General features: G+C 61.8%; 53 protein-coding genes (2 of these 53 cut by a window edge). 36 read left to right on the forward strand and 17 right to left on the reverse strand.

What is annotated here, in order from left to right:
• The 8 genes in view from AR689_RS07655 to AR689_RS07690 are tightly spaced (at most 23 nt apart) and all read left to right on the forward strand, a layout consistent with a single transcriptional unit that may run on beyond the window.
• On the forward strand, positions 1–65 hold the end of the coding sequence (locus AR689_RS07655; protein ID WP_197412835.1) for a glycosyltransferase family 2 protein. It extends 982 nt beyond the left edge of the window; 65 of the gene's 1,047 nt are visible here — the last part of the coding sequence; its start codon lies off the left edge, out of view; its stop codon occupies positions 63–65.
• Positions 62–1,558: an oligosaccharide flippase family protein gene (locus AR689_RS07660; protein WP_082697840.1), complete on the forward strand. Its 1,497-nt coding sequence runs from the start codon at positions 62–64 to the stop codon at positions 1,556–1,558. Before AR689_RS07655 ends, AR689_RS07660 begins: the two co-directional genes overlap by 4 nt.
• Complete coding sequence (locus AR689_RS07665) at positions 1,555–2,490, forward strand: DUF6492 family protein (protein ID WP_231745466.1); 936 nt, start codon at positions 1,555–1,557, stop codon at positions 2,488–2,490. Before AR689_RS07660 ends, AR689_RS07665 begins: the two co-directional genes overlap by 4 nt.
• Positions 2,487–3,728 carry a glycosyltransferase family protein gene (locus tag AR689_RS07670; protein ID WP_062068787.1) on the forward strand — a complete coding sequence of 414 codons (1,242 nt, stop codon included), beginning with the start codon at positions 2,487–2,489 and terminating at the stop codon, positions 3,726–3,728. Before AR689_RS07665 ends, AR689_RS07670 begins: the two co-directional genes overlap by 4 nt.
• Positions 3,725–5,182, forward strand: coding sequence for an O-antigen ligase family protein (locus AR689_RS07675; RefSeq protein WP_082697841.1), 1,458 nt, complete (start codon positions 3,725–3,727; stop codon positions 5,180–5,182). The genes AR689_RS07670 and AR689_RS07675 overlap by 4 nt, the downstream gene beginning before the upstream one ends.
• Positions 5,164–6,006, forward strand: a complete 843-nt coding sequence (locus tag AR689_RS07680; RefSeq protein ID WP_062068789.1) for a YveK family protein — start codon at positions 5,164–5,166, stop codon at positions 6,004–6,006. Before AR689_RS07675 ends, AR689_RS07680 begins: the two co-directional genes overlap by 19 nt.
• Positions 6,007–6,026: 20 nt before the next feature.
• A complete protein-coding gene (gene epsE / locus AR689_RS07685; RefSeq protein WP_062068791.1) occupies positions 6,027–7,250 on the forward strand; it encodes an exopolysaccharide biosynthesis GT4 family glycosyltransferase EpsE in 1,224 nt (407 codons plus the stop codon).
• 23 nt (positions 7,251–7,273) lie between these two features.
• Positions 7,274–8,614 (forward strand): hypothetical protein, encoded by a 1,341-nt coding sequence (locus AR689_RS07690; RefSeq protein ID WP_062068793.1) that lies wholly within the window; start codon positions 7,274–7,276, stop codon positions 8,612–8,614.
• Here the strand turns inward: AR689_RS07690 and AR689_RS07695 are convergent, their stop codons facing one another.
• From AR689_RS07695 to rfbB, 4 genes are all read right to left on the reverse strand, one after another.
• Positions 8,615–9,451 carry a glycosyltransferase gene (locus tag AR689_RS07695; RefSeq protein WP_062068795.1) on the reverse strand — a complete coding sequence of 279 codons (837 nt, stop codon included), beginning with the start codon at positions 9,449–9,451 and terminating at the stop codon, positions 8,615–8,617. It lies immediately after the preceding gene.
• Entirely contained in the window at positions 9,448–11,364 is a 1,917-nt protein-coding gene (locus tag AR689_RS07700; RefSeq protein WP_062068797.1) for a WecB/TagA/CpsF family glycosyltransferase, read from the reverse strand. The genes AR689_RS07695 and AR689_RS07700 overlap by 4 nt, the downstream gene beginning before the upstream one ends.
• Before the next feature lie 173 nt (positions 11,365–11,537).
• A complete protein-coding gene (locus tag AR689_RS07705) occupies positions 11,538–12,947 on the reverse strand; it encodes a sugar nucleotide-binding protein (protein ID WP_062068799.1) in 1,410 nt (469 codons plus the stop codon).
• Between the two features lie 3 nt (positions 12,948–12,950).
• Entirely contained in the window at positions 12,951–13,949 is a 999-nt protein-coding gene (rfbB, locus tag AR689_RS07710) for a dTDP-glucose 4,6-dehydratase (RefSeq protein WP_062068801.1), read from the reverse strand.
• Between the two features lie 53 nt (positions 13,950–14,002).
• Here rfbB and rfbA point away from each other — a divergent pair, with 53 nt between their 5' ends.
• On the forward strand, positions 14,003–14,869 hold the full coding sequence (gene rfbA / locus AR689_RS07715; RefSeq protein WP_062068803.1) for a glucose-1-phosphate thymidylyltransferase RfbA: 867 nt from the start codon (positions 14,003–14,005) through the stop codon (positions 14,867–14,869).
• A 6-nt stretch (positions 14,870–14,875) separates the two neighbouring features.
• On the opposite strand, the gene AR689_RS07720 is transcribed toward rfbA, so the two are convergent.
• Positions 14,876–15,808: an aldo/keto reductase gene (locus AR689_RS07720; RefSeq protein WP_062068805.1), complete on the reverse strand. Its 933-nt coding sequence runs from the start codon at positions 15,806–15,808 to the stop codon at positions 14,876–14,878.
• 52 nt (positions 15,809–15,860) lie between these two features.
• Here AR689_RS07720 and AR689_RS07725 point away from each other — a divergent pair, with 52 nt between their 5' ends.
• Positions 15,861–16,694 carry an undecaprenyl-diphosphate phosphatase gene (locus tag AR689_RS07725; protein WP_062068807.1) on the forward strand — a complete coding sequence of 278 codons (834 nt, stop codon included), beginning with the start codon at positions 15,861–15,863 and terminating at the stop codon, positions 16,692–16,694.
• Between the two features lie 15 nt (positions 16,695–16,709).
• Positions 16,710–17,987: a cysteine--1-D-myo-inosityl 2-amino-2-deoxy-alpha-D-glucopyranoside ligase gene (mshC, locus tag AR689_RS07730; RefSeq protein ID WP_062068809.1), complete on the forward strand. Its 1,278-nt coding sequence runs from the start codon at positions 16,710–16,712 to the stop codon at positions 17,985–17,987.
• Between the two features lie 71 nt (positions 17,988–18,058).
• Here mshC and AR689_RS07735 read toward each other — a convergent pair whose 3' ends face one another.
• Positions 18,059–18,964: a PAC2 family protein gene (locus AR689_RS07735; RefSeq protein ID WP_062068811.1), complete on the reverse strand. Its 906-nt coding sequence runs from the start codon at positions 18,962–18,964 to the stop codon at positions 18,059–18,061.
• Positions 18,965–18,994: 30 nt separating this feature from the next.
• On the opposite strand from AR689_RS07735, the gene AR689_RS07740 reads away from it, so the two are divergent.
• From AR689_RS07740 to AR689_RS07825, 18 genes are all read left to right on the forward strand, one after another.
• Positions 18,995–19,807 carry an HAD family hydrolase gene (locus tag AR689_RS07740; RefSeq protein ID WP_062068813.1) on the forward strand — a complete coding sequence of 271 codons (813 nt, stop codon included), beginning with the start codon at positions 18,995–18,997 and terminating at the stop codon, positions 19,805–19,807.
• Positions 19,808–20,974 (forward strand): site-2 protease family protein, encoded by a 1,167-nt coding sequence (locus AR689_RS07745; protein ID WP_062068816.1) that lies wholly within the window; start codon positions 19,808–19,810, stop codon positions 20,972–20,974.
• A 117-nt stretch (positions 20,975–21,091) separates the two neighbouring features.
• On the forward strand, positions 21,092–22,156 hold the full coding sequence (locus AR689_RS07750) for a tRNA (adenine-N1)-methyltransferase (RefSeq protein WP_062068818.1): 1,065 nt from the start codon (positions 21,092–21,094) through the stop codon (positions 22,154–22,156).
• Positions 22,157–22,253: 97 nt separating this feature from the next.
• On the forward strand, positions 22,254–24,062 hold the full coding sequence (gene arc, locus AR689_RS07755; protein ID WP_197412836.1) for a proteasome ATPase: 1,809 nt from the start codon (positions 22,254–22,256) through the stop codon (positions 24,060–24,062).
• Positions 24,063–24,112: 50 nt separating this feature from the next.
• Positions 24,113–25,732 carry a depupylase/deamidase Dop gene (gene dop / locus AR689_RS07760; protein ID WP_062068820.1) on the forward strand — a complete coding sequence of 540 codons (1,620 nt, stop codon included), beginning with the start codon at positions 24,113–24,115 and terminating at the stop codon, positions 25,730–25,732.
• 118 nt (positions 25,733–25,850) lie between these two features.
• Positions 25,851–26,054, forward strand: a complete 204-nt coding sequence (locus tag AR689_RS07765) for a ubiquitin-like protein Pup (protein ID WP_024816739.1) — start codon at positions 25,851–25,853, stop codon at positions 26,052–26,054.
• Positions 26,055–26,133: 79 nt separating this feature from the next.
• A complete protein-coding gene (gene prcB / locus AR689_RS07770; protein WP_062068822.1) occupies positions 26,134–26,943 on the forward strand; it encodes a proteasome subunit beta in 810 nt (269 codons plus the stop codon).
• 1 nt (position 26,944) lies between these two features.
• Positions 26,945–27,652 carry a proteasome subunit alpha gene (gene prcA, locus AR689_RS07775; protein ID WP_062068824.1) on the forward strand — a complete coding sequence of 236 codons (708 nt, stop codon included), beginning with the start codon at positions 26,945–26,947 and terminating at the stop codon, positions 27,650–27,652.
• 1 nt (position 27,653) lies between these two features.
• Positions 27,654–29,018, forward strand: coding sequence for a Pup--protein ligase (gene pafA / locus AR689_RS07780; RefSeq protein WP_062068826.1), 1,365 nt, complete (start codon positions 27,654–27,656; stop codon positions 29,016–29,018).
• A gap of 129 nt (positions 29,019–29,147) precedes the next feature.
• Positions 29,148–30,080 (forward strand): FKBP-type peptidyl-prolyl cis-trans isomerase, encoded by a 933-nt coding sequence (locus AR689_RS07785; RefSeq protein WP_231745467.1) that lies wholly within the window; start codon positions 29,148–29,150, stop codon positions 30,078–30,080.
• 69 nt (positions 30,081–30,149) lie between these two features.
• The gene (locus tag AR689_RS07790; protein ID WP_017200957.1) at positions 30,150–30,545 is read left to right on the forward strand and encodes an FKBP-type peptidyl-prolyl cis-trans isomerase; all 396 of its coding nucleotides are present in this window, start codon (positions 30,150–30,152) and stop codon (positions 30,543–30,545) included.
• 95 nt (positions 30,546–30,640) lie between these two features.
• Positions 30,641–32,659 (forward strand): helix-turn-helix transcriptional regulator, encoded by a 2,019-nt coding sequence (locus AR689_RS07795; RefSeq protein WP_197412837.1) that lies wholly within the window; start codon positions 30,641–30,643, stop codon positions 32,657–32,659.
• 9 nt (positions 32,660–32,668) lie between these two features.
• Complete coding sequence (locus AR689_RS07800; protein ID WP_062068832.1) at positions 32,669–33,019, forward strand: hypothetical protein; 351 nt, start codon at positions 32,669–32,671, stop codon at positions 33,017–33,019.
• A 36-nt stretch (positions 33,020–33,055) separates the two neighbouring features.
• Complete coding sequence (tatA, locus tag AR689_RS07805) at positions 33,056–33,325, forward strand: Sec-independent protein translocase subunit TatA (protein WP_062068833.1); 270 nt, start codon at positions 33,056–33,058, stop codon at positions 33,323–33,325.
• A gap of 6 nt (positions 33,326–33,331) precedes the next feature.
• Positions 33,332–34,168: a twin-arginine translocase subunit TatC gene (gene tatC / locus AR689_RS07810; protein ID WP_082697842.1), complete on the forward strand. Its 837-nt coding sequence runs from the start codon at positions 33,332–33,334 to the stop codon at positions 34,166–34,168.
• A gap of 24 nt (positions 34,169–34,192) precedes the next feature.
• Positions 34,193–37,165: a DEAD/DEAH box helicase gene (locus AR689_RS07815; protein ID WP_062068834.1), complete on the forward strand. Its 2,973-nt coding sequence runs from the start codon at positions 34,193–34,195 to the stop codon at positions 37,163–37,165.
• 48 nt (positions 37,166–37,213) lie between these two features.
• A complete protein-coding gene (locus AR689_RS07820) occupies positions 37,214–38,872 on the forward strand; it encodes an amidohydrolase (protein WP_062068835.1) in 1,659 nt (552 codons plus the stop codon).
• A 164-nt stretch (positions 38,873–39,036) separates the two neighbouring features.
• Positions 39,037–39,780, forward strand: coding sequence for a polyprenol monophosphomannose synthase (locus AR689_RS07825; protein ID WP_062068836.1), 744 nt, complete (start codon positions 39,037–39,039; stop codon positions 39,778–39,780).
• A 118-nt stretch (positions 39,781–39,898) separates the two neighbouring features.
• On the opposite strand, the gene AR689_RS07830 is transcribed toward AR689_RS07825, so the two are convergent.
• The 4 genes from AR689_RS07830 to AR689_RS07845 form a co-directional block, all read right to left on the reverse strand.
• Positions 39,899–40,246: an RNA polymerase-binding protein RbpA gene (locus AR689_RS07830; RefSeq protein ID WP_011774875.1), complete on the reverse strand. Its 348-nt coding sequence runs from the start codon at positions 40,244–40,246 to the stop codon at positions 39,899–39,901.
• A gap of 256 nt (positions 40,247–40,502) precedes the next feature.
• Entirely contained in the window at positions 40,503–41,480 is a 978-nt protein-coding gene (locus AR689_RS07835; protein ID WP_062068838.1) for an SPFH domain-containing protein, read from the reverse strand.
• Positions 41,481–41,572: 92 nt separating this feature from the next.
• On the reverse strand, positions 41,573–42,034 hold the full coding sequence (locus AR689_RS07840) for an NfeD family protein (RefSeq protein ID WP_062069635.1): 462 nt from the start codon (positions 42,032–42,034) through the stop codon (positions 41,573–41,575).
• Between the two features lie 80 nt (positions 42,035–42,114).
• A complete protein-coding gene (locus AR689_RS07845) occupies positions 42,115–42,957 on the reverse strand; it encodes a putative RNA methyltransferase (protein WP_062068840.1) in 843 nt (280 codons plus the stop codon).
• 68 nt (positions 42,958–43,025) lie between these two features.
• Here AR689_RS07845 and AR689_RS07850 point away from each other — a divergent pair, with 68 nt between their 5' ends.
• Positions 43,026–45,041 (forward strand): S9 family peptidase, encoded by a 2,016-nt coding sequence (locus tag AR689_RS07850; RefSeq protein ID WP_062068842.1) that lies wholly within the window; start codon positions 43,026–43,028, stop codon positions 45,039–45,041.
• A gap of 33 nt (positions 45,042–45,074) precedes the next feature.
• On the opposite strand, the gene AR689_RS07855 is transcribed toward AR689_RS07850, so the two are convergent.
• Complete coding sequence (locus AR689_RS07855; RefSeq protein WP_062068844.1) at positions 45,075–45,749, reverse strand: peptide deformylase; 675 nt, start codon at positions 45,747–45,749, stop codon at positions 45,075–45,077.
• Between the two features lie 54 nt (positions 45,750–45,803).
• Here AR689_RS07855 and AR689_RS07860 point away from each other — a divergent pair, with 54 nt between their 5' ends.
• Entirely contained in the window at positions 45,804–46,211 is a 408-nt protein-coding gene (locus AR689_RS07860; protein ID WP_062068846.1) for a nuclear transport factor 2 family protein, read from the forward strand.
• 10 nt (positions 46,212–46,221) lie between these two features.
• Here the strand turns inward: AR689_RS07860 and AR689_RS07865 are convergent, their stop codons facing one another.
• Genes AR689_RS07865 through AR689_RS07875 form a run of 3 tightly spaced genes read right to left on the reverse strand, consistent with a single transcriptional unit; the run spans position 46,222 to position 49,191 of the window.
• On the reverse strand, positions 46,222–47,352 hold the full coding sequence (locus AR689_RS07865) for an FAD-dependent oxidoreductase (protein ID WP_062069637.1): 1,131 nt from the start codon (positions 47,350–47,352) through the stop codon (positions 46,222–46,224).
• Complete coding sequence (locus AR689_RS07870; protein ID WP_062068848.1) at positions 47,345–48,058, reverse strand: class I SAM-dependent methyltransferase; 714 nt, start codon at positions 48,056–48,058, stop codon at positions 47,345–47,347. Before AR689_RS07870 ends, AR689_RS07865 begins: the two co-directional genes overlap by 8 nt.
• Complete coding sequence (locus AR689_RS07875) at positions 48,055–49,191, reverse strand: type III polyketide synthase (protein WP_062068850.1); 1,137 nt, start codon at positions 49,189–49,191, stop codon at positions 48,055–48,057. The genes AR689_RS07870 and AR689_RS07875 overlap by 4 nt, the downstream gene beginning before the upstream one ends.
• A 130-nt stretch (positions 49,192–49,321) precedes the next feature.
• Between AR689_RS07875 and AR689_RS07880 the strand changes: the two genes are divergently transcribed.
• From AR689_RS07880 to AR689_RS07895, 4 genes are all read left to right on the forward strand, one after another.
• Positions 49,322–51,715 (forward strand): ATP-binding cassette domain-containing protein, encoded by a 2,394-nt coding sequence (locus tag AR689_RS07880; RefSeq protein WP_197412838.1) that lies wholly within the window; start codon positions 49,322–49,324, stop codon positions 51,713–51,715.
• A gap of 162 nt (positions 51,716–51,877) precedes the next feature.
• Positions 51,878–52,279: a hypothetical protein gene (locus AR689_RS07885; protein ID WP_062068854.1), complete on the forward strand. Its 402-nt coding sequence runs from the start codon at positions 51,878–51,880 to the stop codon at positions 52,277–52,279.
• Positions 52,272–53,144, forward strand: a complete 873-nt coding sequence (gene nadC, locus AR689_RS07890) for a carboxylating nicotinate-nucleotide diphosphorylase (protein WP_062068856.1) — start codon at positions 52,272–52,274, stop codon at positions 53,142–53,144. Before AR689_RS07885 ends, nadC begins: the two co-directional genes overlap by 8 nt.
• A 7-nt stretch (positions 53,145–53,151) precedes the next feature.
• The gene (locus AR689_RS07895) at positions 53,152–54,321 is read left to right on the forward strand and encodes a cysteine desulfurase family protein (protein WP_062068858.1); all 1,170 of its coding nucleotides are present in this window, start codon (positions 53,152–53,154) and stop codon (positions 54,319–54,321) included.
• 7 nt (positions 54,322–54,328) lie between these two features.
• On the opposite strand, the gene AR689_RS07900 is transcribed toward AR689_RS07895, so the two are convergent.
• From AR689_RS07900 to AR689_RS07910, 3 genes are all read right to left on the reverse strand, one after another.
• Entirely contained in the window at positions 54,329–54,814 is a 486-nt protein-coding gene (locus AR689_RS07900; protein ID WP_062068860.1) for a GtrA family protein, read from the reverse strand.
• A gap of 18 nt (positions 54,815–54,832) precedes the next feature.
• On the reverse strand, positions 54,833–55,711 hold the full coding sequence (locus AR689_RS07905) for a fumarylacetoacetate hydrolase family protein (RefSeq protein WP_062068862.1): 879 nt from the start codon (positions 55,709–55,711) through the stop codon (positions 54,833–54,835).
• Between the two features lie 100 nt (positions 55,712–55,811).
• Positions 55,812–56,432: a DM13 domain-containing protein gene (locus tag AR689_RS07910; RefSeq protein WP_156424549.1), complete on the reverse strand. Its 621-nt coding sequence runs from the start codon at positions 56,430–56,432 to the stop codon at positions 55,812–55,814.
• A gap of 131 nt (positions 56,433–56,563) precedes the next feature.
• Between AR689_RS07910 and AR689_RS07915 the strand changes: the two genes are divergently transcribed.
• Positions 56,564–57,478, forward strand: partial view of an SLC13 family permease gene (locus AR689_RS07915; protein ID WP_062068864.1) — the 5' portion only. The gene runs 282 nt beyond the window's last position; only the first 915 of its 1,197 coding nucleotides appear in the window; its start codon is at positions 56,564–56,566; its stop codon lies beyond the right edge, outside the window.

The raw sequence follows: 57,478 nt of genomic DNA on the forward strand, positions 1-57,478 counted from the left end.
AGTATGTGCGAAGCCAGCTTGATCGGGTCCGCTGGCGTGTGTGGGCCATGACAGGAATTTCATGATGACGGCCAGCGGCGCAAACCGCACTCTTGGCGCACGCTCAGCGAGCGCCACGCTCTGGGGTGGGGTCAACGTGGCCTTGGGCAGGATCGTCCAGTTTGCCACCACCATCATTGTGGCCAGGATGATTGCTCCGGAGCACTTCGGCGCGCTTGCCGTAGCTATTGTGGTTCAAACCATCGCCACGAACATGGCTGAGTTGGGTGCTACGGCAGCGTTGGCCAGGGGCAACGGGGATCCGGACCGGATCGCCCCCACAGTTTTCTCCATATCTTTGGTGACCAGCGCAGTGATGACTGCCGGAGCCTTGGCCTTCGCTCCTGCATTGGCTGCGGCCTTTGACGACCCCGCCGCGACTCCTGTGATCCAGGTGCTCTCTTTCACCATTCTGCTCCAAGGGATCGGTGCTGTTCCGTCCACCATGGTGTGGCGTGAGTTCCTGCAGAAACCGCGCGTTGTTGTTGACGTCGGCAGTGTAGTGGTGGTGTTGGCATTGGTTGTTCCCATGGCGCTGGATGGTTGGGGGGCAATGGCTTTGGCGTGGTCCCGGGTGGGTGGCCAGCTTTTCGCCATGGTGGGGTATTGGATCATTGCGCCCAAGAGGTACGCGCCCGGCTTTGACCGTGCGGTGGCCGTGGAGGTCCTGCGCCTGGGGATGCCGTTGGCCATGGCAAACCTTGTGGTGTTTGTCACCCTCAATTTGGATTATCTTCTGATTGGCCGGTTGCTGGACCCGGCCGCTCTGGGTCTTTACCTGTTGGCCTTCAATTTAGCGGGCCTTCCCAGCTCGGTGATCACGGCTGTCATTCGCGCAACCGCGGTACCTACTTTCGGCAGGCTGTTCGCTGAGGGCACCCTGGGGCCGTTGGCCGGGCGGTTTATAGCAGGGGTTTCGTATTGCGCTTTCCCCATTTCGGCGATGATCATCGCGCTGTCCCAGCCACTGATCGTCACCGCTTACGGGCAGGCATGGGCGCCGGCCGGCATCGCGCTGGCCACCCTGGGTGTTTTTGGGGCCGCACGGATCCTTGTGGAACTCTTTGCCGACTTAAGTGTGGGGGCGGGGAGAACCGTGTGGCTCTTTTGGGTCCAGGTTGCTTGGCTTGTTGCGCTCATACCCGCGTTGTCTTTCGGCATCCAGTGGTGGGGGATTGCCGGTGCCGGCGTAGCCCACGCCGCTGTGGCCTTCTTGGTGGTCATACCTTTGTACTTGGCGGTTCTGTCGTCAGTGCTGGGCGTCCGGGCCGGGGAATTGATGCGAGGAAGCATTGCCCCTCTTCTGGCAGCCGCCGTGGCGGGATCGTTGGCCCGGCTTGCCACGATGAACATCACGGAGCCTTGGATGGGTCTCTTGCTGGGGAGCTGTTTGGGTGGGGCCATCTATGTGCTGTTGACGTTCCGGCAGGGGAAGTTGTTGTTTCAGACAATGCGGAGCCTGGTTCGTGAGGGTCGATCTCTTCCGGCAGCCACGCCCGCGATGGAGGGTCAGCCATGATTCCGGACCCGCTGATCATGGGCGATGGGGCTTCGCCGGGTAGCGATCTGGCTGTGGTCACGCCGAGCTACTTGCCCGACCGTGAATTGTGCTCGGACCTGAACCGCTCGGTCCTGGAGATGACAGGGCCAGGCGTCATACACCACATCATCGTGCCCGATCAAGACTTCCACGCCTTCGCAGGCCTCCGGGGGAGCAGGACGGAAGTGCACGGTGCCCGGGAGTTTCTTCCGCGTTCTTTCGTCAGAGCACCGGGGTTCAACGTGTGGATCAATGCTGCGCGGCCTTGGCCGCCGGTCCGGGGCTGGATCGCCCAACAGATCATTAAACTGGCTGTTGTCGCACGGCTCAATGCTGACGGGGCGCTGCTCCTGGATTCGGACAGCGTTCTCATCCGTGAGACCAGCCTCAGTACGTTCCGTGAGAACGGCCGCATTGCCCTTTATCGGGCACCCGGTGCGGTTGATGACACCCTTCCACGGCACAGGCTGTGGCACGTTTCTGCACGCAGGCTCCTTGGCCTCAAGCCCCCTCCGGCGGGCGATTTGGCGGATTACGTTTGCTGGCCGTGCCTGTGGGAGCCGGCTGTGGTGAGAACCATGCTCGAGCACATCCAAAACGTGACAGGGCGGGACTGGCCCACAGCGATCGGAGGGCAGCTGCACTTTTCCGAAATGATGCTGTATGGCCTTTACGTTGACGAAGTTGTTGGTGGTTTGGTCCCCAGCGTCAGCGAAATGCGCGGAATTGTCCATACTGCCGAGACGCCACTAAGCCAGGGAGAGATCGAACATCTCCTCAGCGAGGCTCCCGGAAATAAGAATGTGGTGATGCTTTCGGCCAAGGCCGGGATACCCCTGGAAGTGCGGAGGCGGGCACTTCGGTCCTTCCTGGACCCGTCCCTGGGCACCGAACGGGGTGAGGTCCAGTGAGAAGCATCGCGGGGCGCGTGCTGACCCAGGCCAGGCAGCATGGCTGGCGTTCGGTCGCCAACAAGGTAATGCAGAGGGCAGCCGTCCACGCGCTGGAAAACGTCGCATTTGCTGAGCCTACGCTGCCCCTTCGGGCCGAAGACATCGCGGACGTGGAGGTGCGACGCGCTGTGGACAACCCCCGCCCCAGAACGGGCCGCCTTGAGGTCGGTTGGGTCTGCACGCCTCCGGGACCCGGCTCAGGCGGACACACTACTTTCTTCCGCATGGTCCAAGGCATGGCTGAGCGTGGGCACCGATGCACACTGTTTCTCTACGATCAAAACAGCGACGACGTTACCCGGCACGTACCCGTTATCCGCAAGTATTGGCCGGACGTCGATGCGCACATCAGAAGTGTTACCGAGGGTTTCGATGGTATGGACGCGGTGGTTGCCAGCTCGTGGCCTACCGCCTATGCGACAGCGAACCGGCGGGGCCATGACATCCACAGCTTTTACTTCATCCAGGACTACGAGCCATACTTCTACCCCCGGGGCACGCTGTATTGGCTCGCAGAGAACAGCTACCGGCTGGGGTTCACCAACATCGCCCTCGGCGAGATGATCACCGCCGTGTTGAAGGCTGAAACAGGCCAGGAGCCCGCCGCGACCGTGCCCTTCGCCTGTGACACCGCCACCTATCGGCTGCTGGATGAGCCAGGCAGCAGGCCGCCTCGTCAGGGGGTTGTCTATTACGCGAAACGTGCCGTGGATCGACGCGGGTATCTGCTGGCCAAACTGGCGTTGGAGCAGTTCCACTCCGTGCATCCGGAGCAGGAAATACACGTCTACGGTGACCGGATCACGGGTTGGTCCATCCCCGTGAACAACCACGGCAATCTAAGCCCTGTTGAGTTGAATGAGCTCTACAACCGCACCATCGCCGGACTTGCCATCTCCTTCACCAATATTTCCCTCGTCCCGGAAGAATTGCTGGCTGCGGGGAACGTTCCTGTGCTCAATGAATCTGCCTTTGCCGCACAGGTGATGAAGGATCCCGACGTCGTGTGGGCACCGGCGACCCCCCGCAGGCTGGCCGAAGCGCTTGCACAAGCTGTTGAGGCCCCCGATATTTCCGCCCGCGCATTGGCCATCGCGCAGCGGCGGCGGCTGGACTGGTCAGTTTCGCGGGAGAACTTCGCCACGGTGCTGGAAACAGTCTGCGCCAACGAATCAGGAAGCCCGGGGCTGTCATGAGGACGTCGAAAAATCACCCAATCGTCCAGTTCCCGGCGCCTCCTGTGGAGCTGGATGACCTCCATGCCAGGGGACCAGCGGCCCGTGCACACGTACCCTTGCTGTTGAAGTTCGCCGCGTTCGGAATCTTCTTTTTTCCTTCCAACATGGTCCTGAAACCGCTGGGAGCCGTAGGGACACTCCCGCTCATGATCGCGCTGCTGCTGTTGGCGGTTTGGCTGTGCTCGATCCTCTTTGGCCTGACCAACCCTCTGGATACAAGGCATCCCGGCCGCATGGGCCTGGTACTCCTCTGGGTGGGAACGTGCGCTTCCTATGCGGCCATGTACTCCGGCTACACCGGGGGAAGCGAAAGCCCCGCACGCGCCGCAGCCGACAGATGGCTGATTCTCCTGCTGGCCAGTGCAGGAATCATACTGGTGACCGCAGAGGCGGTGAAGTCGCTGAACGCAGCCATGGCCTTGGCCCGGGCGGTCTTGGCCGGCGCCGCGTTCTGTTGTCTTGTGGCCGCCGTTCAATTTTTCTTCCGCGTTGATCCCATGCAGCTGCTGCAAATGGCGATGCCCGGATTCACCAACAACGGCGGAAACACCACTTTCCAAATACGCGGGTCATTAATGCGCGTATCAGGGAGCACGTTTCATTCAATCGAGATGGCCGTTGTCTGCGCGATGCTCCTTCCGCTGTCCATATGGAGGAGCCTGTACGACCCCAAGGGCAGAAAATGGGTGCACTGGACCATCACAGCGCTATTGGTCTTCGCTATCGCCTCGACAGTTTCGCGCTCAGGGGTCCTGGGCCTGCTTGCGGGAATGGCTGTCTTCCTGCCTTTCCTTCCCCGGATAGCCCGACGGTGGGCTTTTGTTGCGGCACCCGTGATCGTAGCCATCTTGTTCCTTGGCGTGCCCGGCCTGGTGGGCACTCTGGCCACATCGTTGTCCGCCGGCGAAAACGATCCCTCGATTTCGACCCGGACCAACAATTATCCACGGGTGGCGGCGATGGTGGACGAGCATCCATTCTTCGGCGTCGGCCCAGGCAACTACATGCCAACCAACGCCATACACATCCTTGACAACCAATATTTGAACGCAGCAGTCACCATCGGGCTGGTCGGACTGGTGGGTATGGTCGCCTACCTGACATTACCGGGCCTGTCCGCCCTCCTCGCCGCCCGTGCGTCCCGCCTCCCCGCCCTGCGCTGCCTGGCGGGGGCCGTCGCCGCCGCCGGGATCGTTGCCGCCATCTGCTCCCTGACCTTTGATTCCATGTCATTTCCGGTGTTCGCCCTCGCCTACCCCTTCATCGTCGGGTTGTCCGGAGGAACCTGGAACATGGTCAGGCGGGAACTGGATCTCCACGACGATCATGCCGCAGCGGCGGAACAAACCTATCCGCCGAATACCACGAAGAAACAACTCCCCAAGGAGAGATCATGGACCCCGTTGCCGTAATCAAAACCCTGTGGCGATACAAGGTCTTCGTACTGCCCGTCCTGTTGCTGACGGCGGTTGCGGCGGTCTACATGTTTTCCTACGCCCCGCGAACGTACGAAGCACGGACCACGTACGCCATAGTCACCCCCCAAGTACCAACCGCAGAGCAAATCGAAAAGGACCCTGCCTTGGGCATGCTCAACACAGACAATCCCTATCTGCGCTCTGCTGACACCTCCCTTGTAGCCCAAGTGGCCGTGACCCGCTTGAACGACGTCGCCACAGGTGACTTCCTTGCCGCACAGGGCCTCAGCACGGACTACAAAGTGGAGCGCCCCTCCGACGCTTTCCTCATCGACATATCCGGAATATCAGATGACAAGGCGCAAGCGATCAGCACCGCCAAAGCGCTGGGCGAGCGCCTGGAGGAAGACCTCCGGACCATTCAAACGATCAACGGCGCCTCGGACAGATACCTGTTCACAGCCTTGGCCGTAGCCCCGCCCGAGAAGGCCACAGAACAGTTCTCCAGCAGGTTGCGGTCCGTCATCGTCGTGGTGGTGGCAGGCCTTGTCCTCACCCTGGGAGCGGTCTCACTGGCGCGCGCCGTGGAGGCTGCCAGAAATCGGGAGAGGCAATCGAAGAAAGTCTCCAGCAAACGCGCCCCGCGCAAAAACCCCGACGGCAACCCCACCCTGGTATTACCGGGCCAAGGCCTGACCGTCACCAACGACGCCCTGCCCCCTTCGGAGGCTCTCGCGGCACTCCGTCCCCACCTGCACCCCCAGGAAGACAGGGAACCCACCACCGCACCAACCGCCCAGCCAAGCAACAGCCGCTAAGGGGCCGGGACGATGCAGCCATGACCAGATTTGGTTACCTGGTACCCGAATTCCCAGGCCAAACGCACAGCTTCTTCTGGCGTGAACTAAAAGCACTGACCGAATTAGGGCACCAACCAGAGCCAGTCTCCACCCGCCGGCCACAACAGCTTGGGGCCATACCACCATGGGCCCGGGACCGCCTGCCGGAGATCCACTACCTCGTCCCACCACGCCCCTCGGAAATCCTGGGCACAGTCGCTACGGCGCTGCCCGGACTCCGGCACCTTGACGCCCTTGCAGCAGCGTCCGGCCTGCTGCCACGCGCCACCACTCCAACGGCGCAGCCCCGCGATCTGTTGCGAACGGCCGGTCTACTCTGGGCCGGAACCGCTCTGGCCCGGCACGCACGCACCCGAGGATGGCAGCACATACATGTCCATTCGTGCGCCCACGCCGCCCAAGCAGCCCTCTTCGCCCACATGCTCTCCGGCATCGCCTACAGCCTGACGCTCCATGGCCCCCTCAGCGACTACGGCCCAAATCAGCAACAAAAATGGCTCAACGCCAAATTCTCCGTCGTCATCACCAAACGACTACTGGCAGAGACCCTGCCAGTCCTGGATGGCTTCATTCCTGCGGACATCAGTGTCGCCCCCATGGGGGTGGAACTAACCAACTTCACACGCGCCACACCCTACGTCCCCTGGGACGGCGACGGACCCGCACGACTGTTCTGCTGCGCACGGCTCAACCCAAGCAAAGGCCACAAGGAACTCCTCACAGCGGTCCGTCTCATCTCAGACAGCGGAATGGATGTCGCCCTGACCATCGCAGGCGAGGACGACGACGGAGGAAACGGCTACAGGGCAACACTGGAAAACCACATCAAGGAACTCGACCTCACCCGGCAGGTAACGCTCCTTGGTGCCGTACCCGAGGAACGGATCAAAGAGGAACTCGAAGGAACACATATCTTTGCCCTCGCCAGTCACCAAGAGCCACTGGGGGTGGCCATCATGGAAGCAATGGCCATGGAGGTTCCCGTCGTGGCCACATCAGCCGGGGGCGTCCCGGACCTGATAACCACCGGACATTCAGGCACCCTGGTAGATCCCGGCAACCCTTCATCCCTCGCAGCTGCAATACTTCACCACCTCCACCATCCATGGGACTCCAAGGCCATGGGACAGCGGGCACGGGCAACCCTCGAAGAATCGTACGACGTCTCACAAAGCGCCCGCATCGTCGCAGCACGGATCTAGACCACGGACCCGGAAGGGAAACAATGAAGGGCACAACAGTTGGCCTCTGGGCAGGTTCCGCGCTCGCAGTCGCGGCCATCAGCCTGATAGCGGTCGTGGGATCCGGCCGCGCGCCCACCCCCACAGCCCCGACGGCTCCTGATGGCTCCCTCAGCAGGGAAACCCCGGCCGGAAACTCACCGGTCCTGCGTGACGTCGACGGAGGCCCGGACTACTACGCACGATTTACCAACAGCCTGCCAACGGACCCATCATTCTTTCCCATAGGGGTATGGCTGGAAAGCGTCCTGGACAAGGGCAACACAGCCATGGACGCAGCGGCCGGGATCAACACCTACGTTGAACTGACAGGGAACTCCGACGTGCAGCTGATCAAGGACTCCGGCATGTACGCGCTGCCAACCTTTCGACACCAAGCTGCCGCCGGCTACGTCCTGAGCGACGAGGTGGACATGTGGGCGGGCCCAGGAGACGCCCGATGGACGGGCAGATACCCCGGGGAGGGCGTACCGTGCTTCCCCGCAGGCACACCCTGCGGGTACACGATACAGAAGGAACGGCGGGCCACCGCGCCACCCAACGTGTTGCTCTACTCCAACTACGGCAAAGGCGTCACCTTCTGGGAATCCGACCAGGAAGCCTACGGATTCATCAGGGGAGTCCAGGACGTAGTCTCCGCAGATAACTACTGGTTCACCGATCCCAATATCTGTGGCAAAGGTGAAGGAGGCGCCATAGTTGGATACGCCAGGGACCTGACGCGGGAGGAATGCAGACTGGCCGCCAACTACGGTTGGACCATCGATCGGCTGCGTAGGCTCCAAGATCCAGCTGCAATGATTCCCGTGTGGGCTTTCGTGGAGAACGGCCATCCTTCAGGCGATGTCCCCAACACCGCAACCATCACCGGCCCTGAACTCAGAGCCGCGGTCTGGAGCAGCCTCATCCACGGAGCAAGGGGAATCATCTACTTCAACCACAACTTCGGCGGCCCCTGCGTAACCCAACACGTCATCAGGGACTGCGGCAAAGACATAGTGCCCACACTTGCCACGGTGAACAAGCACATCAAAGACCTCGCCCCAGTCCTCAACGCCCCCTTCCTCGACGGCGCCACCACAGTCACCGGAGCCGCGGACGTCGCCACCAAACTCCACAACGGCAAGGTCTACCTCCTCGCGGGAGCGAACAAGAACACCGGCGGAACGGTCACCTTCACCGTAAAATGCGGCGGCAGCACCGCCGTCGTGATCAACGAAAACCGGACCATTCCCATAGTCGATGGAACCTTCACCGATACCTTCGCCGACGGCAACGCAGTCCACCTGTACAGCATCGAAGGCGGGACCAGCTGCGGCCTCTGACTACCGGCTGCTGTTATCCCGCTCCCAAACAGGCAGCACCTGACGGCCCAACAGCGGACGACGGCGGCCCGCACCGGCGAAGGCGACGTAGACAACAGCATCAAAAACGCTCACAGGCCCTCTGACCGAGGCAAACAACTGCCCTAAGGTCCGCGCCCTGGAAGCACCGCCGGAAACACGATCCTGCTCCGCATTTCCCCGATACGTCCGCCTAAGAACAGACAACAACGCCGCACACGAGCGGGGCGTCCGCACCACCACAGGCTCGGTGGGAAGCACTGCCTTCTCCTGGGGTGAAAACAACCGATCCACGTAGTAGTCATCACCGGTAAGTGAAGGAAATGTCCCCAACCGCTGATGCCCGGAAAAGCTCAGCGCATAGGCACCGGCCCCCCACAGGCCCTCGGCGTTACCCGGAATACGGGAACGGGCGCGGTAATAAGCCCTCACCAAAGCCGAAGCACCCCGGGTGTCATATCGAAAGGCAGGACGGGCAGCCAGCAAGGTGCCCCCTTCAAGAGCAACAAAAACCTCACGCAGCGCAGGGGCACTGACTTCAATATCAGCATCCAGATAAAGGCGCGGCCAACGGTGCGTCGCCTGGTCGGCAGCATTCAACGCGGCAATCTTGGACGCCTCAGACACGCGAACCACGTGAACCCCTTCACAGCTGGACGCAATAGCCTCAGTGTCATCCACGCACCCGTTACAGGCCACCACAACATCAACGGTGCCCCACTCAATAACCTCCCTCAAAGCCTCAAGCGTCCTGCCGATAACAGCGGCCTCATTATGCGCCGGAATGATCACCGCACCGGAAGGATGGGCTTCTGTCATGACACAACCTCCGAGGCTGTCCGTGTCGCGTGGGGGAGCGCCTCCCATCGACGCCGGCTAAGAACCGCCCAGGCTGCATCCCGATGCCCGGCTTTGTTCCAACGCGCAACCTCGGCAGCCAGCACGGCACCACGAAAGGCCAACGCCCGCCCACGCCCAAGATACTTCTCCGCATACCGCACCCTGTTCACCGACATCAAAGCAACCAACTGGGGAGAGGACCCCGAACCCCCACGCTCATGCCACATCCGGGCAGACGGTTCAAACCAGATGGAAAAGCCTGCAGCCCTCACCCGATGGCAATAGTCGGTCTCCTCCGAGTACAAAAAGAACCGCTCATCCCAAGCACCCACCGCTTTCGCAGCCGCAGCACTGATCAGCAAAGCCGCACCCGTAGCCCAATCAACCCGGTGCCCGTGCACATAACTTTCCGGGTCAAAATCCATTTCCGACAACCACCCCGGCCTTGCTTTGACGTGACTGCCCAAAGCCGCATCGCCCAGCGCTCGCAGTACGGCCGGCTCGCGGCGCAGTGACGGGTAGATGCTGCCGTCATCGTCCAACAGAACCGGTACCACCACACCGGCGCCCTGGTCCTTCATACGATTGAGCATGGCGGCCACTGCACCACGTTCCACCCGGAGGTCCGGGTTCAGGACGAGGTAGCTGCCGGCTTCCCCGGCCACAGCCAACGCGGCGTTGATTCCACCGGCGTAGCCGAGGTTTCCTCCGGTTCGTACGGAGGTGATGTCGGGGTGGTGCGCGAGTTCCAGCAAGGTGCTTTCGTCCGGGGAGTTGTCCGCTACCACCACTTTGAGCGAAACATCGGCCGCTTCCTTGCGCAGGCTTGCCACCAGCGGCCCGATGTCCTCAGCGTTGTTGTAGGTAACGACCACGACGGCGACGTCCGCCCTTTCGGTGACCGGAACAAACGATCCCGGAGCCCGGCTGGGCTCGGGTTCCGGGACGGCGTAGGCAGCGGTGGACGTCGGACTGCCTGGCTCGATGTCGCAGCTGCTCGAGGTCCGCAACTTCATGTACGCCTCAGGCCCTTCCACCAGATAGCGCCGCGCCAACCGTCGGGGCTCCAGCATGAGGCGCCATGCCCATTCGAGGCTGTGCGAACTGGCCCATTGGGGAGCGCGCCGGACATTCCCCGCCAGGAAATCCACCACAGCACCGAACGCCAGCAGGACCCTGGCCCCGGTCAGGTGACCGTACTCGGCTATCCACAATTCCTGACGGGGTTTTCCCAAACCCACCACCAGGACGTCAGGGGCTGCCTCCCGTATCTCCTCGGCGAGCTTGCGGGAGGCTGCGGCGTCGCCCAGCGTGGACCTGGCAGGAGCCCACCATCCCACTACTGTCAGTTCGGGCCGCTCTGTCCCCAACTTCCCGGCGATCTGTTTCTGAGTCTCCTCAGAACCTCCCAGGAAACCGAGGCGCAATCCGCGGGTTGCTGCGCCGGTCAGGAACGGGTCCATGAGGTCGCTGCCTGCAAGCCGGGGCCACGTTTTCGATGTGAGGCGCCGGGCTTGGGTGGCCAAGGGTGAGCCATCGATCAGGGTCAACCATTCAACACGCGCCGGTTGGTCCAAGGTTCCTATCCAGCGGCTTCCGGCGCCGAAATGCCGGACGTGGTCCAGATTTGCGGAGCAAACGCCCAAAGCCGGCCCACCGGGCGAGCTGGCACGGTCAAAAATCTCCCGGAGTGCGCCGTCGGCCTCCATGAGTCTCACCGGGACGCCGCCCAGATTCACCCACGGCGCCTCCGACTCTGGCTCACCGGATCCGGCCACCCTTTGGTCCCGCTGGCGACGAAGGCTCTCTGCCGGCACACCGCGTCGGGGGAAAAGGTGGGGGACTACCCTGTGGAGGAGATCTCCCGTGGGCATGATTTTCGGTAGCAGCATTCTCGGCTCCAACTCAAGGCGTCACCATGTGGCCGACGATCCGAGGCCGCTGCACTGCCTGGATCGTCGGTGGCGGACCTGTGCCGCCGTGTCAACATGTTCAGTTGAGTTGTCTCCCGGCCTCCTGCAAGAGGCTGCCGTACGGCTACTTTAGGACGATTCGACGGACTCCGCTAGGGCTCCAGGCCCTTGAGGTATTCAGCGAGGCGCTGGTTTGCCTCGGGTGGATCAAATCCGGTAGCTCGGATTCCGGACAAATCCAGAACACTGCTGCGCGGCCTCGGAGCAGTGCCGGGCTTGGCATAGTCCGAGGTGTTGACGGCTCGCACCAGATGTGGGTCTGCGCCCAGAAGCCGGTACACCTCGCGGGCGATCCGATGCCAGGATTGTGGCTTCCCGCTGTTGCTGAGGTTGTATGTCCCGTAGGGGGCTTTACTGAGGAGCAGGTGACGAATGCCCGAGGCGATGTCGGACGCGAAGCTCAGCCGGCCCCATTGGTCATCCACCACCGACGGCGAAACGCCCTTTCCTGCCAAGGAGGCCATGGTGCGAACAAAATTCGGTCCCTCACCCACCACCCAACTGGTCCTGATGATGTAGTGCTTTGGCACGGTGGCCGCCGCAAGGTCCCCGGCGGCCTTGCTCTGACCATAAACGCCCAGGGGAGCGGGAACCTCATCTTCGAGGTGAACCTCAGCGGTGCCGTCGAACACGTAGTCGCTGGAGATGTGGACCAGAGTCAGGGAATGCTCCACCGCGGCACGCGCCACCCGGGACACGGCAACGGCGTTGATGCTCCAGGCGGCCGCCCGGCCCTCCTGGGTTTCGGCGGCATCCACGGCTGTGAACGCGGCCGCGTTGATGATCGTGGAGTATGCGTGCCAGTTCACTGCCTTGTACGAGTCTCCAGCGGTGATGTCGAAGTCCGCGCGGCCGGCGAACTCTACCGTCGGGTCGCCCTCGAAGGCTTTCCGAAGGGCGGTTCCCAACTGACCGTCCGCGCCGAGGACCAGCGTACGCCGCCCGATCATGGGAACAACGTCCCCCAGCCGCGGATGTTTCTTATCCTGTGCCGAGACAATGGCCTGCTCCAAGGGAATCGGCCACGGCACGGCAACGTCTTCATCGGCAAGGTTGAGGAACGTGTAGTCCTTTTGTGATTCCGCGGTCCAATGGTCGTTGACCAAATAGGTGTAGGCGGTGTCATCCTCCAGTGTTTGGAAGGCATTGCCCACACCACGCGGGACGAAGACGGCCTCGCCGGGGGTTAGTTCCGCGGTGAATGACGTGCCGAATGTCGGACCCCTGCGCAGGTCCACCCATGCCCCGAAGATCCGTCCCGAGGCCAGCGAAACGAATTTGTCCCATGGCTCTGCATGGATTCCGCGAACCGTTCCGCGTATTGCGTTGAAGGAAATGTTGTTCTGCACGGGGCCGAAGTCCGGCAGCCCGGCAGCCGCCATTTTGGCACGGTGCCAGTTCTCTTTGAACCAGCCTCTGTCATCCCCGTGAACAGGAAGCTCAAACAGCAACAGGCCAGGGATGGGCGTGGTTCTCGAACGTAGTTGGCGTTCCTGTTCCACCCTCTAGTGCCCCTGACCGGCGTATTTGGACTCCGTGGCCGCCTTCTGCGGTCGCCACCAGTGTTCGTTGTCCCTGTACCACTGCAGGGTGTCTGCCAGTCCGGCGTCGAAATCCGAATACCGGGGAACCCACCCGAGCTCGCGTCGGAGTTTGCCCGAATCGATGGCGTACCGGAGGTCGTGACCTGGCCTGTCCGTCACCAAGTCATAGGCGTCGCGGGGTTGGCCGGTGAGGGAAAGCAGCATCTCAACCACCTCCCGGTTGTTCCGTTCGCCGTCAGCGCCGATCAAATACGTTTCGCCCACGCTCCCGCCCTCCAAAATGGCCAAGACTGCGGAGGAATGGTCTTCCACATGGATCCAGTCACGAACATTGTTCCCCTTGCCGTAGAGGTGGGGCCGGTTCCCGTCCAGGAGGTTGGTAATCTGCCGCGGAATGAATTTCTCCACGTGCTGGTACGGGCCGTAATTATTGGAACAATTACTGATGGTCGCTTTAAGGCCGAATGATCTCACCCATGCGCGGACCAACATATCGGAGCCGGCTTTCGTTGCCGAATAGGGACTCGTTGGCCGGTAAACGGAGTTCTCCGTAAACCGGTGGGGGTCATCCAGAGCCAAGTCGCCATAGACCTCATCAGTGGAAATGTGATGGAAGCGCGTGCCGTGACGTCGCGCCGCTTCGATCAAGGTGAACGTTCCCAAAAGATTTGTGTCAATAAACGGGCGGGGATCCTGCAGTGAATTGTCGTTGTGTGACTCAGCAGCGAAATGCACCACCGCATGAACGGATTCCGTCAGCCCGTCAACCAACCCGGCATCACAAATGTCGCCCTTGACGAAGGTGAAGCGCTCCGGCGGCAGCCCGGAGAGGGATTCGATGTTTCCGGCATAAGTCAGTTTGTCCAACACCGTGACATGGAGGCCAGTGTGCTCCATGATGTAGTGGACAAAGTTGCATCCGATGAATCCGGCCCCGCCGGTGACAAGGATTCTCTGCATGGCCCTAGAGTAACCGCCCGCGGCGCTGCTGGGCACAGGTGAGGACGGCAGGTTTGCGAGGAATTATTCTTGCAGGTGGAACGGGTTCAAGGCTTCACCCCATCACGCTCGGAATCAGCAAACAGTTGGTTCCGGTGTTCGATAAGCCGATGATTTACTACCCCCTGTGCACCCTGATGCTGGCAGGAATCCGCGACATCCTGATCATCACTACGCCCGGAGATGCCGCCCAGTTCCAGCGGCTCCTCGGAGATGGTTCACAGTTCGGCATCAACCTCAGTTACGCAGAACAACCGACGCCGGATGGACTCGCCCAGGCTTTCATCCTGGGGGAGGACCACATCGGAACGGGCAACGTGGCGCTGATCCTGGGTGACAACATTTTCAACGGACCCGGCATGGGCAACCAACTCCGGCACTATAACGACGTCGACGGCGGTGCCATCTTCGGCTATTGGGTCAAGGATCCGTCCGCCTATGGTGTGGTGGAATTCGACGATCACGGAATGGCCGTTTCCATCGAGGAAAAGCCCTCAGTCCCCAAAAGCAACTATGCCGTTCCAGGGCTCTATTTTTATGACAACAACGTGGTGGCCATGGCAAAGGACCTGCAACCCTCGCCCCGCGGGGAATTGGAGATCACAGACATCAATCGGAAATACATGGAGCTTGGCCGCCTGCATGTACAGAAGTTTCCGCGGGGCACAGCGTGGCTGGACACCGGTACGTTCAGCGACCTCAACGATGCTTCAAACTACGTCCGCACCACGGAGAACCGGCAGGGCTTGAAGATTGGTGCGCCCGAGGAAGTGGCGTGGCGCATGGGTTACCTGAATGACGACGAGCTCCGCCAGCAGGCTGCCAAGCTCGCCAAAAGCGGCTACGGAAGCTACCTGTTGGACATTCTGGACCGCCAATAGGCGAAGCTAGGCGGATGAGACGTCTTCGAGGGCGCGAGCAATCTCAGCCGGCAGAACCGTCAACTGCGCGTCCATCAGTTCCTTGAGTTGGACGGCGTTTCTTGGTCCTACGATGGCGGAGGCGACACCCGGCCGGGAGAGCAGCCAGCTGAGGGATACATCCATCGGGGTCCGGCCCAGTCCGCGCGCTGCCATCGCCACGGCTTCCACCACGCGGGATGCCCGCGATTCCAGATACGGCTCAATATAACCAGCCAGCCGGCTTTGCGCGGCACGGGAATCAGCAGGAATCTGTCCACGGTATTTGCCACTGAGTACCCCACGGCCCAGCGGCGCCCACGCCATCAGCCCCAGTCCGGCGTCCTCCACTGCCGGGATGAGTTCTTCCTCTGCTGTGCGTTGGACGAGGGAATACTCGGATTGGTTTGCCACAAGGGTGAAACCGGCCATGGCCGCTGCCTTGGCCGTCTGCCAGCCGTTGTAATTGGAAATCCCCACATAGCGGGCACGTCCGCTCCGCTGGGCGAGTTCCAAGGCAGAGAGAGTCTCCTCCAGGGGCACGTTCGGATCCCACTCATGGGCAAACCAGATATCGACGTAGTCGGTGCCAAGCCTGGCGAGGCTGGCGTCAAGGGCGGACATCATCGCGCCCCGGGATGCGTTGACGCTTCGCCTGGAGTCCGACGACGACACACCGGCTTTGGTGGAAATCACAATTTCCGAACGGGCCACCACATCACCCAACATGGAACCCAACATTGCCTCTGCCCTGCCTTGGGCATATGACGCTGCGGTGTCCACCACGGTGCCTCCAGCAGCAACGAAAGCGTGTAGCACTTCTGCAGCATCCTGTTCGTCGGTCTCCTGGGCCCAGGACATGGTTCCGAGGGACAATGAGGACACACGGAACCCGCTGTTTCCGACATAACGCTGCTGCATAGCAGCTAGCTTACGGGCAGATACCAGTCTTCATGACGTAGGGTCTATTCACGTGAACTGGATAGAAGCAGCCTTGCTGGGCCTGGTGCAGGGCCTCACCGAATTCCTCCCGATTTCCTCGAGCGCACACCTGCGGATCGTCGGCTCCTTCCTTCCGGGGGCGGCAGACCCCGGCGCCGCGTTTACGGCGATCACGCAGTTGGGGACCGAGACCGCAGTCATTGTGTACTTCTGGCGCGACATTGTTCGCATCGTTCGCGCGTGGTTCGGGTCCTTGACCGGAAAAGTGGAACGCAACAATCCGGACGCGCGCATGGGGTGGCTGGTCATCCTGGGCAGCCTGCCGATCATCGTCCTCGGTCTGTTGTTCCAAGACCAGATCGAGTCTGTACTGCGAAGTATGTGGATCGTTGCCACCATGCTGATCGTATTCGGTATGATCCTTGCTGTCGCCGATGCCATTGGCCGGCAGGAGAGGGATCTCACCCAGCTGACCTACAAGCACGGCATCCTCTACGGCTTCGCCCAAGCCATGGCATTGATTCCGGGCGTATCGCGTTCCGGCGGCACTATTACTGCCGGCCTCCTCATGGGTTACACCCGTGAAGCCGCTGCCCGCTACTCGTTCCTCCTGGCCATTCCTGCCGTGTTTGGGAGCGGGCTCTACCAGCTCTACAAAACGGTGTCGAATGAAGGCCTGTCCGGTCCCTACGGCCTTCCGGAGACCGCGTTGGCCACAGTCATCGCGTTTGTGGTGGGCTACGTCATTATTGGCTGGTTCCTGAAGTTTGTCTCCACAAGGAGCTACCGGCTCTTCGTGTGGTACCGGATCCTGCTTGGCTTGGCCTTGTATGTCCTGCTCGGTTTCAATGTGATCAGCGCCTAGCACTAAGGTTGAGTCGTGAAATCGTGGATCTCCCGCCCTGTTCCTGAGCTGCCCGGCAGCATGCCGCAACTACGGTTGTTCGATACCGCCCTTGGCCGGGTGGTGGAGGTCGAACGGCAACCAGAGCAGTCAATGTACGTCTGCGGCATTACGCCCTACGACGCGACACACATGGGCCACGCGGCCAGTTACGTTGCCTTCGATCTCCTCAACCGGGTCTGGCGCGACGCAGGTATCCGGGTGTCCTACGTCCAGAACGTGACGGACGTCGATGATCCGCTCCTGGAGCGGGCCACGGCCACTGGCGTGGACTGGCGCGAACTGGCGCAGAGCCAGATCGACCTCTTTCAGACAGACATGGACGCGCTCAACGTCTTGGCGCCAAATCACTACATCGGCGCCGTTGAGGCAATTCCGGACATTGTCCCGGCCATTGAACGACTCGTTGCCGACGGCGTTGCTTACCGCGTTCAAGGGAGTGATGGTGAGCCGGACGGCGATGTGTACTACGACGTCGAAATGGCCGGCAAACGCTCTGATGCCACCGATGCCTGGACCCTTGGCGACGTATCCGGGCTTGGCGAAACGGAAATGCTTGCACTCTTCGCCGAACGTGGGGGTGATCCCGCCAGGCCGGGCAAGCGTAATGCCCTTGACCCCCTGCTCTGGCGTGTCGCCCGTGACGGCGAACCCAACTGGCCCGGAGCGACCCTCGGCGACGGACGGCCAGGCTGGCACATCGAGTGTACGGTCATCGCCCAGAAGTACCTGCCGGCGCCCTTCACGGTCCAGGGCGGAGGATCGGACCTCGTTTTCCCGCACCACGAAATGGGAGCCGGCCACGCCTACTCTCTCTCCGGCGTCCCCCTGGCACGCCACTATGCACACGCGGGCATGGTGGGCCTGGACGGGGAAAAGATGAGCAAGTCCAAGGGCAACCTGGTTCTGGTCTCCAAGCTCCGTGCTGCCGGTGAGGATCCTGCTGCCATCCGCCTTGCCATCCTCGCCAACCATTACCGTTCAGACTGGTCGTGGACCGATGAGGAGTTCTCCGTAGCCAAGGGCCGGCTTGCTCGGTGGCGTGAAGCCATCGATCGCGCACCGGCCGGTTCGGCGGGGCCATTGGTGGCCGCCATGCGTCATGAGCTGTCCAACGACCTCAACGCTCCCGGAGCCATCGCCGTCGTCGACCACTGGGCGGAAGAAGCGATGCGCTCCGCCGCGAGCAACTCACCGCAGGATACTGCACTTGTTAACGATGCAATCGATGCTTTGCTCGGGGTTGAGCTCTAAGCGACTCCTCGGAAAACGGCAACGGCCCTGACTTCACGTCAGGGCCGTTGCTCGTTTACGGGCTCCACCTCTTAGGGCCGTTCCTTGCCGCGCCGCTTCAAATACCGTTCGAACTCCCGGGCAATGGACTCACCGGACGCCTCCGGAAGATCTGCAGTGTCTTTTGCTTCCTCCAATTGCCGCACGTAGGCAGCGATTTCGGGGTCCTCGGTAGCGAGTTCGTCAACGCCGCGTTCCCAAGCCTCAGACTCTTCAGCCAATGCCTGACTGTCCATGGGAACCTGCAAGAGGTCCTCGATCCTGTGCAGGATGGCCAGCTGTGCCTTGGGGGAGGGCGGTTGGGCAACGTAATGCGGAACCGCTGCCCACAATGAGACGGTCGGCAGACCCGCCAGCAGTGCGAACTCGGCGAGAACACCCACAATGCCTACCGGTCCTTCATACTGGGAGGCCTCCAAATTGAGGCGCTCCCGCAAGGAATTGTCCTCGGTGGTGGTGCTCACCGGAATGGGCCGGCTGTGCGGAACGTCGGCAAGCAGTGCGCCCAGCAAGATCACGGAGTCCACTTTGAGCGCTTCAGCATGCACCAGCAGCTCGGTGGTGTAGGCGCGCCAGCGGTAGGAGGGTTCGGTTCCGAGGACCAGCAACACATCCACGTTGCTGTCAGGAACCTCGGCCTTGTAAATCCGCGTTGATGGCCATTTCACTTTTCGGGCACCCGAGGAAGTACGCCTCACGGTGGGCCGCGTGAACTGGAAGTCGTAATATTCCTCGGCGTCCACCGTGGCAACCTTCTTGCCGTCCCAGAGCTTGTTCAAGTAGTGCAGCGCATCGCTGGCGGCCTCACCGGCGTCGTTCCAGCCCTCAAACGCGGCGAGCATTACGGTGACACGCTGGCCGTCCGCGGGTTCCTTGAGGAAACGCTCGGGCTCCGCTGTGATGTCCTGCCCTTCGGGGGTCCCGTCCACACTGTTCATCCACTCACCCTACGTCCAAGACCCTGATGGATGCATGGCATTTCACGCCGAAGCGTGTCCGCGATTCGCCCACAGCGCAACCCGCGGACGGCCGCCCGCCAGGTTCCACGTAGACTGGAAACCATGCATTCCTCACCCAGCCAGCCCCTCCTCAAAGCCGTGCTCTGGGATATGGACGGCACACTCGTGGACACCGAACCCTATTGGATCGCGGCCGAGCGCGCGCTGGTGGAGTCCCACGGCGGGACCTGGTCCCACCAGCAGGCCATGCAATTGGTGGGACAGTCCTTGCTGCATTCGGCAGCAGTCCTCCAGCACGCAGGCGTCAAGCTTGAAGCACGCGAAATCGTTGACACCTTGAGCGCACAAGTCATCGCGCAGGTCCGCAAAGAGGTCCCGTGGCGGCCCGGCGCCCGCGAACTGCTGGATCAGCTCCACGAGGCAGGAATCCGCTGCGCCCTGGTGACCATGTCCGAGGGCCCGCTGGCCGGAGTCGTCGTGGAGAGCCTTCCGAAGCCTTACTTCGAGTTCCTGGTCACGGGCGATACCGTCACCCACGGAAAACCGCACCCGGAGGCCTACCTCACCGCGGTGGAACGGCTCAAATTGGAAGACCCCTCGGTGAGCCTCCACCACTGCGTCGCCCTCGAGGATTCCATCCCTGGTGCCACGGCGGCCATTGCATCGGGCGTGATCACTGTGGGAATTCCCCATCAGGTGCCCCTTCCCGAAGACCCCCGAATGATCGTGTGGCCTACTCTGGTTGGCCGCACAGCACAGGATCTGCAACAGCTGGTGGCTGACCGCTTCGCCACGGCCAACCTGTTTGAAGGGGCCAACTAGGTGACCAGCCCCTCCACACCGCATCACTCGCAAAGCAAGAAGCGCGAAGGCATTCCGCTCGGTAGGATTGCCGGTATTCCGGTCTACCTGGCGTATTCGTGGTTCATCATTGCTGGCTTCACGGTCATCGTTTATGGGCCGGCGCTCTTGGTTCGGACACCCGATCTGGGCATCGGAGCGTACTTCGTGGCCTTGGGCTACGCCCTCCTGCTTGCCGTCTCCGTGCTGGTCCATGAGCTCGCCCACGCACTGAGTGCAAAGGCCTTCAACTGGCCTACGGAAAAAATCGTGCTCAACCTTTGGGGCGGTCACACTCAATTTGAGAGTTTCACCGCTTCACCGGGTCGCTCAGTAGTGGTGGCATTGGCCGGGCCTGCGTCTAACTTCGTCCTGGCCGCCGGGATGTGGGCCGTGCTTTCCACCGGCGCCCTGAGCGGTGTCCCGGACACCCTCGCGAACATCCTCATGTGGGCCAACCTCCTGATCGGCCTGTTCAACGTCCTTCCCGGCTTGCCCCTGGATGGGGGCCGCTTGGTGGAGTCCGCAGTGTGGAAAGCAACAGGCAGCCAGGACAAAGGCACCATCGCCGCAGGCTGGTCCGGCCGCATCATCGTCGCAGCATTGGTGATCTGGGTCATCGGCCTGCCGGTCCTCAACGGCACGCCCTTGGACATCAGCCTCATCCTCATTACCGTCCTCGTCTGCGGTTTCCTCTGGATGGGTGCCTCAAGTTCCATCCACCACGCGAAGCTGCGCAGCCGTCTCTACCTGGTGAGCGCCGCTGGCTTGGCTGAACACGCAGTGGGCGTGCCAAACTCAGCCACCGTGGCCGACGTCCTGGACATTTCCCCGGCCGGTAGTCCCGCCGTCGTCATCTGCGGTCCTGACGGCAAACCTCAGGGAGTGGTGGACTTCGAGGCAACTCATGGCGTGCCCGCCGCGCATGCGACCACCACTCCAGTCACGGCCGTGGCGCATGCCCTGGCGGCCGGGGCTTACGTCCCGGAATGGTCCAAGGGGCAGGAGTTGATCCAGTACTTGGCCCGGCTGGACGGCGGCGAATACGCTGTGGTTGACCACAATGGAATCGTCACCGGGCTGCTTCGTCAGCAAGCAGTAGTGACTGCCATAACAGGTAAGGAAGCACGCAGGAGCGGACGCTCCTGACTGCGTTGCCGGTAGAGTTATAGGCCGGCGGTTACACAAAAGAAACCCATCGATTTTTTGGCGCCCACCAGCCGGTCACACACCGCGGCCCAGCCGTACAGGAGCGAGGAACACCACATGAGCAGCGAAACCGCCGCCCCCGCAGCAAGCACAGGCACTGACGGGCCAGGCACCGGCTCGGCTGTACAGCCGACGGGCGCTGCACGACGCCGCGGGCCTTTCCGTGTGGGTGAGCGGGTCCAGCTCACGGATGAGCGCGGGCGGATGAACACCATCATGCTGGAAGTGGGCGGCGCGTTCCACACCCACCGCGGTTTCCTGAACCATGATGAAATCATCGGCAAGGTGGACGGCTCGGTGGTCAGCAACAACGTTGGCCAGCAGTACCAGACCTTGCGTCCTTTGCTCTCTGACTTCGTCCTGTCCATGCCCCGTGGTGCGGCTGTGGTTTACCCCAAGGACGCCGCCCAGATTGTCACCATGGCGGATATCTTCCCCGGCGCGCGGGTTGTCGAAGCGGGCGTGGGTTCAGGAGCGCTCTCCATTTCCCTGCTGCGCGCAGTCGGCGACGGCGGTTACCTCCACTCGTTTGAGCGCCGCGAGGAATTCGCGGACATCGCCCGTGGAAACGTGGAGACCATCTTCGGCGGCCCCCATCCCGCATGGCAGATCTCCTTGGGTGACTTCCAGGACGAGGTGGTCAAGGCTGAAGCCCCTGGTTCGGTTGACCGCGTTGTCTTGGACATGCTCGCTCCGTGGGAGTGCTTGGATGCCGTAGCCACTGTTCTGGCTCCGGGCGGTGTGTGGATCAACTACGTGGCCACCGTAACGCAGCTGTCCCGCACCGCGGAGGCCATCCGCGCTGACGGCCGCTTCACCGAACCGGACGGCTGGGAATCGATGGTTCGTGGCTGGCACCTTGAAGGTTTGGCCGTCCGTCCGGACCACCGCATGGTTGCGCACACGGGCTTCCTCTTGGTGACCCGCCGTCTCGCTGACGGCGTCACCGGAATTTCAGTGAAGCGCCGCCCGTCCAAGACTGAATTCAGCGAAGAGGACCTCAACGCCTGGACCCCCGCAGCAGTGGGGGAGCGCTCCGTCTCTGACAAGAAACTGCGGCGTGCAGCGCGTGACGCCATCGCCGGGACCAACGTTCAGGATGATCCCCCGGTCACAAACTGACAAAGGTCACAATAGGGTTCGCATTCCGAATGTCACCCGGCGCCCTGAGCTTTTCGGGACTAAGGTCTTGTTAAGCGCAGGAAGGGGCTGATGAATCGTGGATACGTCAAACAACGACCTTGGACGGCCAACGCCGGAAGATGCAAACGACGCAGCGGAGAATACGGCTGGCAGGAGGCTTGGCGCAGTTCAGCCGCCGGAGACCTCAAGTGAACTGACTGTTGCCGAACGGCAGATCAACATCCTTCGGGACAAGCTCCGCCACATCGACCGCCAGCTGGCAGCCGCCACCCAGAACAACAGCAAACTCGTCAGCATGCTGGAAACGGCGAAAGCTGAGATCCTTCGTTTGAAGGGCGCCTTGGAGCAGGAGGGCCAACCTCCTTACAGCTTCGGCACCGTGGTGCAGATCAACCCGCGGAAGCAGCCCGCCGCCGGCAGTTCGGGGCAGGCAGCCACCGAGGAATCTGTGGACATCTTCAACGCGGGCCGCAAAATGCGGGTGGGCGTCAGCCCGCTCGTGAACCTCAACCAGCTCGCCGTCGGGCAGGAAGTCCTGCTGAACGAGGCCCTGCTGGTAGTTGCCGGACTCGGCTACGAACGCGCCGGTGAACTGGTCACGCTCAAGGAAATGTTGGGCAAGGACCGTGCGCTGGTGGTTGGACGCGCCGATGAAGAGCGTGTGGTCCGGTTGTCCGGTGCGCTCCAAAGCGTCCATCTGAAGGTGGGCGACGCGTTGTCGCTTGATTCACGGACGGGCTACGCGTTGGAGAAGGTCCCGCGCGCCGAGGTGGAGAACCTCGTCCTGGAAGAAGTTCCGGACATCACCTACCAGGACATTGGTGGCCTTGGCCCGCAGATCGAACAGATCCGTGACGCCGTCGAGTTGCCGTTCCTCCACCCTGACCTTTACCGGGAGCATGGGCTGAAGGCCCCTAAGGGCATTTTGCTGTACGGCCCTCCAGGCTGCGGCAAAACCCTCATTGCCAAAGCAGTGGCGAATTCACTCGCTGCCCGGGCAGCAGAGCGGGCCGGCAATACCGATCTCAAGAGTTACTTCCTGAACATCAAGGGTCCCGAACTCTTGGACAAGTATGTGGGCGAGACTGAGCGCCACATTCGGTTGATCTTTGCCCGCGCCCGCGAGAAGGCGTCAGATGGCAGCCCCGTGGTGGTCTTCTTCGACGAAATGGACTCGTTGTTCCGCACCCGTGGCACCGGTGTTTCGTCGGATGTCGAAACCACCATCGTGCCTCAGCTGCTCAGTGAGATCGATGGCGTGGAGCGTTTGGACAACGTGATCGTCATTGGCGCCTCCAACCGTGAGGACATGATCGATCCCGCCATCCTTCGTCCCGGTCGCCTCGATGTGAAGGTGAAGATCCAACGGCCCGACGCCGAAGCCGCAGCGGATATCTTCGCCAAGTACATCACCACTGACTTGCCCTTCCACCCCCAGGATTTGGCTGAGTACGGCGGCGATGTGCAGGCCACTGTGGATGCCATGGTCCAGCGCACGGTGGAGGCCATGTACTCCACCGAGAAGTCCAATGAGTACCTTGAGGTCACCTACGCCAACGGCGATACGGAGATGCTGTACTTCAAGGACTTCAACTCCGGTGCCGTGGTCCAGAACGTGGTGGATCGTGCCAAGAAGTACGCCATCAAGGATTTGCTGACCACGCAACAGAAGGGTCTGAGGATCGATCACCTGCTCCGGGCCGTGGTGGATGAGTTCCGTGAGCACGAGGACATGCCCAACACCACCAACCCGGATGATTGGGCAAGAATTTCGGGCAAGAAGGGTGAAAGGATCACGTACATCCGGACCATCGTTCAGGGTAAAGCGGGTCAGGAGCCGGGCAAGTCCATCGAAACCACTGCGAACACGGGTCAGTACCTGTGACAGCAAGGCCCGAGGGTGTACCCGCAGAGAAGCTTCCCGCAGGCGGTGCCATGCGCGTCATGGGCTCGGAAACTGAATATGGGATCCATGCGCCGTCAGCTCCGGGGGCCAATGCCACCATGATGTCCGCCCGGATCATTCAGGCGTACGCCACGGTTACCCGGCAACGGGCGGCTGGCGGCGCGGAGACCCGGTGGGACTACACGGACGAGGAACCGCTGCACGATGCCCGCGGTTGGACCGTGGACAGGGCTGCGGCGGATCCGAGCCAGCTCACGGACCAACCGCCGGTGCTCGACGCCGAAGCGGTGGCCTTGGCCTATGGCCGCCAGGAGTTGGAACTGGACGGTGCAGACGAGTCCGGTTCCCTGTTGATGAACATGGTCCTCGGAAATGGCGCACGCCTCTACGTGGACCATGCGCACCCTGAGTACTCCAGCCCGGAGGTCACCAACCCCCGCGATGCCGTGGCCTGGGATGCGGCCGGCGATCTGGTGGCCTTGGCCACGGTCCGGAAGGTCGCAGCGGACACTTCCCTGCCACCCATCAACCTGTACAAGAACAACACGGACAACAAGTCCGTGTCCTATGGCTCTCATGAGAACTACCTCATGCCCCGCTCCGTGCCTTTTGGGGACATCATCCGTGGACTCACGCCGTTCTTCGTCACCCGCCAGGTGATGTGTGGAGCGGGCCGCGTGGGGCTGGGACAGGACAGCTCGACGCCCGGTTACCAGATCAGCCAGCGGGCGGATTTCTTCGAAGCAGAAGTGGGGCTGGAAACCACCATCCGCCGCCCCATCATCAATACGAGGGACGAGCCACACGCTACAGCGGACAAGTACCGCCGCCTGCACGTGATCATTGGGGACGCCAACCTCAGCCAGGCCTCCAACTTCCTGAAGTTCGGAACCACGGCCATGGTCCTCAGCCTCATCGAGGCGGGGCAGGCTCCCAAAATTGAGGTTCATGAACCTGTCCAGGCGCTTCAATCAGTCAGCCACGACACGACGCTCACCACCACCATCAGGCTCCTTGACGGACGGCGGGTCACAGCCCTCGATCTGCAGTGGATGTATTTCGAGGCAGCCGCCAAACTGGCCCAGGAGACAGGGGTGGCTGATTCAGTCACCGGTGATGGCCACACTCACCAGGTCCTTGCTTCCTGGGAGTCCACACTGTCAACTCTGGGGGCCGATCCTGATGCGGCCGCTTCGTCAGTTGAGTGGGTGGCCAAAAAGTCTCTTCTTGAGGGCTACCGACACCGCGACGGACTGGCCTGGGACGACGCCCGCCTGGGCTTGGTGGATCTTCAATGGTCCGATATCCGGCCAGAGAAGGGCCTCTATTACAGGCTCCTCTCGAGGGATCGGATGATGCGCATAGTGGACGACGCCGACATCACCAGGGCGGTCACCGAACCGCCGTCGGACACTCGTGCGTACTTCCGCGGGCGGTGCGTTTCCAGGTTCGGCAGGGACGTCGTGGGCGCCAGTTGGGACTCAGTGATTTTTGATGTTCCGGGCCTGGGGAAACTGCAGCGGGTGCCCACGCGGGAGCCTTTGAGGGGAACCCGGGCTTTGACCGGCGCCCTCTTTGACCGTCACACGGATGCTGCTTCTTTCCTGGCCGAATTGTTGGGTCAGAAGCCACCGCCTGCCAGGAGTTGAAGGAGGCCCGCCACAGTAATATTCATCGCCGGCCAAAGCAGTCCGCAGCACCGGTCAGCGTGGCAATATGGCAGTAGGAAGTCTCCGTCAACAGGGGACTGACAGTAGGGAGAAAGAAATGGCAGCACAGGAGCAGCAACAACCGCAGTCACGGGAAACCGAGACTGAAGTGGACGTACCGGAGGCACCACCGGCAGCACCGGAGGCACAAGCTTCCGACGCTACCCAAGGCGTGGATGACCTCCTCGACGAAATCGACGGCGTTCTTGAATCCAACGCTGAAGAGTTTGTCAGGGCGTTTGTCCAAAAGGGTGGCCAGTAGGCGGACCCGCCAGAGGATGTACTGCCCGGCAAGCGTGAGGCCGCCGGGCATCGGAATGCAGAGTCGAAGGAGTGCAGCAATGCAGGACCCATCAACCGGCCCCCTGGCCACCCAGGCAACGTCTTCTTTCACGGAGCATCTTCAACGCTCGCGTCCCGAACTTCTTCCCTATAACCAATCGTTACCCGCCGGCATGGTGCCGGCGTCCCCGCATGCCACCACGATCGTTGCTATGACGTACGCCGGTGGCGTACTGATGGCTGGAGATCGCCGTGCCACCATGGGCAACATCATCGCCAGCCGGCACATCGAGAAAGTGTTTCCGGCTGACGAGTATTCGGTCCTCGGCATTGCCGGTACCGCGGGCCTGGCAATTGATATCACACGGCTTTTCCAGGTGGAGTTGGAGCATTACGAAAAAATTGAGGGCACCCTGCTCAGCCTGGTAGGCAAGGCCAACCGTTTGGGCGCCATGATCCGTGGAAACCTGCCGATGGCAATGCAGGGGATGGCAGTCGTTCCCTTGTTCGCAGGATTCGATCTCGGTTCCGGGGTAGGCCGCTTGTTCTCCTACGACGTCACAGGCGGCCGCTATGAGGAACAGGAGCATCACTCTGTTGGTTCCGGTTCAGTGTTCGCCCGTGGCGCCCTGAAGAAGCTGTGGAAGCCTAATTTGCCGGAAGAGAACGCCGTGGCAGTTGCTGTCGAGGCACTGTACGACGCCGCTGATGACGACTCCGCTACTGGTGGCCCTGACCCTGTCCGCCAATTGTGGCCGGTGGTATATACCGTCGATCGCGCCGGCAACCGCCGTGTGCCTGAACGGGAGTTGGCTGCGATAGCCGGCGCAATCGTTGAATCGCGGGCTGCCGCCGGACGGGAGGCCTGATATGACACAGCAGTTCTATGTCTCACCTGAGCAGTTGATGAAGGACCGCGCGGACTTCGCGCGGAAAGGCATTGCGCGTGGACGCTCCGTTGTGGTGATCAGCTGCGCCGATGGCATCGCGTTAATCGCCGAAAACCCTTCACCTTCGTTGCACAAGATCGGTGAGATCTACGACAAAATTGCGTTTGCGGCAGTGGGCAAATACAACGAGTTTGAAAGCCTCCGGCAAGCAGGAGTCCGTTACGCAGACGTTCGCGGCTACTCCTACGATCGCGAGGACGTGACGGCCCGCGGCCTGGCAAGTGTCTATGCTCAGAGCCTCGGGGCGGTGTTCACGGCAGAACAGAAGCCGTTCGAGGTGGAATTGGCAGTGGCCGAGGTGGGTTTCACCCAGGCGCAGGACCACCTGTACCGCCTGACCTTCGACGGATCAATCGCCGATGAGAACGGCTTTGTCGTCATGGGCGGACTCGCTGACCAGATTTCCGACGTCGTCAGCGGGGCTTGGGAATCGGAGCTGACCTTGGCTGGGGCCATGCAATTGGCCCTGCGGGCCCTGGCCACTAATAAGGACATTGACGAACTGCCCGCCACCGCCGTCGAAGCTGCCGTGCTGTACCGCGCTTCGGAAAGCAACCGCGGGTCCCGCAGGGCGTTTCGCCGGCTGCTGCCGGACGACATGACCCGGTTGCTCACAGAGGAGAGCTGAGATGGATAAGCGGATATTTGGCATCGAAACCGAGTTCGGAATTTCCTATTCCAGCCCTGATTCCCGCCCTCTGGCGCCCGAGGAGGTGGCACGGTACCTCTTTCGCAAGGTGGTCAGTTGGGGCAGGTCCTCCAATGTTTTCCTCACCAACGGTTCACGGCTTTACCTCGATGTGGGCTCGCACCCGGAGTACGCCACCGCGGAGTGCGACGACCTCGCCCAGCTGATCGCCCATGACCGGGCCGGTGAACTTATCCTGGACGACCTCGTGGATGAGGCCCAGGCAAGGCTGGCCGCCGAGGGCTTCAATGGCACGGTGTACCTCTTCAAGAACAACACCGACTCGGCGGGCAATTCTTACGGCAGCCATGAGAACTACCTCATTCCGCGCCGTGGGGAATTTTCCCGCCTTGCTGAGATCCTCATTCCCTTCCTGGTCACCCGGCAGTTGATCGCTGGTGCCGGCAAAGTACTGAAGACGCCCCACGGCGCCACGTTCGCTTTCTCCCAGCGGGCCGACCACATCTGGGAAGGCGTGTCCTCGGCCACCACCAGGTCCAGGCCGATCATCAACACACGCGATGAGCCTCATGCGGATGCTGAGTTCTATCGCCGCCTTCATGTGATTGTGGGCGACTCCAATATGTCTGAGACCACGGCGCTGCTCAAAGTCGGCACGGTGGATCTTATCCTCCGCATGATCGAGGCCGGCGTCATTATGCGTGATATGCGCATGGAGAATCCCATCCGCAGTATCCGCGAGATCTCCCACGATCTCACCGGCCGTGCACTGGTCCGTTTGGCCAACGGACGGCAGCTGACTGCCCTGGACATCCAGAGGGAGTACCTCAACAAGGTCACCGAGTTCGTGGCCGCGAATGGCGCCCATAACGCCCACGTTCCACTCATCCTTGATTTGTGGGAGCGGACGTTGAACGCTATCGAGAGTGGCGACACCAGCTCCATCGACACCGAAGTGGACTGGGCTATCAAGAAGAAGCTCATGGATGGCTACATGCGCCGGCACGATCTCAGCCTTGATTCACCCCGGATTGCGCAACTGGACCTCACGTACCATGACATCTCGAGGCAACGCGGTATCTTTTTCCTGCTCCAAGCCCGGGGGGCAGCACGGCGGCTGGTTACCGAAACGGACGTCAAGGACGCCGTGGATGCCCCGCCCCAGACAACGCGCGCCAAGTTGCGCGGAGATTTTGTGCGAAGGGCGCAGGAGCTGGGCCGTGACTACACGGTGGACTGGGTACACCTGAAACTCAACGACCGCGCGCATCAGACCATCCTTTGCAAGGATCCGTTCCGCAACGTGGACGAGCGGGTTGATGCGCTCCTCGATTCCATGGGCTAGAGGGCTCTATAAGCTGGCTCCCAGCTTCGCAAGCTATTCTGGATAGTGGTCTCTTCCCGAGACACGCCTCGCTTGGATGCGCTACGCGCCTTTCCGAGTGCCCCCTTGCCCCGACGAAAGTGTCTTTTTGTGCGCCGACTCCTAGCAATCCTCCTTCCCGCCCTGCTGCTGATGACCGCATGCGGTGGCGGAGACACTCCGGCCGCCGAGCCCACCAGCAAATCAGTAGGTGACGTCTCCAAGCTCGACTCCCTGAAGGTGACGGACAACGGCAATGACAAAGCGCCCGGAATTGAATTCTCCAAGCCCCTCGCCGTGACAGGACCCACCGTCAAGGTTGTCAGCGAAGGTGACGGGGAGACGGTCAAAATGGGACAAATCGCCGAACTCGTGTATGTAGCGGTTGATGGTACTGACGGCAAAACGCTTGAGGACGGCTACACCAAGGGACCCCAGCCGATCGAACTCTCCGAGCAGATGAAATCCGGCAACGAGCTGATCTTCGACGCCATCATCGGCGCCAAAGTAGGCAGCCATGTGGCCATTGCTGCTCCGGGCAGCGCCTCTGCTTCGGCGCCGGCCTCCTCCCAGCTGGTGATCTTCAAGATTGCCTCCGCCAAGGACGCACCCGGTCTTTTGAGCAAGGAAGAGACCGATCAGCTGGACAAAGACGGCAAGCTTCCCAAGGTGACCTTTGACGACAAGGGTGCTCCGTCCGTGGAGATTCCCAAGACTGATGCACCTGCAGGCCTTTCCGTGAAGGTCCTTTCCGAGGGCACCGGCGAGGAACTGAAGGACTCTGACACGATCGACGCCAACTACACCGGCTGGCGCTGGGAGGACAGCACCAAATTCGACTCCAGCTATGACCGCGGTGAAGCCGCTACCTTCGGGCTGAACCAGGTCATCAAGGGCTGGACGCTCGGACTTACGGGCCAGAAGGTCGGCTCCAAGGTCCTCCTGACGATTCCCACAGATCTCGCCTATGGTGCAAGCGCCGCCGCCCAGGGCAAGCCCGCAGGTCCGTTGGTCTTCGTTGTTGAGATCACCGGCAAAAAGTAAAAGCTTGCGCGGGTTCTGGCTAAGCTGGTTCCTGAAAACTTCTCCGTTCCCAAAACCCAAGGAGTAACCATGTCATTTGGTCAGCGTGACTTCGACCGCACCAAGCCCGAAATCGACTTCCCGGAAGGCGACGTCCCCACGGACCTCGTCATCACGGACCTGATTGAGGGCACAGGCCCCGAGGCCAAAGCCGGGGATACCGTGTCCACCCACTACGTGGGCGTTGCCTGGTCCACTGGCGAAGAATTTGACGCTTCCTGGGGTCGCGGAGCACCTCTGGACTTCCGCGTAGGTGTCGGTCAGGTCATCCAAGGCTGGGACCAGGGACTGCTGGGCATGAAGGTGGGCGGCCGACGTCGCCTGGAGATCCCCTCCGAGCTTGCCTACGGCTCGCGCGGAGCCGGTGGAGCCATCAAGCCCAACGAGGCCCTGATCTTCGTGGTGGACCTCGTAGCTGTTCGCTAGGACATCAGCTTTTCGCAAGGCGCGTTGCCTTCCGGTTTTACCGGGCGGTGACGCGCCTTGCTGTTTTCGGGCTGGTCTTTAGTAACGTAGCAACCGTGTCCGCATCCCGCACTGAACGTCTCCTGAACCTTCTCCTGGCTTTGCTCAATACCAAAGTGGGCCTCCCACGCGCTGTGCTGCGCGAAAAGGTGTACCACGATTCGGCGGAGAACGATGTCGCCTTTGGGCGGATGTTCGAGCGCGACAAAGTGGATCTGAAGCATTTCGGCTTTGACATCGAAACCGTGATGGACCCCCGAAACTTCGGTGCGGACGATCCCGCCTCGGCGCGCTACCGGATCGGCAAGGACTCCAACCGGCTTCCTGATGTGAGCCTGACACCTGCCGAGGGCACCGTCCTGCTGCTCGCTGCACAGCTCTGGGAACGCGCAGCTCTCGGCACGGCAGCCGCCAACGCTGTACGAAAGTTGCAGGCGGCCGGCGGCTTTACGGACGTGGACCTCCCTGCTGGCGTCCAGCCGCGAATCAAGCCTGCAGGACAGGCCTTCGACGACGTCGTTGCAGCGATGCACGGTAAGCACCCGGTCCGGTTCGGCTACCTTGCGGTGAGTACAGGGCGGGAAGAAGTCCGCGAGGTTGAACCTTGGGGGCTGGGTAGCCGCTTCGGTCAGTGGTATCTCGTTGGCTTGGACCGGGGGAGAGCGGCCAAGAGGCTGTTCAGGCTCTCCAGGATGACCACTGCAGTAGAAGTGGTCACCACGGGCAGCTTCCACCCGCCGGAAGGCTTCAACGCCCGGGCTGAGCTGGACGAACTCAACGAGCTCCCCGTCCGGCAAGCCACCTTGGACGTGGACAGGGACAGATTGCTTGCCTTGCGCAAGAAGGCCACCTCCCTCGAAGAGTCCCCGGACGAAAGTGGCCGCGACCGCCTGACGGTGGATTTCCGCGATCCGGAGCAGCTGGGCGAAGAGCTGGCATCCTATGGACCCCACCTGAAAGTCTCTGGCCCTGCGGAACTGCGCACCGCCGTCGTGCGCCGCCTCAAAGCCGCCGCAGACTGTGATGACGCCCCACCGGTTCCTGTTGAGTTTCCAGAGGCGGCCCGGGCGCCCCGGGCACGCAAGCGCACCTCGGAAGATCAGTTGGCCAGGATGCTGCAACTGGTCCCGTTCCTGGTCCACCACCAAGGCCTGCACATCCAGGAGGTGGCTGATCACTTCAGCATCAGCCGCAAAGCCCTGATCGATGACCTGAAGATCCTCATCTGTTCGGGCCTGCCCGAGGGCTATCCGGACGACCTTCTGGACATCCAGTGGGAAAACGATCACGTGTACATCTCCGAGCACTTGGACCTGAACCGGCCGGTACGGTTCAGTGAGGATGAAGCGGCGGCGCTGCTGACTGGCCTGGCCATGCTGGGGGACCTGCCTGCCTTGGCCGGCGTCCCGGAGGACGAGTCAGGCAGCGCCTTGGAGTCTGTCACCATCAAGCTGACGGGCGCGGCGGGACAGGCAGCACGATTGGCCGGCTCCGTGTCGGGCCAATCGGTGGCGCCCGAACAGTCGCGGGCCTTTGCCGCCGTAACCCAGGCCATCAGGGAAGGTCAGCAGTTGCGGCTCAGGTACTTTTCCTTGCAACGCGACGAAGTGACCGAGCGCGACGTCGACCCCCTGCGGCTCTACTCCCTGGACAGTACGTGGTATTTCGAAGCGTATTGCCACAGCAAGGCCGGCATCAGAAACTTCCGGCTGGACCGGGTGGAAAGCCTGGAAGCCAACGGCCGGGTTGTCTCCGGAGCCGCCACAGCAGGGCCGGATTTTCCGGCGCGGTTGTTCACGCCCGGAGACGACGACGTACTGGTGACGCTCCAACTGACCCGCCAAGGCGCCGGGCTTGCCGATGATTACTACGCCGAACGCACCGCCCAACTCCCCGACGGCGGCCTGCTCGCCGAGGTGCGGTTTGGCGACGCCGGATGGCTGCCAATGTTTGTTTCCCAGCATGGGGGTGCCGTCCGGATTCTCGAACCGCGCTCCGTGCGGGAGGAAACCCGCAGGTGGATTGACGCAGCATTGGCTCAGTACGACTCTCCTTCGGGCACCAAGGCTGGCTAGACTACTCAAATGCCTTGGTGGTTCTGGATCCTGTTGTGGATCGCGCTTATAGCCCTTTCATTGCTCCTTCACCTGACGCTGGGTTATCGCTTGTACAGGAAATTCATGTCAACTGTTCATGAGCTGGCTGCCGCTGGTAAACGTTTCAGCAACCTTTCACCTGCCCCGGAAACCTCCGACGTTGAAGCAGCGGAACCGCGCGCTGAACCAGGGTCCGCAGTTTTTGCCTCCCCGGATCAGATGCGTCATGATTACCTGACGGCCAAAGCCTCCCGCCAGGAAGTTCGTCGGCAGCGGCGCGTCAAGCGCAAAGCCGAGCGGGGTCAGCCGCAAGCCCTGCACGACATTGAATTCAGATAGACGTAGGATGTATCCAAAAGGAAAGGACCTCCCCCTATGAGGCTCGAAGGCTGGCATCTCATCATCATCATCGTTCTGGCTCTGGTGCTCTTTGCAGCGCCGAAGCTGCCGTCCATGGCGCGCAGCATTGGGCAGTCGATGCGTATTTTCAAGTCTGAAGTCCGGGAGATGAAGAAGGACGGTTCTTCCGAGGCAAAGGACTCCCAGGACGCGTCCGATGCCGTTGAAGGCAAGGTCGTCGGCCACCCGGACGTCAACACCAAGAACAACGGCGAGACTGACGTACCGCCCGCTAACCGCGTCTAAAGAGAAGTGGTAGAAACGAAGGGGCGCAAGGCCAACCCCGAAGCCCGGATGGCGCTCCTGGATCACCTCAGGGAGCTGCGAAACCGGCTCTTCAAGGCTGCTATCGGCGTCATCGTGGGAACAGTGGTGGGCTTCATTGTCTACCAGCCACTCCTTGAAGCGTTGATTAAGCCGATCAAGGACCTCAACGAAAAAGAGGGACGCGCCGCCACACTGAACTTTGATGGCGTCGCAAGTTCTTTCGACCTGATGGTCCAGGTTTCGGTCTTTCTCGGAGTCATCGTGTCAAGCCCTGTCTGGATCTACCAGCTGTGGGCCTTCATTGTTCCGGGGCTTCACAAGAAGGAGCGGCGCTTGGCGCTGTCCTTCGTGGCGGCCGCGGTGCCATTGTTCATCGGCGGTGTTCTCCTCGCGTGGCTGGTGTTGCCCAATGCAGTTCGTGTACTGACCGATTTCACTCCGGTGGGCGGCTCCAACTTCATCAGCGCTGAAATTTACCTGGCCTTCGTCCTGCGGCTCCTGCTGGCCTTTGGTATTGCTTTCTTGGTACCCGTGGTTCTGGTGGGCTTGAACCTTGCGGGAATTGTCAAGGGCAAACAGCTCATCAAGAGCTGGAGAATCACCATCTTCCTGGTGTGCCTTTTTGCTGCGATGGCCGCTCCCGGCGCTGATGCCATGAGCATGTTCTACCTTGCAGCACCCATGCTGATCCTGTTCTTCGCGGCCATTGGAGTTTGCCTCCTGAATGATCGGCGTCGTGAGCGCCGGGCCATCAAGCGGGCAGCTGAGACGGAAGCCACTGCAGACATCGCCACCCCGGCCACGGATCTGGAGAATCTCTAGACCTTGGCCCACTAGGCTTGGTGCATGTCCTCCATTTCCGGGTCTTCATCTCCATCAGACCGTTACCAGGCGGCAGCCCAGCGGGCGGCTGAGTCCAAAACATACCTTGGCGCATTCGCCCGTTCCTTGGACTTCGAACTGGACGACTTCCAACGGGAGGCGTGCAGGTCACTGCAGGAGGGCCGCGGCGTATTGGTGGCAGCTCCCACTGGCGCCGGAAAGACGATCGTTGGCGAGTTCGCGATCTATCTGGCTCTGGAACGGGGACTTAAAGCGTTTTACACGACGCCCATCAAGGCGTTGAGCAACCAGAAGTACTCAGAGCTGACGGCAAAGTACGGCTCGGCCAACGTCGGCCTGCTGACGGGCGACACCACCATCAACGGCGAAGCTCCTGTGGTGGTGATGACCACCGAAGTCCTTCGGAACATGTTGTACGCCGATTCTGAGACCCTCGGAGACCTCGGCTTTGTGGTGATGGACGAGGTCCACTACCTCGCAGATCGATTCCGCGGTGCCGTGTGGGAAGAAGTGATCATCCATTTGCCCAGCGAAGTGCAGGTTGCCTCGCTCAGTGCAACGGTGTCCAACGCCGAAGAGTTCGGCGCCTGGTTGGACACCGTGCGGGGCGATACTGACGTGATCGTCTCCGAGCACCGTCCTGTGCCGCTATGGCAGCACGTCATGGTGGGCCGGGAAATAGTGGATCTTTTTGCCGGCGACACCACCTTCGACGAAATTGCACCCCAGGCCCCGGGAGCACAGGAAACGGAGGTGCCTGACCTCTCCGAATCAGACGAAATCCTGGTGGAGCCTTCCACCCCTGATCGACGCGTCCCGGCCAAACGTTCATCGGCCAATACGGCCCGTCAGGCAGTTACCGGCCCCGAGTTCGAGGTCAACCCGGACCTGCTGGCCATGGCCCGCTCGGAGAGCCGGATGAACATGAGCGGCCGGTTCGGACACGGTGGCCGGAGCCGACGCAGACAAGACCGCTACCGTGATGAGCGGCAACAGTCCGAGCAGCGTAGCCCTGTCCGGAAGGCAAGCCGCCCCCAGGTTATAGAGAGCCTCAGGCGCCAGGATCTCCTGCCGGCCATCACCTTCATTTTCTCCAGGGCTGGTTGTGACGCGGCCGTAGCGCAGTGCGCAGCATCGGGTCTTTGGCTGACCACCGAGCAAGAACAGCAGGTGATTGCCCGGCGCGTGGACGAGGCCAGCCACGAAATTCCTGCGGATGACCTCGACGTCCTCGGATTCTGGGGTTGGCGGGACGGACTCATCAGGGGCTTCGCCGCCCACCACGCGGGCATGCTCCCCACTTTCAAGGAAGTGGTGGAAAAACTTTTTGCCGATGGCTTGGTCAAAGCCGTCTTCGCCACGGAGACGTTGGCTCTGGGGGTCAACATGCCCGCGCGCTGCGTGGTCCTGGAAAAGCTGGAAAAGTTCAATGGTGAAGCGCACGTCAACATCACAGCGGGGGAATACACCCAGCTCACCGGCCGCGCCGGCCGCCGTGGAATCGACGTCGAAGGCCACGCCGTGGTGCTGTGGCAACCAGGGACGGATCCCGCCGCCGTAGCCGGGCTTGCCTCCCGACGCACCTACCCTTTGAACTCCAGTTTCCGGCCAACGTACAACATGAGCATCAACCTGATTGCCCAGTTCGGCCGGGTCCGCGCCCGTGAAATCCTTGAATCCTCTTTCGCCCAGTTCCAGGCTGACCGTTCCGTAGTGGGCCTTGCCCGGCAGGTCCGTGGGCGTGAAGAGTCGCTGGCAGGCTACGCCAAATCCATGCAGTGCCACTTGGGTGACTTCACAGAGTACGGAAAGCTCAGGCGCGAACTGAGCGACGCCGAGAATTTCGCCGCCCGCGACCACCAACGCGCCCGGAAGTCCCATGTTGCGGATTCCCTCACACGGTTGATCCCCGGGGATGTGATCAGCATTTACAGCGGCCGGCTGGCAGGACATGCCGTGGTGCTGGAGGTGGACCGCAACGCCCGCGAACCGCGGCCCTCGGTTCTCACCTCTGACAACCAGCTGCGACGCATCGGCGTCCACGACCTCGATGGTCCGGTGTCGCCGGTGACGCGCATCCGTATTCCGAAGTCCTTCAACGCCAAGGTTCCCAAAGCACGCCGGGACCTTGCTTCGTCCATGCGGCACGCTATCAGCGAGGACGCCCCGCACAGCCGGCGCAACAGCAGGCACGAGGACTTCGGTCTCGGAGCCCGTCTTCCAGATCAGGAAAAGAAGATCGCGGACCTCCGGCGGGCGCTGCGGGCCCATCCTTGCCATGGCTGCAGCGAACGCGAGGACCATGCGCGGTGGTCCGAGCGTTGGTGGAAGCTGCGCAGGGAGACAGACGGCCTGGTCCGGCAAATCCAAAGCAGGACCAACACCATTGCCAAGACGTTCGACCGCGTGTGCGATGTTCTTTCGGTTTACGGCTACCTGGAAACCAACGACGCCGGGCACGTCACCATCAGCGCCGACGGACAAAGGCTTCGCCGGATCTATGGCGAGAAGGACCTGCTCATCTCCCAGACGGTGCGTCGCGGCGCCATCAACGACCTCGACGCCGCTGAACTGGCCTCACTGGCGAGCACCTTGGTGTATCAGGCCAAACGGGAAGACCGGGGGCTACGGCCCAAGATGCCTTCCGTTTCCTTGGAATCGGCCGTAGACATCGTGATCCGCGAATGGTCACAGCTCGAAGATACCGAGGAACGCAACAGGTTGCCTTTGACCGGCGAACCGGAACTGGGGCTCGTGTGGCCCATGTACAAGTGGGCCAGGGGGCGCCACCTTCAGGACGTGCTCAGCGGAACCGACCTCGCGGCCGGAGACTTTGTTCGGTGGGCCAAACAAGTGGTGGACCTCCTTGACCAGCTGGCCAAAATCCCGCAACTGGACCCACGTTTGGTTCGTGTGTGCCGGGAATCCATTGACTTGGTCCGCCGCGGCGTGGTGGCTTACTCCACCGTGGCTTAGGCCATCCCTTTCCAGATAGATAGTTTTCTACGCTCAGGAGCACAACGCATGAATCAGCCAGGCGTGCAAGCCGGCCCGGACTGCAACACCACAGACCGCAAGGTCACGATGTACCGCAATGGTTCGATCTATACCGCGGCAGATCCCTTTGCCACAGCCATGGTGGTGGACGGCGATACCGTAGCCTGGGTTGGCTCCGAGCAGGCCGCTTCCTCCATTGCCGATTCCTCCATGGAAATCATCGATCTCAAGGGTGCGCTCCTCGCCCCGGGCTTTGTCGACTCTCATGCGCATCTGACTGAGACGGGCCTTGCCCTGTCCGGGCTGCAGCTCTCCGGGGTGCGATCAGCAACGGAATTGCTCGACGCCGTTGCTGCTGCTGGCGGCACGGGCGCAGTTTTGGGACACGGTTGGGATGAAACGATGTGGAACGATCCCACACTCCCTACCTTGGAAGAGATCGAAAGGGCAGCTGCCGGGCGGCACGTCTACCTCTCACGCATTGACGTTCATTCAGCTCTTGTTTCATCATCGCTCGCCACGGCAGCAGGGCTGAACAACCTCGACGGATTCTCCGGGACGGCCCACGTGGTCCGGGCGGCACATACGGCTGCCCGGCTGACTGCCCGGAATTTCACCGAGCCCGAACGGCGAAGCTACCAGGCCTCGGCCCTGTGGGAGGCCGCTTCCCATGGTTATGTTGCCGTCGCCGAAATGTCCGCACCACACCTTTGCGGTCCTGAGGACTTGAGGATGGCTGCGTCATGGAACGAGGACCTGTACACGCCTGAGGTTCTTCCGTACTGGGGCGAGCTGGCCACCTCACAAGAGCACTCGCAAGCCATTCTGGACGGCCTGGGTACCAAGGTCCTGGGCCTTGCTGGTGACCTCAATATGGACGGTTCCATCGGATCCCGTACGGCGGCCCTCATGGACGACTATTCCGACGCAAAGGGCCACCGCGGCAGTTTGTACCTTTCGGTGGACGACGCCGCCAAACATCTTGTTGCTACGTCCCTGCTGGGAGTCCAAGCAGGATTCCACGTCATCGGCGACGCAGGCCTCGGCGCTGTGCTGGACGCCTTTGACGCAGCAGCCGCCGAGGTGGGGGAGCAGCGTATCCGGGCAGCCGGCCATCGCCTTGAACACGTGGAAATGGCCCACCAGTCCGCCATCGACCGTCTGGCCAAGTACTCCATCTCGGTCAGTGTTCAGCCTGGCTTCGACGCCGCGTGGGGTGCCGCAGGTGGTCTCTACGAACAGCGCTTGGGTGGCCGCAGCCAGACGATGAACCCCTTCGCTTCGTTCTACTCGAGCGGGGTACCCATAGCCTTCGGAAGTGACAGCCCGGTAACCCCTCTCCGCCCGTGGTCCAGCGTGCGGGCCTGCTTGGAGCACAGCAACCCGGACCAGAGAATATCCGCCCGGGCGGCGTTCCTGGGGCACACCCGTGCGGGGTGGCGGGCTACCAAGCACCGGAACCCCCTGATGGGACAACTGGTCCCGGGCGCTCCGGCAAGTTTCGCTGTATGGGAGGTGGACGAGCTAATGGTGCAGGTAGCTGATAGCAGAGTGCAGTCCTGGAGTACGGATCCCCGGGCGCGGACGCCACTTTTGCCGGCCCTTGACACCGGCAGCGACCCTCGCTGCCTGCAGACGGTGCGCGAGGGCCACGAGTTGTTCGCTCACGAGTCCCTGAGGGTCTAAAGTCACCGCGATCCACGCCAAGCGGCCGCAAACCGCGCCTTGTGACCGCCACCACAGGCGCCACATGCTTCCCTGTCGTCGTCCTATAATGGAGAGTTGCGCCAGAATGCCAGCCGCCAGGCTGCTCCGGCACACTGACCGCTCCATCAAGGAAAGGCCTCTTCTTGCGTGTCCTGACGATCATTCCCACTTACAACGAGCTGGAATCGCTCCCCGTGACCTTGGGACGGCTGCGCGCAGCAGTGCCGCACTCCGATGTCCTGGTGGTGGACGACAACAGTCCAGACGGCACGGGAAAGCTGGCCGACGACTTCGCCGCTGAGGACAGCCAAGTACATGTCCTTCACCGCAAGGGGAAGGAAGGCCTCGGAGCTGCCTACATCGCAGGTTTCAAGTGGGGACTTGCCGCTGGCTATGACGTCCTGGTGGAAATGGACGCCGACGGTTCGCATAAGCCGGAGCAGTTGCCGCTTCTCCTTGACGCCGTAGAGGCCGGGGCAGATCTCGCCATGGGCTCCCGGTGGGTTCCCGGTGGCAGCGTAGTCAACTGGCCGTTGTACCGTCAGGCGATTTCCCGCGTCGGCAGCACCTACGCCCGCATCATGCTGGGCGTAAAGATCAAGGATGTCACCGGCGGTTACCGCGCCTTCCGCCGCAGCACGCTGGAGGCTCTGAACCTGGACGAGGTGGAGTCGGTTGGTTATGGCTTCCAGGTTGACCTGGCATGGCGCGTGGCCAAGCTTGGGCTGCGCATCGAAGAGCGACCCATCACGTTCGTCGAGCGCGAGCTCGGGGCATCCAAGATGAGCGGAAACATTGTGGTTGAGGCCATGATTAACGTCACCAAGTGGGGACTCGCGGCGCGGTGGGCCAAGCTCACCCGCAAGTCACCGGCAGTTGCCAAATAACGCCTAAGCTTTCTCAAAGGCAAAGACAACAACAAAGGCCGGGTCCGGCTCCCCGTGAGGGGAACCGGGCCCGGCCTTTTCGCTACGTCGGGGCCCGACTGTACGTCGGGACGACCACCTATGCGGAGCGGCGCTCTCCGCGGCGCTCACGCAGGATGTTCAGACGATCCTCAAGGATCTGCTCCAGCTCGGGAAGGCTGCGGCGTTCCAAGAGCATGTCCCAGTGGGTGCGGACGGCTTTTTCGTTGGCGTCCACGGGACGCTCGCCATCTACCAGCAGCGCTTCCTTGCCAGTCTTGGATACCCAAACGGGGGGAATTTCGGCTTCTGAGGAGAAGGTCACGAAGACCTGCTCGCCATCCTCGCAACGGTACTCGACCCGCTGGCGCGGTGCCGGTTCAACGCCGGATTCTGTTTCCATGCTTTGGGCGCCAAGACGCATACCCCGCAGGCTGCGATCGCTCATGATTACTCCCTCTGTCTGTTCGCGGAGCAGGAACCCCGCGCTGGCCGTAAGCCGTTTTCACGATCCTTACGGACTACTTCTGCACACCTTGCATCACTCATTGCAACGCTTGGCCAAGCTTTAATGTTCCGTCCACGCTGAACCAGCCGGACAAATATCCCATTATACGCGGATCCTCGCCCACTACTCAAAAGGAGGGACAAACACCGAGCGGCCAGCCTGGATGGCTGACCGCTCGAAGTCACTGCACTTTGCTTTATTCAGCGGGCCGTGGCTGGGCGGGTGTTCCCGCTGGCTCGGACGACGTGGTCTCATCCGAGCCGCCGAAGAGGCCAACGGGGGAGTCCCCGTTGTTACCTCCAAGCGCACCCCCGATACCTTTGAGCGCCTCGCCGACTTCGCTGGGAATGATCCAGAGCTTGTTTGAGCTCCCCTCTGCGATCTTGGGGAGGGTTTGCAAGTACTGGTATGCCAGGAGCTTTTGGTCCGGGTTGCCCTTGTGAATGGCATCGAAGACCTTCTGGATGGCTTGTGCTTCACCGTCTGCCCGCAGAATGGCTGCCTTGGCGTCACCCTCAGCTGCAAGGATGGCGGCTTGACGCTGGCCTTCGGCGGTGAGGATCTGCGACTGCTTGGTACCCTCCGCGGTCAGGATGGCTGCGCGGCGATCCCGCTCTGCGCGCATCTGCTTCTCCATGGAGTCCTGAATGGAGTGGGGCGGATCAATCGCCTTGAGCTCCACGCGGGACACCCGGATTCCCCAACGACCCGTTGCTTCGTCAAGGACGCCGCGCAGCTGACCGTTGATCTGGTCACGGGATGTCAGGGCTTCTTCAAGGTTGAGCCCACCCACCACGTTGCGAAGCGTGGTGGTGGTCAACTGCTCCACGGCCTGAATGTAGTTGGCGATCTCGTAAGTCGCGGCCCTGGGATCGGTCACTTGGAAGTAAACGACGGTGTCAATCGAGACCACCAGGTTGTCCTCGGTAATGACCGGCTGCGGCGGGAACGACACCACTTGTTCGCGCAAGTCGAGCAACGGCAGGAGCCTGTCGACGAACGGAATCAGGATGGTTAGTCCCGGGTTGAGTGTCCGCTGGTACTTGCCCAGGCGTTCAACGACGCCGGCACGTGCCTGCGGGATGATCCTCACCGAACGGACCAACACGATGATGACAAAAATGACGAGAACAATCAGCACAATTGCTGCTGCTGTTCCTCCTAAGCCGTCCATACATCTCCTTCATTCCCCAATTGCGTGGTGTGATGCGGCTGAACGCGGGCAGGCTGCCCGCACCGGCAACCGCTGAAATTCAAGGGCGCGCTTTAGCGCGGGCTGTTCTCGGCAGGCGAGGCTACAACCGCCGTCGCGCCGTCGATTCTGGTGACCTGGACTGTTGCACCGGCGTCGAGGACACCGGCTGCGCTGCGGGCGCTCCAGACGTCGCCGCCAATTTTGACCAGCCCGCTGGTTCCGCTCACGGCCTCGATGACGAGGGCGGACTGACCGATAAGCCGGTCTATGTTGCTGCGCTGTTCTGCCGGCCCCTTATGCAGGTGCTTCATGGCGACAGGACGGACGAAGACGATCATCAGGAGGGAGACCACGGAGAAAATCACGATTTGGAGCCAGAAATCGGCCCCTGCAAAGTCAGCGATCAGTCCGGCCAGGGCACCGCCGCCCAGCATGATGAAGAAGAGGTCGAGAGTAAGCATCTCCACCACCGCGAACGCGAGGAAGACGGTGAGCCAGAGTGCCCACCAATTTTCGCCGAGCCATTCGAACATCTTTTCCCCCTTGGTCCCGGATCCCGCAAGCAGGATCACAGTCGCTGTCCTTCCATCCTAGCCCGAGGTTCCGCCCCACGTCAGGACACGACGAATTCGCTGATCCTGAACTTCGCGGTTGCGGCCACTGGACCCTCCAACGCGGCCATTTCTGCCAACTCTTCGCGCTTCAGGTGGTGTCCGGCCGGACCCATGTAGGCGAGGTCGGCAACCTCCGAGCCAGACAACATCAAGGGAAGGTCAAGGCTCTTGCTTGTGCCGGGGTGGAAGAATTCCCGCATGGAGTCCACCAGACGGTCTTCTTTCCCCTCCTCAATGCCGAGCATGCCTGTCCGGGCTGCGATCTCGGCAAGATGGCCCGGACGTGGCGTCACAACAATCAAGGAACCGCCAGGCCGGAGCACCCGGGCAAACTCGGCGGGATTCCGCGGGGCGAAGACTACAGTGACCACGTCCGCGGCGTTATCTGCGATGGGCAGCGGGCGCCAAATGTCCCAAACGAGGTTGGCTGCCTGCCGGTTGAGCCGGGCGGCTCGCCTGAGCGCGAACTTGGAGATGTCCATGCCGATTCCCGTAGCCCCGGACCTCTCAAGCACCGTTTGCAGGTAGTGGCCCGTGCCGGTACCGGCATCGAGAACCAGGGCATCAGGGCGCCAAAGTGATCCGGCGGCTGCGTCTGCCACAGTCCGGGCGAGGGCGGAGTAGTGTCCGGCATCCAGGAACCGGTACCGGGCGGCCACCATCTCTGCAGAGTCTGCTTCGAAGACCGTCCCTTTGCCCGTCAGCAGGTTGAAGTAGCCCTGTTTGGCGGCGTCGAACAGGTGCCCGGCTTCACAGGCAAGTGTCTGCTGCCGGCTTTCCCTGAGCTGAAGCGCCCCTTGGCAAACAGGACAGCGGAGGGCGGCAACAGCGTCGGACAACATGGCTCCAATCCTACGGTGGACGGAGTGTCTGGTGCCGAGGGCCGAGCTGCCGGGCTAGGCTCACCATCGTGAAACCCGAGCAATTGCACCTGCTGAACTCCGTGTCCGCGCCGGCTATCCACCCCGATGGCACCAAGGCGGTGGTTTCCGTCACGCGACCTGACTTTGATGCAGACAGCTACGTAGGTCAGTTGTGGAGCATCCCGTTGGATCCCACCAAGTATTCCCGGCGCATCACCCGCGGATTCAGGGATAGTTCCCCCGCGTTTTCTCCCGACGGCCTGGTTCTTGCGTTCCTGAGGACCGATCAGGACGGCAAGCCACAACTCTTCGTGGTGGAAGCCGCAGGCGGCGAGCCGCAACAGATCACCGATCAGCATGCCGGCGTAGGTGGCTTCGTGTGGGCGCCTGATTCCCACCGTATTGCCTTTGAGGCCCGCGTACCGGAACAGGGCCGCTACGGCACGGTGGACGGCGTCACGTCCGGGGGAGAGGACGCCCGGATGGTCACCGGCAACCAATACAGAATGAATGGTGTCGGTTATACCGCGGACCAACGTCAGCAGTTGTTCGTCCTTGACGTGCCTGAATTGGGTGGCGAGCCGGCAGTCGCTCTTCGCGGGAGGGCCGCCCACGAACAGCCCGAACGCCCTGTTGCAGGAATCCCCTCTGCACGTCAGGTCACGTTTGGAGACTCAGACCATGAGTCACCATGCTTTTCAGCCGACGGCGCCAGCCTCTATTTCATCGCGGCCCTCCATGAAGGACACGACGACGACCTCGTCACCTCCGTCTACAGGGTGGATGCCGGAGGCGGCCAGCCATCCGCCGTCGAACCTTCCAACGGAGGGCCGCAAACCGTTACTTCCGTGCGGGCCTCCAGGGATGGTCGTTGGCTCTTCTACATCGCCCAAGACCTGGGTGACACCGGCAAGGACTTCGTGGCCCGCAATTCCGTTCTGTACACCATGCCGGTTGCCGGGGGAGAGGCCACGGCCTTGACCGACGTCGAGCACCTTGACGTTTCGGGACCATTGGAGCCCAGCGGACCGGCCAGCGTTCTAGTACTGAACACAGCGTTGGGAAGTGTCGAACTGCTCGATGTCACGGCCGACGGCGAGATCTCACCTTTGGTTCATGGGGCCAAGGTGGTCATTGGGGCCACTGTGGCTGCCAATGGTGAAATTGCCGTGAGCTTCTCCGACGCCTCCACAGTGGGGGACGTCGCCTCCCTTGAACACGGCGAGATCCGCCTCCTCACGGACTTCTCCGCCCCTTTGCGCAACAACACCCGGGTCACGGAGCCCCTGGACTTCGACGCCGAATCCGCTGATGGCCATCCTGTTCACGGCTGGGTGGTTTTCCCAGACGGACCCGGCCCCCACCCGGTCCTGCTCTCCATTCACGGCGGCCCCTTCGCCCAATACACGGGTGCTTTCTTCGACGAAGCCCAGGTCTATGCCGCCGCCGGATACGCAGTTGTCATGTGTAATCCACGCGGTTCATCCGGTTACGGACAAGCCCACGGCCGCGCCATCAAAGAGCGCATGGGGACCGTGGACATGCAGGACGTGCTGGCGTTTCTCGACTCTGCGTTGGCCACGTTTGATGCCTTGGATGAGAACCGTCTGGGAATCATGGGGGGCTCCTACGGCGGCTACCTGACAGCGTGGACCATTGCCCACCACCATCGGTTCAAGGGTGCAATTGTGGAGCGTGGCTTCCTGGACCCCGTCAGCTTTGCAGGTTCGGCTGACATCGGGTGGTTCTTCGGGACCGAGTACACCGGAGGAACACCGGAGCAGATGGCCGCCCAAAGTCCCATGGCGGTGGTCTCCGGCGTCGATACACCCACCTTGGTGATTCACAGCGAGAACGATCTTCGGTGTCCCATCGAACAGGGTCAGCGCTACTACGCGCATCTGAAGGCGCAGGGCGTGGAAACGTCCTTGTTGATCTTCCCCGGGGAAGATCATGAGTTGTCACGGTCCGGTACGCCCCATCACCGGAGGCAGCGCTTTGAGCACATTCTCCGCTGGTGGGCACGTCACCTTCCGACGGACGTCAATCGCCCGCAGGACTAGTTCCGCTGCCGGCTGTACTGCCCGGATTCAGCGTCAGCGGAGAAAGCCAAGAGCCCGGCGTGCCTCGTCAATCTCCGGAGCAGACCACCGGGCCGAGTGCTCGGCGTTGCTGGACAATGAGCGCAGTTCGGCCCGGTCCAGGTACAGGACGCCATGGAGGTGGTCCGTTTCGTGCTGCACAATGCGGGCCTGCCATCCAGAGAACCAGGCTTCCACGGGCTCGCCCGCAGGACTGGTGTAACGCAATTCCACATTCCGGTGGCGCGTCACGACCGCCTGGTACCCGCTGACGGAGAGGCACCCTTCATAGAAGGTGGCCGTCTCTGTGCCGAGCGGGCGGTACTGCGGGTTGATGACAGCAAGGAATTCCAACTGTTCCCTGTGGCGCACTGCAGCTGACTCTGGTTCCACCGGATATTTGTCCTCCAACACGGCAAGTTGCAAAGGGATGCCCAGCTGAGGAGCGGCCAGGCCGACTCCCGGGGCGTCATGCATGACGTCCCTCATTCGGTCTATGAAAGCCGCCAACTCTGTGTCGTCAACCTGGCCGTCGTACGGCGCGGCGAGCTGACGCAACACAGGGTGCCCGGCTTGCACAATGGGCGGCAGCTCTTCGGCATCCAGCAGCCGGCGAACAGCATCACGGATGCGGATGGGGTTGTAGTCCGTAGCTGGGCTCGTGGCCTCCGGATGAGGTTGGTGCGTCATACAGTGAGCCTAACGTGCAATCGGGTATCCCCGAGTGTGGGCTAGGCTCGATGAATGATCGATTCCACCCCTCTGGATTGTGTACTCGGGTTTGTTCGAACGGTTGAAGCCGGCGGCGGGGCTGCTGAAATCCGGCCCTTCCTCGCTGACGATTTCAAGCTCACGGAATGGCCGCACGCATTGTCCAAAACAGGCTCAACACGGGATCTTGCCGAGACCCTGGCCGGCGCCGACCATAGCAAGGACATTGTCGCTGATCAGCGCTTTGACGTGGTCCGCACAACGAGCCAGGACAACCGTGTGGTGCTGGAAATGAACTGGTCCGCCACTTTGCTGCTGGACCTTCCGTACTGGGACCGCGGCGATACCATCCGAGCCAGGAGCACGGCGGTCTTCGAGCTGCGGGACGGACTGATCATCAGCCAGGACACGTACGACTGCTATTACACAACCGCCGAATAGCCCAACTCACCTAACGCATGGTGAAGCGCCGCTCCACCAGCCCTGAAATTGCCGGTACTGCCAACGCGGTTGCGAAAACTGCGTTCCTGGCTGACATCGCTGGAGGCGGGAGAGGTCTTCCCAGAGCCATGTTGAGTCCAGCCTGGCGCGATGCGCGTAGCGCCGCCTTTCTGCGGGACTTCTCAAAACCTGCCAGATCGGGCCCGACGTCGGCACCCCGGAAAGAAGCATCGATGATCGGGGCCAGCGCCGCAGCATCCAACCAGCCAAGGTTCATGCCCTGCCCTCCGATGGGACTGATCTCGTGGGCTGCGTCCCCCAGCAGCACCACTCTGCCGTGAACCATGCGTTGAGCCAACCGTGACCGTACTTCGAATGCGCTCAGCATTGAGTTGCCGGGAACATGGAGCACCTCACCGGTCCTGGCCAGGACCAAGTCGGCCAGCTTATCCGCCGTCGGCCCCTTAGCCGGTGCACCCAGTCTCACCACCCATCTGCGGACACCTCCCGGCAGGGGAAAGGACTCCACGATTCCACCGGGTTCCAAATACAGGACAGCATTGGAGCCGTGGGCGGTATTATCCGGGAAATCCCCCATGATGTAGCAGTCCGGATAGCTTCGCGCCGTCAGGCCCGGCAGATGGTGCCTGCGGATGGTTGAGTGCGCGCCGTCGGCAGCCACCACTAACCGGCTGCTGAACTCCAGAACACCTGCCGGACAATTCGCGATGGTGCGGACGTGGCCGGGTTCTTCCACAACCTCCCGAACGTCGGCACCCCGGACGATGGCATGTGCGTCCATGTTCTGCACAGCCAGCTCCAAGGCTTCCTCCGTCACCGGCTGGGGGACGGCAAGGATGAAGGGAAATCGGGGGTCGCCGTCGAACGCCAGCTCGGCCACCGGACGCCTCCGGCTGTAAGCGACACCCCGCTTGATAAGGACCCCGGCTGTTATCAGGGGATCGGCAACTCCCGCCCGCGCCAGCCCTGCAAGTGCCGGCGGGTGGATTCCAATGGCCCTCGAACGGTTACTCCTGGAACTCCGGCGCTCCAGGATACGGACCTGATGCCCCCGCTGAAGCAACAGCAAACCCATGAACAGCCCCACGGGCCCGGCACCAACAATCACGACGTCAGGCATCATTCTCCCGGGAGTCATGAACGAGCAGGTGGTGCCAAGGCCCGTTTCTTTCCACCGACCAAGAGTCCGGCACGGCAGCCGCCAGCTCCGGCGCAGTGTAACTGCGCCGGATGGACGTCAAGCCATCCACACAGATGTACGAGCCCACGCCCAAGGGCCAGAAACCTGCCAGGAACAACAGATATGCGACGTTGCTGCGGTTGAGGTCGTTATGGAGGCACAGGCCCTGGCTCAGTGCCTCGGAATCACGGAGGACAGCTGCGAGTTGCCCGGGAGCGAGGTGGTGAAGGATGTGGTTGGAAATGACGACGTCGAACGTCCGGCCCTCGGATACGAGCTCGGAGCTGTGCGCTTTGCGGTAAACAACACCTTCCACTGGAGGTGTCTGGGAAGCGAAAGCCAAGGCTCTCTCATCCGGATCGATCGCCGTCACAGAGAGACGGAAACCATCCTTCCGCGCCCACCCCACAAGGCTCCGTGCCACATCCCCGCTGCCACATCCAATGTCCAGCACTGACGCCGTGCCGTTTGCAGCCAGCAGCGGGCGGAGCCGCTGACGGTACGTCCCGTGCCATCCAGACAACAACCCGTTAACCACAGGAAAGCGTGCGTAGGTCCTGTGGAGGCGTTTGGGGTCGCAGTCGGCCCTGTCCATCTCCTCAACAGCCTGTACAGCCCTCGTTTCGAGGGACCCCCATGGACTCACAGAGCAGGCGAGACCAGCGTGAAGAGTCCCGTTTCCACCGTCAGACCGGGGCCAAATGCCATGGAACAGATCCGTTCTTCCTGCTGAGCAGCCCCCTTCTCCAGCATGTGCTTGAGGACGAACAGCACGGTGGCGCTGCTCATGTTGCCGTAGTCCCTCAGGGTCTCGCGGGCAGGCACCAGCTGCTCCTGCGTCAGTTCCAATTTGGACTCCACCTTGTCCAGGATGCTTCGGCCACCGGGGTGGATGGCCCAGTGGGTGATGTCACGATAGGGGAGGCCCGCCAGGGACGGATCTTTGGCGAGCAGCGGCTCCAAGGCACCGGTGATGTGTTCTTCAATGATGTGGGGGACGTAAGATCCCAGCACCATTTCGAATCCTTCGTCCCCGATGTTCCAGGCCATGGCTTCCTCGCCAACCGGCGTCAGGACAGTCTCAAAGTGATCAAGCCTGATGGCCGGCTCCAGCCCTTGCAACTCCCGGGCACTCAGGACCGCCGCCGCCGCCCCGTCCCCGAAGATCGCCGAGCCCATGATCGTGTCGGGGTCATTCGACGTCCTGACATGCAGGGAGCAGAGTTCAACACAGATCACCAGGACAACCGCGGCGGGATCAGCAACACAGAACTGTTTGGCTGCCTTGAGCGCGGGAAAAGCCGCATAGCAGCCCATGAATCCGAGGTGGTACCGCTGCACGGCGGGATTGAGGCCCAAAGCCCTCACTACCTTGTAGTCCGGGCCGGGGTTGAAGAATCCAGTGCAGGACACCGTAATGACGTGCGTGATGTCATCCAGATCAATCCCCGGCGCCTGGGCCACTGCGGCTTTGCCGGCTTCGACGAACAACTTGGTGGCTTCGGTGGCAAAGATCTCGTTCCGGACCTTGGTGCTGGGGCTCAGCACCCGGTTGGTTTCGGGGTCAAAGAACTGGGGATTTTCGGAATGGGAGTCAAGGCTGAGCTCGGCAACGGCGGTGTATCGGGTGTCTATGGCTGCTGAGTCGAAGCAGGTATTGACCAGTCGGGTTCCCAGCCGCGTCAGTCCTGGCTGTGAAGCGAAGACGTCCCGGGCTTGCTGCTGGACAAGGATTGTTTGCGGAACTGCGGTTTCAAGTGACCTCATGTATACCGGCATGCTTCATTCTTAGCGAGTAAACCTTGGAAGACAATGGCAGAATCGAAGCTACTGGCCGAGGCTGGTCAGTGAAAGCAGGCGACACCGACGGGGGACTGTTGGGCAGCGCCGCCTAACAGATGGAGAAATCATGACTATTGCCGCGAGCACGGACACGCAATCTCCCGGGTCCCACGTTGCAGACACCCACGATCTGATCCGGGTCCAGGGTGCACGTGAAAATAATCTCAAGGACATCAGCATCGAGATCCCGAAGCGCCGGCTCACGGTCTTCACGGGTGTCTCAGGCTCCGGGAAAAGTTCACTGGTCTTCGCAACCATCGCCGCAGAGTCGCAGCGAATGATCAATGAAACATATAGTGCTTTCGTGCAGGGTTTCATGCCCTCCCTGGCACGGCCGGACGTCGACGTTCTTGAAGGACTGACTACCGCGATCATCGTGGACCAGGAACGGATGGGCTCCAACCCGCGCTCCACTGTGGGTACAGCCACAGATGCCAACGCCATGTTGCGGATCCTGTTCAGCCGCCTTGGCCAACCCCACATCGGCTCGCCCAACGCCTACTCTTTCAACGTGCCCACCGTGAAGGCCAGTGGCGCCATCACCGTGGAACGCGGCGAAGGCAAAACCAAGACCGAGAAAGCCTCGTTCAATCGCCTCGGAGGCATGTGTTCCCGCTGCGAGGGCATGGGGGCTGTCAATGACTTTGATCTCACGGCCCTGTATGACGACACAAAATCCTTGAACGAAGGCGCCCTGACCATTCCCGGCTACACCATGGACGGCTGGTATGGGCGGATCTTCGCCGGCTCAGGGTTCTTCACCATGGACAAGCCCATCGCCAAGTTCACTAAGAAGGAACTCCACGATCTCCTTTACCGTGAGCCCACCAAGATCAAAGTGGAGGGCATCAACCTTACCTACGAAGGCGTCATCCCGAAGATCCAGAAGTCGATGCTCAGCAAGGACGTGGATGCCTTGCAGCCCCACATCCGTGCGTTCGTTGAGCGCGCCATCACGTTCACTACGTGCCCGGAGTGCGACGGTACCAGGCTGAGCCCTGAGGCCAGGTCTTCCAAGATCAACGGTAAGAGCATTGCTGATGTCTGCACCATGCAGATCAGTGACCTTGCGGAGTGGGTCCGCGAGCTTGACGAACCCTCTGTAGCTCCTTTACTCAAGGGCCTCCAGCACCTTCTGGATTCGTTCGCTGGAATCGGCTTGGGTTACCTGTCCCTGGACCGGCCTGCGGGCACGTTGTCCGGGGGAGAGGCCCAGCGAACCAAGATGATCCGGCACCTGGGTTCGTCACTGACCGACATCACCTATGTCTTCGACGAACCCACCATTGGCTTGCACCCCCACGACATCGAGCGCATGAACCAGCTGCTGCTGCAGCTTCGGGACAAGGGAAACACTGTGCTGGTGGTGGAGCACAAGCCGGAAACCATTGCGATCGCCGACCATGTGGTTGACCTTGGACCCGGTGCCGGTACCGGCGGCGGCACAGTCTGTTTCGAGGGTGACTTGGAGGGATTGCGGGGGAGTGACACCATCACCGGGCGCCATCTTGACGACAGGGCGTCCATTAAAGACAGCGTGCGTACCGCTGCAGGCCACCTGGAGATCCGGGACGCCTCAACAAACAACCTCAAGAACGTCGACGTCGATATTCCCCTTGGCGTTCTCTGTGTGCTGACCGGTGTGGCCGGCTCAGGCAAGAGCTCACTGATCCACGGTTCAGCTGCCAAGCGCGACGGCGTCCTGGTGATCGATCAGGGCGCAATCAGGGGATCGCGCAGGAGCAATCCGGCCACGTACACAGGACTGCTGGAACCTATCCGTAAGGCGTTTGCCAAAGCCAACGGGGTCAAACCTGCGCTGTTCAGTTCGAACTCCGAGGGTGCATGTCCCACGTGTAATGGCGCGGGTGTCATTTACACGGATCTTGGCGTGATGGCAACCGTTGAGTCGCCCTGCGAAGAATGTGAGGGAAAGCGATTCCAGGCCGCCGTCTTGGAGTATCGGCTGGGTGGACGCAATATTGCAGAGGTGCTTGCAATGTCCGTTGACGAGGCTGTGGTCTTCTTTAGCGACGGTGACGCCAGGACCCCTGCTGCCCATAAGATTCTCGATCGCCTGGCCGATGTCGGGCTGGGTTACCTGACGCTTGGACAGCCGCTCACCACGTTGTCCGGCGGTGAGCGCCAGCGTCTGAAGTTGGCGACCCAAATGTCTGAAAAGGGCGACATCTATATCCTCGATGAGCCAACCACCGGCTTGCACCTCGCCGATGTCCAAAACTTGTTAGGCATGCTTGACCGTCTGGTTGAGTCCGGAAAATCCGTGATTGTCATCGAACATCACCAGGCTGTGATGGCGCATGCGGACTGGATCATTGACCTCGGACCTGGCGCAGGTCACGACGGCGGCAAGATCGTCTTCGCCGGAACGCCGGCTGAGCTGGTGGCCGGGAAGTCGACGCTGACGGGCAAACACCTGGCTGCGTACGTCGGGGTCTGACCCGCCCACGCGCTGCGGGCCGGCAGTCCGTGCCGGCCCGCAGTTCCGTTGCCTGGTGGAACCCCTTCCAGGCCCTCTCACAAACTGGCATGCACGGTTATTCGTGAGGCGGGAGTAAGCCGTTTTCGTCGCACGTGACGTTCACTTGGGGGTTAGGGTCCTATGGTGTTGCTATGGAACGGCACCAACGAGTGGAATGGCACCACAACTCGGGAGGTTTCTTTTGCGGAGGCGGGGGTGTTTTCGCGGGGGGCGTTGCGGCGTTTGATGACTGCGAAGGCCGGGGTTTTGCGTGATGGCGTTCTGATGCGTGAGGCCGGGGTGGCATTGGCTGCCTGGGCAGAGGATGTGCTTCCACTGAATGTTCCCGAGTCCTTGGATATCCGGGAGCATGAGGATTCAAACCTCTTGCTGGCGGCGCAGTTGCTCGTTCACGCTGCCCGGGAACGGCGGGCGTCCTTGGGGGCGCATTACCGCAGCGACAGCTGGGAGGAACCCGGAGCCGTCGAAGATATTGACAAGCGTTACACCATGAGCCGGAAAGTGAGCCTCGTCCATGACTAACCTGACCCTCCCCGCAGCCCCCGTCCGGGACATCCTGGAACGGGCGTTCGCGGAGGACGCACCCAGCGGCGACATCACCTCGCAGCTGCTGATTCCCGCAGACGCCCGTGCAACTGCGGTGCTGAACGCGCGCGTCCCGGGTGTTTTCAGCGGCGGTACAGTTTTCCGCGATGCCATGAAGCTCGTGGACCCGGACACCAAGGTTGAGTTGTTGCTCGCCGACGGTGAAGCGTTCGACGCCGGAACGCACCTCGCGCGGGTCACCGGCAGCGCCCGCTCGGTGCTGCTTGCCGAAAGGGTGGGCCTGAACCTGGTGCAACGGATGAGCGCCATTGCTACCAAGACCGCGGAGTTTGTGAGCTTGGTTGAAGGCACGCGTGCGCGCATCACGGACACCCGCAAAACCACTCCCGGCCTTCGTGTCCTGGAACGTTACGCGGTTCGCTGCGGTGGGGGAGCGAACCACCGCTACAGCCTCTCAGACGCCGTCCTGGCCAAGGACAACCACCTGGCCGTCATGACCGGAGGCGATTCCAGCAAGCTGACCGAGCTGCTGATTGCCGCCAAAGCCCAGCTTGGCCACACGACGCACTTCGAAGTTGAAGTGGACCGTGCCGAGCAGATCGAACCGGTCCTCGCGGCAGGCGTGGACACCATCATGCTGGACAATTTCTCCATCGACGAGCTCCGGGCCGGGGTGAAGCAGGTGGACGGCCGCGCCATCGTGGAAGCCAGTGGCAATGTGAACATCAACACCGTCACCGAGATTGCTTCGGCGGGCGTGGACGTCATCTCCATAGGAGGCCTGACGCACAGCGTGAGCGCCCTCGATCTCGGGCTCGACGTTGTTCTAGAGACTGCCTGACCACCCCATGATCTTCCTCGACGCCGCCGCCACCACTCCGGTACGCCGTGAGGCCCTTGAAGCCATGTGGCCTTACCTGAGTGGTGAGTTCGGCAACCCCTCCAGCCACCACAGCCTGGGCGAAACGGCCGCCGCTGCCCTTGCAGAAGCGCGTTCCGGCGTCGCGAAGGTCCTTAGGTGCCGTGCCGGCGAGGTGACGTTCACCTCCGGCGGCACCGAAGCGGACAACCTGGCCGTCAAAGGCATTGCGCTGGCCCGGCTGGCGGCTGATCCTTCACTGAACCGTGTAGTGATCAGTGCGATCGAGCATCCGGCAGTGGAAAAATCAGCCCGCTACCTGGAGCGGGTACACGGGTTCACCGTGGACGTACTCCCCGTGGACGGGGAAGGCTTGGTCTCCGTTGATGGCCTGCGAATGGTGATAGGACCCCAAACCGCACTGGTGAGCGTGATGTACGCGAACAACGAGGTGGGAACTGTCCAGCCCGTTGCAGCCTTGGCCGCAGTGGCCCGGGAACACGGAGTGCCGTTCCACACGGACGCAGTGCAAGCCTCTGGATGGTTGCCGCTGGACGTCAAGGCGCTGGGTGTGGATGCCATGAGTATTTCCGGACACAAACTTGGGGCTCCCAAAGGATCCGGTGTCCTGTTCACCAAGGGCCGTCTTCGGGTGGAGCCCCTGGTGCACGGTGGCGGCCAGGAAAGGGCAAAGCGCTCCGGCACGGAGAACGTGGCAGGGGCTGTTGCGCTGTCCACGGCCCTCACGCTCTCCGACGCTGAGCAGCCCCATCAAGCAGCCCGTGTTTCGGATCTCAGGGATCAGTTCATTCAGCGGATCCTCGCCACCGTTCCTGATGCCCTGCTCACCGGACACCGGGTTCAACGCCTGCCCTCGGTGGCGTCTTTCTGCTTCCCCGGCACCAGCGGCGAGTCTGTGCTGCTTGAGCTGGAGCGGCTCGGCGTGGTGTGTTCCAGTGGCTCGGCCTGCGCGGCGGGATCCGACGCGCCCTCGCCTGTCCTGGTGGCCCTTGGCATCGCACCTGAAACGGCCCAGACGGCGGTGCGTTTCAGCTTCACCTCAACTGTCACCGACGCCGAACTGGAGCAGGCAGCCGCCGCCGTGGAAACCGCCGTCGGACGCGTGCGGAACCTGGCTGCCCCGCAACAGCGGGACTAGCCACCAGTTACACGTGCCGTGCGCGCCTGAAGATCCAATGCCGTAGCAGGGTAAACCGGACCGCAGTGGCCACGAAGCCGGACAGCGTGGTGGTCCACAACTCCTCTGTGACCGTGGCTTCGGGCCGCAGAAGATGCAACACACCCAAGCTCCCGCCGGTAATGATCAGCGCGATGGCAATCACTATCACTCCACTGAGGTGGTCCTGCGCCCGCTTCTTACGTCCCGTGATTTTGAACGTCAGCCTCCGGTTCAGGGCCGTGTTCATCAACGACGTCACAATGAGGGCAACAGCGTTGGCGAGTTGGGGATCGATCCATGGACGCAGCAAGGCGTAGATCGCGAGTGAACTCGCGGTGCAGACGATTCCTACGCCCGTGAAGCGGATCAATTGCCGCACTACCGGGTACTTGAGGACGCCGCGGTGCCGTCTGCGTGAGGGCTTCCGGGACGGAGACGGGCGCAGCTCAGTGGCGTCCGCGGCTGTCTCCATGCCCTTAAGCCTGACACATTACGCGGGCAGTTCCTCCCATGAAGCGCCAGTGACGGGGTTGTGAAGTTCGCCGATGCCTTCCACTCGGCACACCACCGTGTCTCCGGGCTGGATACGCGCGCACTCTGCGGGGAACCCTGTGAGCACCAAGTCACCGGGCTGCAGCGTCATGAAGGATGTCAGGTACACCAGAATCTCGTCCACCTTCCAGCCGAGGTCTGCGGAACTCGCCGTTTTCAGTTCGGTGCCGTTGTGGACGATTCCGATGGAGAGGTCCGCATCATCCAGGTCCGTAACCATCCACGGGCCTGCGGGGGTGAAGGTGTCCTGGCTCTTGGCGCTGATCCACAGTTCGTCGGTTTTCTGGAGGTCGCGCGCTGAGACATCATTGCCGATGGTGTAGCCCAGAATTGCCGACCGCGCCGTTTCGAGCGTCAAGCCCCGGGCAGCACGGCCGACGACGACGGTCAGTTCCGCTTCCGGATCCACGTAACCGACGGTGGAGCTGAGTTGGATGGCCTCCCCGGGGCCAATCACGCTGGACGCCGCCTTGTGGAAGGCCTGCGGCGGCAGGTCCCGGCCCGGTTGCCCGGTGTTGTGCGCCATGCCGAAGACGTTCACAGGTACTGACGGCGCCAGGAAGGTAAACGTCTCCTGGCTGACCACCTCCCCGAGCTCCCATCCCGCCCTGGCGGGGCTGTTGGCATTGGCGCTCGACGCCGGGAATGGGGACTCCACCACGGTCCACCGTTTGCCGTCCACCGAGTCGAAATCCGGGGAGTCGTTGGCCACAAAGAACTGCTCGGCAGGAGACTGGCGGGCTGAGGTGAGGGCTGCGTCAGACGATGCCGGGACAGGCCGGACACGGGCAATGCGACGGGAAAGAGGCGAAGTCATGATGACATCCTACGTCCTCCCTGGGTGATGCTCTGTGGTGTGAGGCCCGCTTTACGTCCCGCGACACGTTCTTTGCGCGCAGAGCGGGCCTCGTAACACATTAGGTGAGAGGCGCGGATCCGAAAGCGACGCTGAAGCGGTCACACCACAGCACCACGGATGTCAGCCCTGTGATGTCCGTTCCTGGCGGGAGTAGGTAGTTGTGACTGCCGTGCGTGGCTTTGACCGCCCCGAGATCCACGTATCGACCGGACCGGTATTTAAACCAGTCGCCGCCGGCCGGCAGACTGCTCAACCAGACTTTGACGTCCGGGCCGTCGCTGCTGGCCAGGTCCTCGAGCCGTAACAGGTGGCTGCCATCAGGGAGTTTCACCAACCGGGCGGTACCAGTGGTCTCATGCTCCTGGGATAGGAAAGTGCCCGAACTGAGAATCACCGGTGCCGCAGGAGCTGCTGGTGGGGGAGTCGCTGTTGCCGGAGACGGCGCTGCCGGATTCGCTGCTGCGGGAGCCGGTGCGCTCGCGGAACCGGGCACGGCCGGCAGGGCTTCGTAAACGCTGCTGCTGGTAAAGATGCGCCACGGCTGAAACAGGACGGCCCCCACAACCACCATGGAGAGGACCGCTACCCCTGCAACAGCCGCAAGGATTTTGTGGGTCCGGATTACGCTACTCAGCCGGTGCGCACTACGTAGGCTGTTCAGGCTCCGCGGTATTTTCATGCTCCAAGGCTAGGCTTCCCAGGAGCGTCGCGGGGGTTCCATTACTTACAGGATGGTGACGCCTTCGTCCACCCGTCCTTGAGGCAGAACCCTGCAGGAAGAACACAGGGCCGGGGCTTAGAATCCGTTCCATGCGTCTGGCGATCATCGGGTTGGTCCTCCTTGTGGCTGGTGGGATCACCGTGGCCACGGGTGTCCTGCCCTGGCAGGAAGTGGCGGTCCTCGTGGACCGGGTGGCACCCATACTGGGCTTCGTGGTTGCCATGACCGTGGTGACCGAGCTCGTTAGTGAAGCCGGGGCTTTCCAGTGGATTGCCCGGCACGTGCGCGGTTGGGGGCGTGGCCGCAGCGCCCTGCTGTGGCTGCTTTTGGCCTTGTTTGCCACGTTGAGCACGGTTTTCCTGTCGCTGGATACGACGGCGGTGCTCCTCACGCCTGTAGTGGTTACCGTCGCCCGTCAAGCGGGCCTCCCCGTCCTGCCGTTCGCCCTGACCACTGTCTGGCTGGCCAATACGGCCAGTTTGCTGCTTCCCATCTCCAACCTGACCAACCTCTTGGCCCAACACAATCTGGGCGGCATCAGTCCCGCACAGTTCGCTCACTTGATGTGGGCGCCGTCATTAGCTGCCGTTCTGGTTCCCTTGGCTTTCATAGCGGTGGTCTTCCGGCGCGAACTGCGCAAGACCTACGCCCTGGATTCCGCCCGTCCAGCGCAATCACCCTCAGCCAGGGCAGGAACTGACAAGGTTCTGCTCGGGACCAGTGCCGTTGTCCTGGTTTTGCTCATTCCGGCACTGGTATCCGGCGCGGCAATCTGGATTCCCGCCACCGCGGCGGCCGTGATCCTGGCGGTCGCATTCGCCATCCGACGCCCCACAGTGCTCAAGGTGACGCTGATTCCCTGGTCGCTGTTGCTGTTCACCTGCGGACTTTTCCTGGTGGTTGAGGCAACCCAATACCTGGGTGCTTCGCTTCTGCTTGGACAGGTGGCCGGAGAAGGGAGCGGGTTTGTTGAACTGCTGAGGTTGGCCATGACGGGAGCACTC

Source organism: Arthrobacter sp. EpRS71, assembly GCF_001512285.1.
Classification (GTDB): domain Bacteria; phylum Actinomycetota; class Actinomycetes; order Actinomycetales; family Micrococcaceae; genus Arthrobacter.

What these genes read in the sequence shown, in the direction of transcription:
- AR689_RS07660 (WP_082697840.1), top strand. Translation starts at nt 62, where the DNA reads ATGATGACGGCCAGCGGCGCAAACCGCACTCTTGGCGCACGCTCAGCG.
- AR689_RS07665 (WP_231745466.1), top strand. Translation starts at nt 1,555, where the DNA reads ATGATTCCGGACCCGCTGATCATGGGCGATGGGGCTTCGCCGGGTAGC.
- AR689_RS07675 (WP_082697841.1), top strand. Translation starts at nt 3,725, where the DNA reads ATGAGGACGTCGAAAAATCACCCAATCGTCCAGTTCCCGGCGCCTCCT.
- AR689_RS07680 (WP_062068789.1), top strand. Translation starts at nt 5,164, where the DNA reads ATGGACCCCGTTGCCGTAATCAAAACCCTGTGGCGATACAAGGTCTTC.
- epsE (WP_062068791.1), top strand. Translation starts at nt 6,027, where the DNA reads ATGACCAGATTTGGTTACCTGGTACCCGAATTCCCAGGCCAAACGCAC.
- AR689_RS07690 (WP_062068793.1), top strand. Translation starts at nt 7,274, where the DNA reads ATGAAGGGCACAACAGTTGGCCTCTGGGCAGGTTCCGCGCTCGCAGTC.
- AR689_RS07695 (WP_062068795.1), bottom strand. Translation starts at nt 9,451, where the DNA reads ATGACAGAAGCCCATCCTTCCGGTGCGGTGATCATTCCGGCGCATAAT.
- AR689_RS07700 (WP_062068797.1), bottom strand. Translation starts at nt 11,364, where the DNA reads ATGCTGCTACCGAAAATCATGCCCACGGGAGATCTCCTCCACAGGGTA.
- rfbB (WP_062068801.1), bottom strand. Translation starts at nt 13,949, where the DNA reads ATGCAGAGAATCCTTGTCACCGGCGGGGCCGGATTCATCGGATGCAAC.
- AR689_RS07720 (WP_062068805.1), bottom strand. Translation starts at nt 15,808, where the DNA reads ATGCAGCAGCGTTATGTCGGAAACAGCGGGTTCCGTGTGTCCTCATTG.
- AR689_RS07735 (WP_062068811.1), bottom strand. Translation starts at nt 18,964, where the DNA reads ATGAACAGTGTGGACGGGACCCCCGAAGGGCAGGACATCACAGCGGAG.
- AR689_RS07740 (WP_062068813.1), top strand. Translation starts at nt 18,995, where the DNA reads ATGCATGGCATTTCACGCCGAAGCGTGTCCGCGATTCGCCCACAGCGC.
- AR689_RS07750 (WP_062068818.1), top strand. Translation starts at nt 21,092, where the DNA reads ATGAGCAGCGAAACCGCCGCCCCCGCAGCAAGCACAGGCACTGACGGG.
- dop (WP_062068820.1), top strand. Translation starts at nt 24,113, where the DNA reads ATGCGCGTCATGGGCTCGGAAACTGAATATGGGATCCATGCGCCGTCA.
- AR689_RS07765 (WP_024816739.1), top strand. Translation starts at nt 25,851, where the DNA reads ATGGCAGCACAGGAGCAGCAACAACCGCAGTCACGGGAAACCGAGACT.
- prcB (WP_062068822.1), top strand. Translation starts at nt 26,134, where the DNA reads ATGCAGGACCCATCAACCGGCCCCCTGGCCACCCAGGCAACGTCTTCT.
- prcA (WP_062068824.1), top strand. Translation starts at nt 26,945, where the DNA reads ATGACACAGCAGTTCTATGTCTCACCTGAGCAGTTGATGAAGGACCGC.
- pafA (WP_062068826.1), top strand. Translation starts at nt 27,654, where the DNA reads ATGGATAAGCGGATATTTGGCATCGAAACCGAGTTCGGAATTTCCTAT.
- AR689_RS07790 (WP_017200957.1), top strand. Translation starts at nt 30,150, where the DNA reads ATGTCATTTGGTCAGCGTGACTTCGACCGCACCAAGCCCGAAATCGAC.
- AR689_RS07800 (WP_062068832.1), top strand. Translation starts at nt 32,669, where the DNA reads ATGCCTTGGTGGTTCTGGATCCTGTTGTGGATCGCGCTTATAGCCCTT.
- tatA (WP_062068833.1), top strand. Translation starts at nt 33,056, where the DNA reads ATGAGGCTCGAAGGCTGGCATCTCATCATCATCATCGTTCTGGCTCTG.
- AR689_RS07815 (WP_062068834.1), top strand. Translation starts at nt 34,193, where the DNA reads ATGTCCTCCATTTCCGGGTCTTCATCTCCATCAGACCGTTACCAGGCG.
- AR689_RS07820 (WP_062068835.1), top strand. Translation starts at nt 37,214, where the DNA reads ATGAATCAGCCAGGCGTGCAAGCCGGCCCGGACTGCAACACCACAGAC.
- AR689_RS07830 (WP_011774875.1), bottom strand. Translation starts at nt 40,246, where the DNA reads ATGAGCGATCGCAGCCTGCGGGGTATGCGTCTTGGCGCCCAAAGCATG.
- AR689_RS07835 (WP_062068838.1), bottom strand. Translation starts at nt 41,480, where the DNA reads ATGGACGGCTTAGGAGGAACAGCAGCAGCAATTGTGCTGATTGTTCTC.
- AR689_RS07840 (WP_062069635.1), bottom strand. Translation starts at nt 42,034, where the DNA reads ATGTTCGAATGGCTCGGCGAAAATTGGTGGGCACTCTGGCTCACCGTC.
- AR689_RS07845 (WP_062068840.1), bottom strand. Translation starts at nt 42,957, where the DNA reads ATGTTGTCCGACGCTGTTGCCGCCCTCCGCTGTCCTGTTTGCCAAGGG.
- AR689_RS07855 (WP_062068844.1), bottom strand. Translation starts at nt 45,749, where the DNA reads ATGACGCACCAACCTCATCCGGAGGCCACGAGCCCAGCTACGGACTAC.
- AR689_RS07860 (WP_062068846.1), top strand. Translation starts at nt 45,804, where the DNA reads ATGATCGATTCCACCCCTCTGGATTGTGTACTCGGGTTTGTTCGAACG.
- AR689_RS07865 (WP_062069637.1), bottom strand. Translation starts at nt 47,352, where the DNA reads ATGCCTGACGTCGTGATTGTTGGTGCCGGGCCCGTGGGGCTGTTCATG.
- AR689_RS07875 (WP_062068850.1), bottom strand. Translation starts at nt 49,191, where the DNA reads ATGCCGGTATACATGAGGTCACTTGAAACCGCAGTTCCGCAAACAATC.
- AR689_RS07880 (WP_197412838.1), top strand. Translation starts at nt 49,322, where the DNA reads ATGACTATTGCCGCGAGCACGGACACGCAATCTCCCGGGTCCCACGTT.
- AR689_RS07885 (WP_062068854.1), top strand. Translation starts at nt 51,878, where the DNA reads ATGGTGTTGCTATGGAACGGCACCAACGAGTGGAATGGCACCACAACT.
- nadC (WP_062068856.1), top strand. Translation starts at nt 52,272, where the DNA reads ATGACTAACCTGACCCTCCCCGCAGCCCCCGTCCGGGACATCCTGGAA.
- AR689_RS07895 (WP_062068858.1), top strand. Translation starts at nt 53,152, where the DNA reads ATGATCTTCCTCGACGCCGCCGCCACCACTCCGGTACGCCGTGAGGCC.
- AR689_RS07900 (WP_062068860.1), bottom strand. Translation starts at nt 54,814, where the DNA reads ATGGAGACAGCCGCGGACGCCACTGAGCTGCGCCCGTCTCCGTCCCGG.
- AR689_RS07905 (WP_062068862.1), bottom strand. Translation starts at nt 55,711, where the DNA reads ATGACTTCGCCTCTTTCCCGTCGCATTGCCCGTGTCCGGCCTGTCCCG.
- AR689_RS07910 (WP_156424549.1), bottom strand. Translation starts at nt 56,432, where the DNA reads ATGAAAATACCGCGGAGCCTGAACAGCCTACGTAGTGCGCACCGGCTG.